Here is a 57,671-nt window from a genome sequence, read left to right as displayed (position 1 = left end):
ATTATCGGGGGCTATGTGCTCAGTAATAAACTGATGGCTGCGGGTATGCATACACGAAGTGAAATAGAAACAACATCAACAGTGTTAAAAACATTGGAGATGCCGGAAGAAGCAACTGTAACTCCTCCACCTCCGCCTGTTACTACACCACCTCCGCCGGCCCGTTCGTCCGTTGCTTTTGTTACGCCTACTATTACGGATCAGGACCTCGCAGAGAATGAAACAGAGGTGCCTAAAATGGATGATATCGGCAACAAGGCTATTGGTGTTGCTAATACCGTAGGAGATGATGTAAACGGTATTGAAAGTCCGTTTGAAAATGGTGTCCTTGGTGGAACTAATGTTGTGGAAGCGCCTAAAGTAGAAGAGAAGAAAACCATTTTCACTTTCGTGGAAATCATGCCTAGTTTCCCTGGTGGTGAAGAGGCATTAGCAAAATTCCTCCAGAAGAACCTCAGATATCCCCGCATGGCGCAGGAAAATGGTATCGAAGGAAAAGTCTTCATTCAGTTTGTTGTAAATACAGATGGAAAGATCAGTGATGTACAGGCGGTAGGTGCAGCAAAAGGTGGCGGACTGGAAGAAGAAGCTGTCAGAGTGGTAAGGATGATGCCAAACTGGAAACCTGGCAAACAAAACCATGAACCGGTAATCGTAAGATTCAACCTGCCTATTGGATTTAAATTGTCAGAGTAAAATCAACTGATTTCTTTTTAGCAGATATTATTACTCATTTAACCTTATTATTCTCTCAACATGCCCCAAATCAACGGGGGACTTGCAACAAGCCGCAGCACTATGCTGCGGCTTACTTGTTTTAATAAGTTTGCATTCTACTTTGTAACTATTTTATATTATTTTTAGCTCCCGGTTGGCAAAGGCTCTTTTAATATTACGAAATTAAGTTATGGAAGCACCGGTTAATAATACCTTACAGTTGTTCAAGAACCTGGTTGGCACCAAGTTCCAGTTATACAATAGTCTTTTTACCGCATTACCTTTTCATAAGGTAGAGAGAACCGGCGTATTTCTGTCATTATTTCTTATCCACTGTGAAGAAGGGTACGCGAAAGAAAAAAGTCCCCAGGAAATTCTCAATTCTTATTTTCAGCAGTACACCTCCTGCAGCAATGAACAGCAGAAGCTGGACCTCATGTTCCGCTTTGTGCAGTATGCTGAGCGTCAGGTAGTATTGTTTGACGCGCTGGAAGATGCAGCATTCCGTCAGATCCACGATGTGCATGGAGCAGGTACCCTCAGTCACCTGTTGTCCGAGATCACCTCAGAGCAGGCGGGAGAGCAGCTTGCGAAGAAGTTACAGGATTATTCTGTACGACTGGTACTTACCGCACACCCCACACAGTTCTACCCCGGTGGCGTACTGACCATTATCAACGACCTGTCAAGGGCGCTGATCAATGACAATACCGCCCAGGTAAATGCATACCTCCAGCAGCTGGGTAAAACACCTTTCTTTAAGAAAGAGAAGCCTACCCCTTACGATGAGGCCATCAGCCTGATCTGGTTCCTGGAAAATACGTTCTACCCTGCCGCCGGACGTATTATTTCCAAACTCAAGTCACAGTTCCCCGCTGCTGTCAATAGTAATAATCCTGTTATCAGGATGGGCTTCTGGCCTGGAGGAGACCGTGATGGTAACCCGTTCGTAACGGCTGATATCACCTTACGTACTGCGGAAGCTTTACGTGGTGGTATTATCAAATGTTACTATCTCGATGTGCGCCGTCTGAAACGTCGTCTGACCTTCAAAGGCATTGAGCAGGAGCTGAATATGCTGGAAGAAAAGCTGTACAACAACCTTTTCATTCCGGGACACAAAACAAATATCAGTCAGAAAGAAATACTGGATACCCTCGCAAGGGTCCGTATTATACTCATAGAAGAAAACAACGGCCTGTTCCTCACGATGCTGGATGACCTGGTAAGCCGCGTGGAGCTGTTCGGTTTGTTCTTCGCCACCCTGGATATCCGTCAGGACAGTTCTGTACATGGTCCGTTACTGGAATGTATTGCAGAGAAAACTGACCTGCTGCCGAAGAATTACAAGGATCTCCCTGATAATGAGAAGATCACCCACCTGCTTAATATCAAAGGTACCGCCAATCCGGAAGTGCTGGAAGATGCCCTCCATAAGGATACCCTTGCGACAATCGCAGCGGTGAAAGATATCCAGCAGAACAACGGTGAATTCGGTTGCCACCGCTACATCATCAGCCATAGCATGAATGCGCTGAACGTCATGGAAGTATATGGTCTGTTCCTGGCTTCCGGATGGCAGAAAGACAGCCTGAGCGTAGATATCGTGCCGCTGTTTGAAACCATCGATGACCTTCGCCAGGCAGGTAATGTGATGCGTGAACTGTACGATAACGCCGCTTACAAAGAACACCTGAAAAAGCGCTATAACAAGCAGACGATCATGCTCGGCTTCTCCGACGGTACAAAAGACGGTGGTTACCTGATGGCCAACTGGAGTATCTACAAGGCTAAACAGGAACTGACCCGTATCTCCAGAGAATACGAGATCGACGTTGTCTTCTTTGATGGCCGTGGCGGTCCTCCTGCAAGAGGTGGTGGTAAAACACACCAGTTCTATGCTTCTATGGGACGTGATATTGCCAACGAAGAAATTCAGCTCACCATACAGGGACAAACCATCAGTTCCAACTTCGGAACAGTGGACTCCGCCCAGTTCAACATCGAACAACTGGTACATGCCGGTATCGCCAATGAACTGTTCTCTTCCCGCGAACAGACATTGTCCGGACAGGGAGAAACACTGTTACAGTCACTTGCTGATGAAGGATATGTTGCATTTAATAAACTGAAACATCACCCTGACTTCCTGGATTACCTGGATTTCGCCAGTCCGCTGCGTTACTATGCAGAAACCAATATCGGTAGCCGTCCATCCAAAAGGAATGCTGCTGCGAAACTGAATCTCAACGATCTCAGGGCAGTACCTTATGTGGGCGCGTGGAGCCAGCTGAAACAGAACGTACCTGGCTTCTATGGTGTGGGATCTGCACTGGAAGCACTGGAAAAAGCAGGCAAATGGGACGAACTCAGACAATTGTACAAAGACTCCCTGTTTTTCCGCACACTTCTGGGTAACTGCCAGATGGCGATGAAGAAGAGTTATTTCCCGCTCACCGCTGCATATGGTAAACACCCACGCTTTGGTGAAGTATGGAACATGATCCATGACGAGTACAAACGTACCCGTTCCCTGATCCTGAAACTGGTGGGAGAAACTGAACTGATGGCCGCTTATCCGATAGACGCCCTGTCTATTCAGATGCGTGAGCGTATCGTATTGCCATTGCTCACTATACAGCAGGCTGCACTGGCACGTATACGCGAACTGAATGAAGCCGGTAATGGCGATGGACTGAAAGAAACCTACGAAAAACTGGTCGTACGTTGTTCCTTTGGTATCATCAACGCCGGTAGGAATTCTGCCTGATCCGCTTATTACACACTTGTCATACATAAACGCTCAATGCATTGCATTGAGCGTTTTACATTCTGCATTTTTTGCGTAAATTAACGCAGGGAAGATCACTGAATATTTTATTAACCCATTCCCTTCAACATGTCAGGAAAGCTAAGGCACTATTTAAACCAACATCACTATGCATTTAACGGCAAGGGAAACTGAAAAACTATTGTTATACCTGGCAGGAGAACTTGCTGAGAAGAGAAAGGCCAGGGGACTCAAACTGAATTATCCGGAAGCAATTGCGCTGATCAGCAGCCGTCTGCAGGAAGCTGCACGGGACGGACAGACAGTCGCACAACTGATGCAGTATGGCGCTACCATACTGACCAGAGAAGATGTGATGGAAGGTATTCCTGAAATGATCGACGAAATTCAGATAGAAGCTACTTTTCCGGATGGTTCAAAACTGGTAACAGTACACCATCCCATCAGATAAAACGCCCTCATCAACCAATATCTAACTCTTTATTGCTTGCGTATGATACCAGGTGAATACTTTATAGCGCCCGGCGTTATAGACGCCAACAGCGGCCGCAATGTGGCCTCCGTCCGTGTAGTCAATACCGGCGACAGGCCTGTGCAGATCGGCTCTCATTGCCATTTCTTCGAAGTGAACAGGATGCTTTCCTTCAACAGGGAAACCGCTTTTGGTATGCGGCTGAACATTGCCGCCGGTACGGCCGTGCGCTTTGAACCGGGAGAGGAAAAGACAGTGGAACTGGTCACCCTCGGCGGTCGTCGCCATGCATATGGGATGAATAACCTGGTCAATGGGACTACCGTGGGTGATGAAGCCCGCGAAAAAGCCATGCAACAGGTAGCACAGCAACAATTTAAACATCAGCCGGAATGAGTCTTAAAATAAACCGCGACCGCTATGCGGCCATGTATGGTCCGACGACAGGCGATAAGGTACGCCTGGGCGATACGGACATCATCATTGAAATAGAGCACGATCATACCGTATACGGTGATGAGGCGAAATTTGGCGGCGGAAAGACCATCCGTGACGGGATGGCCCAGTCGTCTACAGCCACCCGTGAACAGGGGGTACTGGATATGGTGATCACCAGTGTCATGATCATTGACCACTGGGGGATCGTAAAAGCAGATATCGGTATCAAAGACGGTCGTATCGTAAAGATCGGTAAGGCCGGTAATCCTGATACCATGGACGGCGTAGACCCTGATATGATCATCGGCGCCAGTACAGAAGTACACGGTGGCGCTGGTCTGATCGCTACTGCCGGCGGTATCGATACACATATTCACTTTATCAGTCCGCAGCAGATCACCCATGCCCTTCACAGCGGTATCACGACCATGATTGGCGGCGGTACCGGACCGGCGGATGGTACAAATGCCACTACCGTCACACCCGGTAAATGGTTCATCCGGAAGATGTTGCAGTCTGCGGATGCTTTCCCCATGAACCTGGGATTCCTTGGAAAAGGGAATTGCGCAACCGATGCCCCCTTGTGGGAACAGATTGAAGCGGGGGCACTGGGGCTTAAAATACATGAGGACTGGGGATCTTCTCCGGCAGTGATCAATGCCTCCCTTAAAGCAGCTGATAAATACGATGTACAGATCGCGATCCATACAGACACCCTGAATGAATCCGGTTTCCTGGAAGATACCATCAAAGCCATTGACGGCAGAGTGATCCATACTTATCACACAGAAGGCGCCGGTGGCGGACATGCCCCTGATATTATCAAGGCGGCCATGTACCCTAATATCCTGCCTTCCTCTACTAATCCGACCAGACCTTATACCGTCAATACCATCGATGAACACCTGGATATGCTGATGGTCTGTCATCACCTGGATAAAAGCGTACCGGAAGATGTGGCCTTTGCAGATTCCCGTATCCGTCCGGAGACGATCGCTGCAGAGGATATTCTGCATGATATGGGGGTATTCAGTATGATGAGCTCTGACTCTCAGGCGATGGGACGTGTGGGAGAGGTGATCATCCGTACCTGGCAGACGGCAGATAAGATGAAGAAACAAAGAGGGGCACTGAAAGAAGATGAGGGAAAACAGCACGATAACTTCCGTGCAAAACGATACGTAGCGAAATATACTATCAATCCGGCTATTACGCATGGTATTGCCACTCACGTCGGTTCACTGGAACCCGGTAAACTGGCGGATATCGTATTGTGGAAGCCCGCCTTATTCGGCGCCAAGCCGGAAATGATCATCAAGGGAGGCATGATCATCTGCAGTCGTATGGGTGATCCGAATGCTTCTATTCCGACGCCGCAACCTGTCATGTACCGGGAGATGTTTGGCGCCTTCGGCGGGGCTTTGCATAAGACCTGTGTGACTTTTGTTTCACAGGCGGCAGCAGGAAAGAATATCGCGCAGGAATATGGATTACAGAAGATCATATTGCCTGTAAAGAACTGCCGCAATATTGGTAAGAAAGACATGGTGCATAACGACAGTACACCCGAAATAACTGTCAATCCGGAAACCTACGAAGTGACAGTGGATGGTCAGGTACTGACCTGTGAACCGGCAACGGTTTTGCCACTGGCGCAACGTTATTTCCTGTTTTAAATACAGCTATGATCATTATAGAAAAAATAGAAGGCAATATCGTTACCTGTCCGACAGAACCCCGGATCACTGATCCGTTGCAGCTGGAATGGTTTGAAACAGGGAAACGCGTATTGCGCCGCTATACACTTGGAGGACAGGAAGTGGCGCTACGTTTTATGCGGGAATCACCTATGCTGCAACAGGGGGATATTGTGTGGATGGATGATAAAAAAGCCATTGTGGTCAGCATTCTGCCGGCACAGGCCATTGTGCTGCGACCGGCAACGATGACGGATATGGCGACGATCTGTTATGAGATCGGGAATAAACACCTGCCACTTTTCCTGGATGGAAATGAGGTGCTGGTGCCATTTGAAGAACCTTTATTCCGCTGGCTGGAAGCAAAAGGATATTCACCGGCAAAAGAACTCCGGACACTGACCAATATGCTCAGAAGCAACGTCATTCCGCATGAACATGGCAGCTCCGGCTCCCTCTTCAGTAAGATCATGCAGCTGGCAGGAAAATAGCCCATTATGCACACCTGGTTACCATACCTTTTACATTTAAGCGATCCTACTTTGCCGATAGGGGCGTATACGCATTCCGGCGGACTGGAAACCTATGTGCAACAGGGACTTGTCAAAGACGGTCCGGGCGCAGCTGCTTTTATCCGTAATATGCTGGAACATAATCTGCCTTATAACGACGCCTTATTTGCCGTACTGGCTTATCGTGCTGCAATGGAGGGAGATATTGCCGCCATCGTGGCACTGGATCAGGAATGCACTGCCTTAAAAGCGCCACAGGAGTTGCGGATGGCCAGTCAGAAACTGGGCGTCCGGCTGTTAAAGTTGTTATCTCCACTGGTCGTACATGCTACCGGTGAATGCTACCGGGAGCAGATAAAAGCAGGAGAAGCACTTGGGCATTACTGTCTGGTATTTGGTGTGTATGCCGCTTTATCCGGTATTCCACTGGAAGAGGCGCTAACCGCCTTTTATTACAATGCTGCCACCGGTATGGTAACTAACAGTGTAAAGCTGATTCCGCTGGGTCAGCAGCAGGGGCAACAGATCCTTTTTGAACTGTTGCCGGAGTTGCCGGCGCTGGTTGCGCGTACACTGGAGATACCCCGTGATATGGCAGGACGTTGCAGCTTCGGATTTGATATCAGAAGTATGCAGCATGAACGTTTGTATTCGAGATTGTACATGTCTTAAGCACGGCGCGTATGTACGCGCGTACCGTATATTTTCATTTTGTAAACAGTTGCGACAATGGAAGCACGCAGATATATCAAGATAGGCGTAGCCGGCCCTGTGGGTGCAGGAAAAACCGCATTGATAGAAAGACTGTCCAGACAATTGCATCAGCAGTATAGTCTGGCGGTGATCACCAACGATATCTACACAAAAGAAGATGCTGAATTCCTGGTGACCAATAGCCTGTTGCCAGCCGAAAGGATTATTGGTGTGGAAACAGGCGGTTGTCCGCATACCGCTATCCGGGAAGATGCCAGTATGAACCTGGAAGCCGTAGAAGAAATAGCTACCCGTTTTCCGGATGTGGAGATCATATTCATTGAAAGCGGTGGAGATAACCTTTCCGCCACTTTCAGCCCCGATCTGGCAGATGTGACCATCTTTGTCATTGACGTCGCGGAAGGCGATAAAATACCCCGTAAAGGCGGACCAGGTATCACCCGTTCAGACCTGCTGGTGATCAACAAGATAGACCTGGCGCCTTATGTAGGAGCGAGTCTGGAAGTAATGGAGCGGGATGCCCGTAAAATGCGCCAGGGCAGACCTTTTGTATTCACTAACCTGATGACGCTGGACGGACTGGATACCGTCATCGGCTGGATCAGAAAGTATGCGTTACTGGAAGCCGTGGAGGAGCCGGCATTGCTGCAATGACCAGTGAACTGGATATCAGGGCTGCTGCCAGAGGAACGCATACCTATCTGCAACACTGTTATTTTACCCGGCCATTTAAAGTGGCGGATATTAGTGGTAGCAGGAAAGGCGATCTGCATCTGACCATGATGACGGCTTCGCCGGGTATACTGGATGGAGATTTTTACCAGATCTCCATCAGCCTGGAAAAGGATACTTCTGTACACCTGTATACGCAGGCGTATCAACGGATCTTTAACATGCAGCATGGCGCCAGACAGCGTTTACTGGTAAAGATGGCGGAAGGCAGTAGTCTGTATTATCTGCCGCATCCTTCAGTGCCGCATGAGGACTCTGTATTTGATAGTATCAGCCGTATCGAAATGGAAGACAATTGCCGGTTATTATGGGGAGAGATCATTACCTGCGGAAGAAAGCTGAGCGGAGAAGTGTTCCGTTGCCGTTACTACCGGAATACACTGGAACTGTGGCAGGATAAGCGTTTATTATTCAGGGATGTAACGGTGTTGGAACCGGCTGTTATATCACCGGTCAATACAGGCCAATGGGAAACATATTCGCATCAGGCGTCCCTGTTATGGTATGATAAACAACAGGATATGACAGCGATGGGAGACGTGATACACGAATGTCTGTCAGCAGAAAAAGACATTACCGCCGGTGTATCTCGCACAGCCTCAGGTGCTTTGCTGTTGCGGGTGCTGGGGCAGGGCGGAGAACAGTTATACGCGCTATTTAAAAAGATAGCCCTGTTGACAGGCGCAGAAAGAAAACTCTAAAATCAGGGGTGTATGGATACAGAATTGCAGGTCTTGATACTGACAGCGATTACGATCAGCTGTCTGCACACGGTGACGGGACCCGATCACTATATCCCCTTTATTGCCCTGAGCAGGGTAAGAGGCTGGAAGATAGGGAAGACGGTGGCCTGGACCTTACTGTGCGGTATTGCGCATGTGGGGAGCTCTGTATTGCTTGGATTGCTGGGTATTGGACTGGGCTGGTCTCTGTCCAGGATCAGCGGTGTGGAAGACCTGCGGGGAGGACTGGCGGGATGGGCCCTGCTGACCTTCGGATTATTATATACGATCTGGGGACTGAAACGGGCCTGGAGCAATAAAGTGCATAAACATTTTGACGTGTATGACAATGGAGAGATCTACGTGTATGAACATAAACACGGGGAGATTGTTTATCCACAGGAGAGAATGAAAGTCACCCCCTGGGTAATGCTGATCATTTTCGGGTTAGGACCCTGTGAACCATTGATCCCGTTGCTGACCTACCCGGCGGCACAGCATTCCACATACGGTATGACCCTGCTGATAGTGAGTTTTACGTTGTTTACACTGCTGACGATGACAGGGATGGTGTTGTTGGGTTATTATGGGTTTTCTGTATTGAAAACCAGTCGTTTGGAGCGTTATGTACATGCCCTTGGAGGCCTGACCATCCTCATATGCGGCATCGGAATGGTGTACCTGGGATGGTAAGATTTAAGGAAAATTTAAGAGTCGCCCAAACATTGCATTTATCGCGGATTCTAATGTACAAATGGCGGCAATTAACATAGGATGTTCATAGTTTTGTCAGGACCGGTAATAGTATTTGCAATTGGTAATTGATAATTCGTACTTTTACTTCATTCTTTTAGGCACTTACACGATAATTTATGGCACAAAGCGTATTCGATTTTGGCATGATTGGTCTGGGCGTAATGGGGCGTAACCTATTACTGAACATGGCTGATCATGGTTTTTCCGTTATTGGTTTTGATAAAGATAGTACCAAGACCGGGGCTCTGGAATCGGCTGCTACAGCTGGCACTACTGTAAAGGGAGTGGCAGAACTGGCAACCATGGTACAGTTACTGGAGCGTCCGCGCAAGCTGATGATGTTGGTACCGGCCGGCCAGCCGGTGGATGATGTGATCGAATCACTGATCCCACTACTGGAAAAAGGTGATGTTGTGATCGACGGTGGTAACTCACATTATACAGATACATTACGCAGAGTAAAATACCTGCGCGAAAAAGGTATTCATTTCATGGGCATCGGCGTATCAGGCGGTGAGAAAGGCGCCCGTACGGGACCTAGCATCATGCCAGGTGGCGATAAGGAAGCTTATGAAAAAGTAAGACCAATGCTGGAAGCAATTTCTGCAAAGGTAAATGGTGAACCATGCGTTGCCTACCTCGGTAGGGAAGGTGCTGGTCATTACGTTAAAATGGTGCACAATGGCATCGAGTATTCCATCATGCAGCTGATCAGCGAAGCATATGCATTGCTGAAGCAGGCAGGACTGGATAACGATCAACTGCACCAGATATTTAAAACCTGGAATGAAGGTGATCTGCAATCTTTCCTGATTGAGATCACAGCGGATATCTTCCTGCAGAAAGATGACAAAACCAGCGCAAGACTGGTAGATGTGATCTCTGATAAAGCAGGTTCAAAAGGTACCGGTAAATGGACTTCCCAGGATGCAATGGATCTGCCGGTAGCTATTCCGGTGATCGATACAGCAGTTGCACTGCGTACCGTATCCGGTTATAAAGAAGAACGCGTTCAGGCGGCTGCTTTATACAAGACACCGGATGCAAAACTCAATGTACCGGTAGAAACCTGGATCAAACAGGTGCATGATGCATTACATTTCGGTATCATCATCAGCTATGCACAGGGTCTGGCGATGCTGCACCAGGCATCCAAAGAACTGCAAATGGAAATTCCTTTACCAGAAGCAGTAAAAGTATGGAGAGGCGGTTGTATCATCCGTTCTACCCTCCTGGAAGTATACACACAGGCTTACAAAGCTGCTCCGGAATTACCTAATATCTTACTGGACAAGAACATTGCAGCCCTCGTGGAAGGCGCAATCGCCAACACACGTGCCGTAGTAGCACAGGCTGCACAGACAGGCGCCATCGCAGCAGGCACCATGTCAGCACTGGCTTACTTCGACGCTTACCGCACAGAGCGTATGCCGACCAACCTGGTACAGGCACAACGCGATTACTTCGGTGCACATACCTATCAGCGTATAGATATACCTGGTAGTTTCCATACCGTTTGGGGAGAATAAAAAGTATTGAGAGTCCGCCACAGGCGGACTCTCAGCTATAAAATATAGTTGTTATGCAGAATCATAAACGTCCGCCTGCTTCCATCATCTTCATCTTCGGCGGCAGCGGTGACCTGAATTACAGAAAACTTTCGCCGGCTTTATACAACCTGTTCCTCGATAATTACATGCCGGAAAAATTTGCAATTGCCGGTATTGGCCGTAGCCCATATGACAATAGCGCTTACAGGGAACGTTTGCTGGATGGTATCAAGAAGTTCTCCCGTCGTAAAGGAGAGCAGAATGGCCACTGGGACGATTTCAGTCAGCATGTTACCTATTTGCAGATGGACGCGGAAGACAGATCCGCTTACAGCGCTATCACTGATTATGTAAAGGCAAAAGAAGAAGAATGGGGTGAACATCCTAATGTTATCTTCTATCTGTCAGTTGCTCCGCAGCTGATGCCTGCTATCGCACAGAAACTGGGTTCCCTGAACCTTTGCAGCGATAAGCACAGCACCCGTATCGTGGTAGAAAAGCCATTCGGTCATGACCTGCAAAGTGCACATGAACTGAATGAACTGCTGTTAAGCATGTTCTCTGAAGAACAGATCTACCGTATTGACCACTACCTCGGTAAAGAAACCGTACAGAACCTCATCGCGCTGCGTTTTGCGAATGCGCTGTTTGAGCCTTTATGGAATCGAAACTACATAGATCACATACAGATCACCGCTTCCGAAACCGTAGGCCTGGAAGGTCGTGGCGGTTACTACGAGAACTCCGGTGCACTGCGCGATATGGTGCAGAACCACATCCTGCAGGTAATGTGTATGATCGCTATGGAAGCGCCTGTATCATTCGATGCAAACGAGATCCGTAACAAGAAAGTGGACGTACTGAACGCAATCCGTAAGTTCACCAAGGATAAGATCCATGAGAACGCTGTACGTGGTCAGTATTCTGCTGGCTGGAGACAAGGTAAACAGATGCCTGGTTACCGTGAAGAGAAAGGTGTAGATCCTGAATCAGCTACTGAAACTTACGCAGCCGTTAAATTCTATGTTGACAACTGGCGCTGGCAGGGTGTACCGTTCTATGTACGTACCGGTAAGAACATGCACCAGAAAGCGACCAATATCACGCTGCAGTTCCGTCAGGCGCCGCACTACGCGTTCCCTGCCGAATCAGCAGAAACATGGCGTCCAAACCGCCTGACCATCAGCATCCAGCCGGAAATGGATATCCGTATCCGCTTCCAGGCAAAACGCCCGGGTCAGAGCATGGAACTGGACCCAGTGGAAATGGTATTCAACTTCGATCGTCAGTACGGTGATGACCATGCGCCTGAAGCATACGAAACACTGCTGCTGGATGTAATGGAAGGAGATGCTACCCTGTTCATGCGTGCTGACCAGGTAGAAGCTGCCTGGAAAGTGGTAATGCCGATCCTGGAAACATGGGAATCCCGCACTCCGGTTGACTTCCCTAACTACGCTCCTGATTCCTGGGGTCCTGAAGATGCAGACGCCATGATCGCAAGAGATGGACATGCCTGGATCAATCTACCTAAATAAGAGAAATGGAATTACACATAGCAAAGAACACCCAGGAACTGAGTGAAAACCTGGCCGCCTGGATCAGCAATTACATCCAGGAAGTATTACAGGACCAGCCCATCTTTACATGGGCGCTCTCCGGGGGAAGTACGCCAAAGGCATTATACACGCTGCTCACAAAAGAGCCTTATAAACTGATCATCCCATGGGAGAAAATTCACTTCTTCTGGGGCGACGAAAGGGCTGTACCTTTTGAAGATGAGCGTAACAATGCCCGTATGGCTTACGAAACCCTGCTGGACGTAGTAGGTGTACCTTCTGAAAATATCCATGTAATGCGCACGGATATCGAACCGGAAGCCGCAGCAAAAGAATACGAGTCTATCCTGAAGCAATACTTCGAAGACAGCGATACCACTTTTGATCTCGTACTGTTAGGTATGGGCGACGACGGACATACCCTGTCCCTCTTCCCCGGTCTGCCGATCGTACACGAAAAGAAAGCGTGGGTAAAAGCCTTCTTCCTGCAGGCGCAGGATATGTACCGTATCACACTGACGGCTCCAGTTGTAAATGAAGCTGCCTGCGTAGTATTCATGGCTACCGGTAACGGTAAAGCCCTGACGCTGAAAAGTGTAATAGAAGGCGACTTCGACGCTGAAAAATTCCCTTCCCAGCTGATCCGTCCACAGGATGGAGAACTGCACTGGTTTGTGGATGAAGCAGCTGCAGGAGCGCTGGAGATGTAAATAAAATCAACAGGATAGTCACTGACTATCCACTGAAATAACCAACAGAATAGGCTGTTTGCTATATGGCAGACAGCCTATTTCTATTTAATTCACCGGCTGAGCTGATGACGCCTTCACATTCCCTGAATATACTACCGGTTCAGGTGCAGATGCTATTAGGAATTCATGCCCTGTCATTTTATATTTAAATATCGTTTATCAATCACGGTCTCTTACTATCAACTACTGTTATGAAAAAGATCATTCTCTATGCAGCCGCATTCCTCTTAGGCTGTGCGCCACTGGCCGCCCAGAAATATTCTGCCGACTGGGCATCGTTGAACAAGCGAGGTATCCCTGCCTGGTTCAATCAGGCGAAGTTCGGGATCTTCATACACTGGGGTGTGTATGCGGTACCTTCCTTTGCAGTGGTCGGTCCGGGTGGTTATTCAGAATGGTACTGGTATCAGCTGGATGGTGCTAATGATGAAACGCATAAGAAAGTACGCGCTTTTCATGATAAAAACTATGGAAAGGACTTTGGCTATCAGCAGTTTGAATCACAGTTCAAAGCCGAGTTATTTGATCCTGCACAGTGGGCCGACGTCTTCAAACGTTCCGGTGCCAAATATGTCGTGCTGACCTCCAAACACCATGAAGGCTACTGCCTCTGGGATAATAAACAGGCTGATTCTGTATGGGGCAGACCCTGGAATGCCGTGACCGGTACACCTAAAAGAGACCTGCTGGGTGACCTGACCAGCGAGGTAAGAAAAGCCGGACTGAAAATGGGATATTATTACTCCTTATACGAGTGGTTCAACCCACTCTGGAAGAAAGACAAGGCCAGCTACGTGAAAAACGTGATGACGCCTCAGTTCAAAGACCTGGTGACCCGTTATAAACCTTCTGTGATCTTCTCTGACGGAGAATGGGAACAGTCAGATACCGCCTGGCACAGTGCGGAATTGCTGGCCTGGTTATTCAATGAATCACCTGTAAAGGACGAAGTAGCGGTGGATGATCGCTGGGGTAGCAATACCAGGGGACATAACAACGGCGCTACCTATCTGACTTCTGAATATGGGAGTGGTATGCAGCCGGGTGTGGTATGGGAAGAAAGCCAGGGTATTGGCAGTTCCTATGGTTACAACCGGATGGAGACAGTAAATGATTACAAAAAGAGTAATGACCTGGTCGTATTGCTGGTTGACATCGTATCCCGTGGTGGTAACCTCTTACTGGATATCGGCCCCACCGCTGATGGCAGAATTCCGGTGATCATGCAGCAACGCCTGGTGGATATCGGCGCCTGGCTGGAAATCAATGGAGAAGCTATTTACAATACCACACCATGGAAAGAAACTCGTCAATGGAGTGCGGGCAACCGTCCGGTGGTAAAGGAAGCCAGCTTTATGTCAGACTATAACGTTGCCAGGATGATAAAGCCTTCCAAAGAATATGCACACATCGAGCTATTCTTTACGAAAAAGGACGACGCTTTATACTGTATCGCAACTGGTTATACTCCACAGCTGCGTATCAAAGACTTTACACCGGCTAAACAGGCGAAAGCAGTGATTCTGGGCAGTGACAAAGCCTTCACCTGGAAACAGCAGGGAAAAGACTGCGTAGTAGATCTGTCGGGCTTACGTCCGGGTGATCTTGGTAACAATATGTTCGTTGTGAAGATCAGATAGTTTAATCACCCGCTTTAATAAAGCGTTTTACAAATATTTTCTGAGCGCCCTCGTATATCACACACAGGTATACGCCGGGCGCTATTCCTTTTAGGGAATATGTCTGTCGTACACTGGTAAGCGGGCCTATAAAGATGGTACGTCCGGTCATGTCTGCGATCCGTACCTGGAAGTCGCCCAGTCTGTTGCTGATCAGGGTTAATTCCTGTCCTGCCGGTACCGGGAAAAGGTGGAAATCCTGGTTGATCAGCAGCTGTATCGACTGGATATCAGAATAGATGATCCGTCCGTCTGTCAGCTCCAGTTTAACCCTGTAATAGAAGATGCCGGAACGTCCCGGAATATCTTTAAAGATGTAAGTATCTTCCGCACCAATATCCTGTGAAGAAAGCGTCACAAAATCATTCCCCTGCAGTCTTTCCCAATAAACTTTCTTTATCCGCAGTAAAGAACTCAGCACCACGGAAATATCAACACTGTTATCTTCCATTACATCAGCCAGGACCTGCCGGAAGAAGCAGCTAACACCCTGCTGGTCATAGTTGTAGGTGCTGCTCTGCATACCGGTCCATCCATCTTTATGCACAGGACGGATGGTGATAAAGGAAGAATGTAACTGGGTTTTAGGGATAGAGAGGATGGTATCAGGAGTGAGTGTCAGCCGGGAGAGGGTTTGTCCTGTCACCGTCTGTACATCATAGGCGGCTGCATTTTGTATGCTCCGCCAGTAGACCTGCAACGTATCCGGACAGTTAAAGCCGATATTGATCCCTACGGGTGGCGATATATTGAAAGGAGCGCTGATCCAGCTGGTATCTGTAGCTGTGATACGCAGTAAACCCTGACTGAATACTGCCGGGATATTCCAGCGGGTATTGCCGGCATATAAGGGGATATTGGCTGCGATGATCGTCCAGGTAGCGCCACTGTCGATACTGTAAGCCAGTGTGCCATTGCCGGGATGCAGGGTGCGCCAGCGAACGGATATATTGCTGCCGGAAATGAGTTGTTCCCCTGCCGCCGGATATTGCCATTCAAAAGAAGATACCGGCACAAACTGATACGCCAGTGAAAAACGTTGTGTAGTACCAGCACGTAGCTGACCGGCGCGTACGATCAACTCTCCTTTGCCTGCTGTCGGCATATCGATGGTGATCTGTTCAATGTTATTCAGGGTATCACGTCCCTTATAGGCAGGTTTCTTTAGTGAATCTGCATGTGGATAAGTGCTCAATACCCAGGGAAGGTGCTGCTTTCCGGTTTCTTCTGTAAAAGAAAGGTCCAGGTCATTCAGCAGGGCTTTTACGGCCAGCTCTGAAGCCGGAGGATCATTCCATACGAGTGTTGCTTTTAGAAGGGCTGTATTAGCCGGGATCGTCAGTGGAAAACTGGCGGTATTATTCGCAGCAACTACGCCGCTGAATACGTGTTTATCCTTTATTGTTTTTACAGCCGCCAATGCGTTCAGGATACCAAAACCGCTGCTATAATCCGGGCCGGGTGTACCGGTATCATCCGCACTATTGATCAGTATCGCTTTTACCATGGAGGCGGATGGCCTTCCGCTATATGTCTGCATATAAGCCTCCTGTACCAGTGTGGCAATGCCGGTGGTAGTCGCAGCTGCGTCTGATGTACCGGCTTGTCCGAAGGCAACCACCTGCGGCGTAATGCGTCCGTCAAAAGTGGGTCCTTTGGAACTTAGTGCGGGTACAAAGTAATTGGTATCTACGCCGCCGGCTATGAGTACATTTTTGGATTGTTTGAAAGTACCGCTCAGGTTAGCGTACCCCGTCAGGCCTTTATAAAGTCCCTCCTGTGGGGCCGTATTGCCGATATTACCAGAAGAAAAGACATGTAACAGGGTATCCAGTGTAAACACCTGCGCGTCATATGCGGCCGCTTCTGCGGCATATTGGTTTTCGATGGTGGTACCGTAGGAGTGATTCTGCAGACTGATACCTGCGTTTTTGAAGTAATCATTTGGATCGGGCAGGAGGCGCAGGTAGTCGGAAGAACTGAGCCTTGCTTTGATTGCTACGCCTTTTCCTCTTAGCCCTGCATTCCCGGTCCCTGCGATCAGGGTGGCCATCATGGTCGCATGCGGATTCAGGGTATTGGCAGCCAGGGGAGAAGGAACTGATTTGCCCAGCAGGTCAATGTCTGTTGTGTCAAACAGTTCTTCCTTGATGCCCACGATATGATGTGCCCCCTGCAGATCAGGATATTGTTGCTGTAATGCGTTAATAAAGTCAATGGAAGGTAATGCATTGTTGATGATCACCTCTGTTTGCGGTGTACGTAATCTGTCGGCAAAACGTACCTGTTCCTGTGCGGTGAATAATACCCAGTCTCTCTTCTGCACGACTGCCAGCGCCACCGGGTAATCCGTCGCAATACTGAAAGGACGGCAATAGCGTAACTGCCGGATGTCCTGTGTATAAGATACCTGTACCCGTATGCTATCCTGCAACGTAGTTTTACTCAGTTCCTGTACCAGCTGATCGCTGCATTTCCAGTTATAATTCGCTTTATTAATAGTGAGCACCTTTTTGACCTCTGCAGTATCAAATCTGACATCCTGCAGGATGTGATGTTCACTGCTTAATGAGCGGACGAGTCCATGTCTGGACAGCACTTCATTCCCCGGAAAATCCCTGAATCTGACCAGAAAATAGGGCGAAGCCTGGCCGCTGGTATCTGCATACAGGACACTGATACTGTCAATGCGCAGACGTTCCTGTGCAAATAGTTGAGATACAATGCATAGGTGAAGTAAAAGGAATAGACTGAATTTCAGCAAGCGGGCATTCATGGATGGGCAACAATTTTAGTTTTGGTCGACAGAATGAATGTAGTAAAAAAATTAAGAATTAAGGATTAAGAATTAAGAATTGGGGAAATCATTGCCTGTATAAAAAGCAAATGCGCTTCAACATTTGAAGCGCATTTGCTTTTTATTTGTTTTAAAGACTAACTCTGAAAATAAATCATTTTTGAAAATCCTATTGCCTCAGATTCTTAATCCTTAATTTTTAATTCTTAATTGCCACAAGCGCAGCGCTCTACTGCCATTTATCAATACTGATCGTCTCCATTTCCTGACTATTCAGCAATCCTCCTACCTGTGCACCCGGATAGATCTCTTCAAAGGTCTTCACCTGGTTCATAAACACACGACGGGAAATATGACTACGGGTAATACCGTGCGGTGTATCCAGTCCGGCGGCAGCAGCGAGTTCGATCGCGCTTTCGATGGTATCCTGGTGATAGTTGGCCACACGATGTTTTTTATCATCCACCACAAGACCAGCCATCAGCCATTTGTCCTGGGTAGCCACGCCGGTTGGACACTTGTTGGTATTACACACCAGGGCCTGTATACAACCCAGGGCCATCATCATTGCACGTGCACTGTTGCAGGCGTCAGCACCTAATGCCATGGCACGGAGCAGATGGAAACCTGTGAGTACTTTACCGGATGCGATCAGTTTTACTTTATGACGGATGTTGTAGCCGGTCAGGGTATCATGTACAAAAGCCAGCGCATCCATCAGGGGCATACCTACTGAGTTGGAGAATTCAGGAGGCGCTGCACCGGTACCACCTTCACCACCATCAACAGTGATAAAGTCAGGATAAAAGCCGGTTTCCAGCATCGCTTTACAGATGGCATGGAACTCTCTTTTCTGACCAATACAGAGCTTAAAACCAACAGGCTTACCATCGCTCAGCTGACGCATACGGGAGATGAACTGCACCATCTGTCTTGGAGAACCGAATGCAGTATGATAAGGAGGTGAAGCAACAGTGGTGTGCGGTTTCACGTGACGGATCGCTGCAATCTCAGGCGTGTTCTTGGACGCAGGTAATATACCACCGTGTCCTGGTTTTGCACCCTGTGATATTTTCAGTTCGATCATCTTGATATTGGGGAGGGCGCATTTTTCGGAGAACAATTTCTCATCAAAATTACCTTCCGCATTACGACAACCAAAATAACCGGTACCGATCTGCCAGATGATATCACCGCCCTGGTTCAGGTGGTGTTCACTGATACCGCCCTCGCCGGTATTATGTGCAAAACCGCCCAGTTTGGCGCCTCCGTTCAGTGCTTCTACCGCATTGGAACTGAGGGAACCATAACTCATGGCTGACACATTCAGGATACTGGCAGAATAGGGCTGTTTACAGTCACTACCGCCAATCAGTACCCTTGGGTCTTTATTCATACTTTCGAATGCCCTTGGCGCAATGGAATGCGCCATCCACTCGTAACCTTCAGCGTATACATTGAACTGGGTACCAAACGGTTGAGAGTTTAATTCCCTTTTTGCACGCTGATAGATCGTGGAGCGGTCAACACGGTTGATCGGACTACCATCGATGTCGCTTTCTACGAAATACTGATAGATCTTCGGACGGATGTCCTCCATAAAATAGCGCAGACGACCCACAATCGGGTAGTTACGCATAATGGCATGTCTTTTTTGGGTGATATCCACCAATCCGGTGATAATCAATGGCGCAACCGGCACCAATAACCACCATGCCCAGGGAAAAAAGTATCCCAAACCGGTTATAAAAGCCAGGCTGACTAATGTAAAAGCAATAAATCCTTTCATATATAAGCTCCCTTTAATAAGGGGCTAAGATAGGAAAAATCAGATCAGCTTACCGTCCTTTAACACAGTGGTTATCTTTATAATGATTTCATTCTTTGTGTTTTCGAAAGTGCGTATGTCCTGGTTGATGATCCAGCAGGAAACAGTGACTTTGAGATTAGCCCCGTCTATATTCGAGAAATAGACAGCGGGCTCCTGTTTTTCAGAGAGATTATCCACATCCTTCAATGCAGCTGTGATCAGTTGCTTTATCTGCAAGGTACTGTCATGTACCGCCGGAACATTGAACGTGATCTCTGCCCGTCTTTCCGGTGTCAGGGAGTGATTGATGATTGGTTTCTGGAAGATCTCCTTGTTGGGGATAATGACATGCAGTCCATCCATTGTGCGGATCAGCGTAGAGCGCAGCTGTATTTCCTCCACATTACCCGTAAATCCATTGGTCTCTATCTGATGACCTACTTCAAAAGGCCGGCGGAAAGTGATAAAGATACCCGAGATGAAATTGGCCGTAAGGTCCTGGAAAGCAAAACCCAAAGCCAGACCGATGATACCGGCGCCGGCAAGGAGAGAAGACACCGCCTTTTCCAGTTTCAGTACATCCAGGGCGACAAACAGACCGATCAGGGTGACCAGCACAGATATCAGGTTAGCAAATAGGCCACTCAGGGCTGGCGTATGCGATACCTTTAGTACGAACTTATACACCAGCAGTTTGATCAGCCTGGCCAGAAAAAAGAATGCAATGACCACCAATGCGGCAACGGCCATATTAGGCAACATTTTAATCCCCGCAGCCGTCCATCTGTGTAGTTTATCAAATATCAGATCTCCCCAGTTCGAAGTATCGGTATTCATAATGAAGCTATTTTAAATGAGTAGATAAGTATGCTATCGTAATAACTGTGCCATCCGGATAAAAAGCGTAAACTGCGGAAAAACTTACACGATATCCGTTTGTTTTAAAAGGGTATCGCATTATCTTACAGGGATTAACTTCTTTCAGCTTATGCATTTTCGCCAATTATTACTCGCATGCGGACTATTCGCCGGGGCAGCAGCACCGGTGCATGCACAGGCGCCATTTGACGCCTCCAGGATTAAAGTTTCATGGGAAGTCGTGGAAAACAATCACCAGGGGAAAGCGCAGTTCCTGTCTGCATTTACGTTGGTTAACAACAGTAAAGTTCCCTTCCCTGCACAGGGCTGGCAATTGTATTTCAACTTCGTCAGGTCCATTAAACCAGGCCCTTTTGCCGGAGGGGTGACTGCCACGCATGTGAATGGTGATCTGTATAAACTGGCGCCCATAGCTGCGGGTAAAGGAATTGCTCCCGGCGATTCCCTGCGTATAGAAATTGTTGCAGATGCCTGGGCGGTGAACTTCACAGATGCACCGGATGGACTGTACCTGGTGTGGGACAAAGAACCTGCTAAAGGATATCGTATGAATCCGCTGGAAGTGCGTCCTTCCACGCAGCCGAAACAATACCTCCGTTTCCCGGGCGATAAAACCGCTCTGACTACCGCGGCAGATGTATTTGAACAGAATAAGGACATCAAAGATATGCCGGTGGCGCAACTACCTGCTGTATTCCCCACTCCGCAGGAAGTAATACCCGGTACCGGTACCTACACCCTGCAACCTGGTCTGCATATCAGTGCAGCGCCCACTTTTGCAAAGGAAGCAGCTTACCTGGCTGGTGAAATGAATACACTTTTCGGCACCACACCCGCCATCGGAGAAGGTAACGGTATTGCTTTGCAGCAGGACGCCAGTCTTGCGAAGGAAGCATATACGCTGACCATTACAACTGACGGCATTGTGATCAAAGCAGCTGATGCAGCAGGTGTTTTCTATGGTATACAGACCCTGAAAAGCATTCTGCCGGCCAATTCCTGGGCTACTAAACAAAAGGCAATATCCATAGCTGCTATGCAGGTAAAAGATGCACCACGTTATGGTTACCGTGCTTTTATGCTGGATGTATCACGCAACTTCCACAGCAAACAGGATGTACTGCGTTTGCTGGAAGTCATGTCTCTCTATAAACTGAACATCTTCCATTTTCATCTGACAGACGATGAAGGCTGGAGAATCGAAATACCATCCCTGCCGGAATTAACACAGGTGGGTGGCCGCCGCGGTCACACACTGGATGAAAAGGAATCGCTGATACCATCTTATGGTTCCGGACCTGAAGTAAATGATCCTGCAGGTAGCGGTTTCTTTACTAAACAGGACTTTCTGGAAATCCTGAAATATGCGACAGACCGTCACATCACCGTGATCCCGGAAATAGAAACACCTGGTCACGCACGTGCGGCTGTGAAAGCAATGGAAGCACGTTATGCAAAGTTCCAGGCACAGGGAAAAACCGCAGAGGCTACACAGTATCTGTTGTCTGATCTGCAGGATAAATCAGAATATCATTCTGTACAGAACTGGAATGATAACGTGATCAACGTCGCATTACCTTCTGTATATACCTTCCTCGATAAAGTGGTGGAAGAGCTGCAGGCTTACTACAAAGAAGCAGGCGCTCCGCTGGAATATGTACACATGGGTGGTGATGAAGTACCTGCCGGTGTATGGCAAAAATCACCGGTTGTACAGGACCTCATGCAGAAAGATAAATCCATTAAAAACACAGATGACCTGTGGTATTATTACTACAGTAAAGTGTACGATCTGCTGAAAGCACGCGGACTGAAACAATACGGATGGGAAGAAATGGGCATGCGCAAAACATCTATTGGTGGTAAGCCGCATAACATTCCGAATCCTCAGTTCAGTAACAACGAATTCATGGTGGATGTATGGAATAATGTCATGGGTGGTGGTGCAGAAGACCTGCCTTACAGACTGGCGAATGCCAACTACAAAGTGGTATTATCTGGTGTGAGCAACCTGTATTTTGACATGGCCTACATGAAGAGTTTTGAAGAACCAGGTTTCTACTGGGGTGGATTTGTAGACATCGACAAACCTTTCTACTTCATACCGGAAGATTATTACAAAAACTCTAAAGTAGATGCATTGGGCAATCGCCTGAATCCGGCTATTTTCCAGGGAAAAGATAAACTGACCGCTTATGGCGCTGAAAATATCGTTGGTGTACAGGGCCTGCTGTGGAGTGAAACGGTGAAGAATTCCGACAGGATGGAATACATGATCCTGCCGAAATTATTTGGTCTGGCAGAACGTGCCTGGGCAAAAAATCCTGAGTGGGCAACAGAGAAAGACAGCGCACGCAGTGAAGAACTGTATGGCAAAGCATGGAACACATTTGTAAACGTAGTTGGTAAAAAAGAACTGGTAAGACTGGATCATTACAACGGTGGCTACAACTATCGTATTCCGACACCAGGTCTTAAACTGACCAATGGTAGTGTGGCTGCTAATATCCAGCTGCCTGGTTTCACCATTCGTTATACCACTGATGGCAAGGAACCTAATGGCAAGAGTAAAGTATACACCGGTCCTGTTGCAGATAAAGGCACCCTGAAGTTCAAAGCATTTGATACCCGTGGAAGAAGTAGCAGAACAGCTACAACGGTTAATCCGCTGAGAGCACAGACACTGTCTACCGATGGAATAAAAAAATAACGAGGACGAATGACATTCGTTAGCTGCTAATACGTAGCTTTTTAAATAGAAAACGGGGCGCTTCAGCAATGAGGGGCCCCGTTTTTTATTAACCTGGCTTTAATGTCGCTTAAAAAACACTTAAATCATTCGCCTGATTGTCGCTTACTTATAGTAAATTTGCATAATAAATGGGCATGCTCCCGCCTGAACCTACTACAACACCACAACATAGCCACTTTAAAATCAGAAGTATATGTCAAAGATCATGATAGCTGTTGATCTTAGCAGCTATTCTGCAGGCGTTGTAGCTGCAGGTATAGAATTGGCCAGAAGTTCGAAAGCTCCGGTAGTATTATTGACCATCCTGGATAAAGCAGGAGAAGTAGTGCCGCTCATTGAAGCCGCAGGCGCGAGTTCAGATGAACTGAACGCCCATCTGAATCAGGTTGTATCCAGCCTGGAAGTTTACAAAGAAACTTATCCCGATGTAGACATCACCGTCAATGCTGTATTGGGTGCTCCTAATGAAGATATCCTGGAACAGGTTACTGAACAGGGTATCAGCACACTGGTGATGGGTACACATGGCCGTACAGGGCTTGATCACCTGCTGATCGGTAGTACGGCAGAGTTTGTAATCAGGCATTCTCCGGTGCCTGTACTGGTGGTACCATACAAGCGTTCAAAGCATTAAAATCTCATTAAAGTAGCCGTCCTGCGGGCATCGCCGTGCAACTTACACGTAGTTTTGTTGTTAATGTTTCTGTAAGGAACATTTTTACTATTAACTATAACCTGTAATGTATGGCGTTGAAAGATAGATTGAAATTAGGACCACTACTGAGAAAACTGCACTGGAAAGAATTACTGGCCGTATTGTTTATACTGCTGGCGATTTACTTCTTCCGGCAGCAAAGGCATGAATTATATTCGCTTGGACCTGCCATAGAACGGGCTGACCGTCTGTGGGTGATCATAGGCGTCCTGCTGACAGGAGGCTATATTTTGTTGCAGGCATTAATGTACAGATATAGCTTCCGGTCAGTCGGAGGCCAGCTCGACCTGAACCGTGGAACAGAATTGTTCCTGAAAAGAAACCTGCTGAGCATTTTTCTGCCTGCAGGAGGTGTGAGTTCCCTGGCTTATCTGCCGCAGAGCCTGCGGCGTAGTCATATCAACAAACAGCAGGTACACCAGGCTTCCGGTATCTACGGTTTTACGGGTATTTTCTCCGTTTTCCTGGTAGGTATTCCGGTGGTGGGATATGCTATTCTGCACGATGAGTCGATGGCAGAGGCTGTCGGTGGACTGATAGCTATCTGTGCCGTACTGGGAGGCGTCGTGTGGATCGTGCGTTCTATCCAGCAGAGGGGCGCCGCATACAATCTGCTGGCAAAATATCTGCCCAATGCTGTTCGTCATGTAGACGAGATCTTCGCATTTAATCTGGACCGCACTTCTTTTATCAATACCATCCTGGTATCGGCAGGTATCGAGATCGTAGGTATTGCACACCTGTATATCAGTATGAAGGCGACAGGCGCCGTACCATCCCTGGAGGCTGCCTGTGTGGGATATATCGTGGCGACGATCTTCCTGATCGTATCGCCGTTTTTACGTGGTCTGGGAGCGATAGAACTGTCGCTCGCGTATCTGTTGACCAACTACGGCTTTTCTTCGCTGCAAGCGCTTGAAATCACCTTATTATACCGTCTTTTTGAATTCTGGCTGCCGTTGGTGGCAGGGGTGGTGTCTTTTATCCTGAAAGGAAGGCATTTACTGCTGCGTTTATTACCGCCGGTGCTGATCTTTTTACTGGGGATGGTGAACATCTTTTCTGTACTGACCCCACCTTTACGTGGCCGTCTGAGATTACTGCGCGCTTATATTCCTATCGAAAGTATTCACGCATCCAACCTGCTGGTAGTTTTCCTGGGACTGATATTGCTGGTGACGGCAACCTTCCTGTTCAGGGGCCTGCGCAGCGCCTGGATCGTGGCATTGTCCGTATCGCTGTTGTCAGTGGTAGGGCATATCAGTAAAGCGCTGGACTATGAAGAAGCTGCCCTGGCGCTGGGTACAGTGATCACATTGATCATTACCTCCAGCCAGTACCGGGTAAAAAGTAACCGGCAACTGGTCAATATCGGGGTGATCACCGCTATTTCCACTTTACTGGTCGTCCTGTTTTTCGGGACGATCGGGTTCTATTTCCTGAATGCCCGTCATTTTGGGATGGAATTTACCTGGTTACGGTCACTGAGAGCTTCTTTCCATGGATTCCTGTTGCTGGAAGACGACGGACTGAAACCAATGACGCGTTTTGGCCGGGAGTTCCTGAGTGCGATCAGGGTATTGGGTGTGGGCGCCTGGGCGTTCCTGTTCTATACGATCATTCGCCCTTATCTGCCGGCAGGCAAACATAGTAACGCAGCATTGGAAAAAGCGCACTATTATCTGAGTCAGTATGGTAGTTCCGCGATGGATCATTTCAAGGTGGGAGATGATAAGCTGTTGTATGTATCTGAGGCGTATCAGGGTTTTATCGCCTATCGTATTGCCAGCAGTTTTGCCATCGTGCTGGAGGAACCGGTATGTGCAGAAGATGTGAAGTTGCCATTACTGCAGGAATTTGAACAGCAATGCCGCACAATGGGTCTGCGACCTGCTTTTTACCGCGTGGATGAACAGAGTATGTACTACTTTGAACACCTGCGTAAAAAGCGCCTTTTAATAGGGCAGGAGGGCATTGTGGATGTAACCGCATTTACGCTGAGCGGGAAGGATAAGAAATCTTTGCGTAATGGTTTAAATAGTCTGGCGGCAAAAGGATATGTGACGAAGATACATTCCGCACCATTGTCTCCGGCATTGGTACAGGAATTGAAGGAGATATCAGACGAGTGGCTGGCGCAGTATGAAGTAAAGGAAATGACCTTTTCCCAGGGGTTGTTTGATGCGGATGAGATCCGGGAACAGGATGTGATTACGGTGACAGATGCAGATGGAAAGATTGCGGCGTTCCTGAATATGATCCCTGACTACGCACCCGGTGAGTGTACATATGACCTGATCCGCAAACGTACGGAAGCTCCGGGCGGTTGTATGGATGCGCTGATCATTGCACTGATACAGGATGCAAAGGAGAAGGGTTTGCAATATCTGAATCTTGGTCTGGTACCTATGTCTGGTATACAACAGCCACAGAATACCGCCGAACAGGTAGTGAAATTTGCTTATGAAAAAATAAAGGCTTTCCGCCATTACCATGGATTACGTGAGTTCAAGGAAAAGTATGCAACGGAGTGGTCCAATAAATACCTGGTATACGAGCATGACTTTGATCTGATTCAGTTGCCAGGTGCATTGAGTAAGGTGATGAGAGCATAAATCAATCATACAATGAGTGGAAGAAAATACATGCTGTTGCTGCTGACGATGTTTGTCAGCGCAACAGCATTGAAAGCACAGCAGCGGGATCTGAGTAAGCTGCCGGTTACAGTGAAGGTACCAGCAGCAGGAGCAGCGGAACATCCGGTGGTATTTTACATTACCGGTGATGGAGGAATGAAGAAGTTTTCTGTGGATATGGTGAATACGCTGGCGTCGAAGGGCTATCCCGTTATCGGACTGAATGCGCTGAAGTATTTCTGGAGTAAGAAGACGCCGGCACAGGCGGCGGGAGATGTGGCTGCCCTGATGCAGTATTATAGTACACAGTGGAACAATCACACGTTTGTACTCATCGGTTATTCAATGGGAGCGGATGTGCTGCCGTTTATTTATAACAGTCTGCCAGCTACGTTGCAGTCGCAGGTGCAGCATCTGGTATTTATGTCCCCTTCTTCCAGTACGGATATGGTGGTGCATTTATCTGACATGCTGGGCAAGAGCAGTACGCCGGGCAGTATGAATGTGCCGGCGGCGATGAATACTATTTCCGGCAAACCTTTATTACTGATCTTTGGTCAGGATGAAAAAGATTTCGACAGCAGATCGCTGACGATTAACAATTACAAACAGTTGGTATTACCCGGCGGGCATCATTATAATGACGATGCGGTAGGGGTGGTACAACAGATCCTTTCACACTTGCTTCAACGTTAAACTACCCTTCTCGTTTAACAACACGTTAACGCCTGTCCATTTTATTGCTAAAACGTTCTACCGTAGTGTAAATCTAATGCTTTCATACACATGAGCTTATGTGGATGGGACGGGATAATTTTATTCCGTTAACATCTTATTAACTAATTTCTGCGACCTGAATTGTAGTATTACAACGTAGTGATGCAGCAGAGAAATTATGGATATACCACTATTTGTCAGCCATGGATATAGCCCTCAGGTATCTACCTGAGCGTTTTTTACATACGGATGAAGGTTACAGCTATTTTGGATAAATATACTATACTGAAAGATATTGCCCGGTTGTGGAACAGTGTGGTCGAAAGCCGTGGTAGATAAGACTTTTAATGGTTGGTTTTTGATGAATACTCCCCAGGTTTCAACCGGGGGAGTTTATTCTTGCTGTAGAAATAACAGCAGCAAAAACCAGGCAGCCTGCAACAAAATAGCAGTAGTTTTTTTTAGCTTGCAGAGTGGCTATCCTTTGTGGGAGATGAGTTATGATCACATACCCTCAAAATATATATTGTTTATGAAAATTGCACTTATGACTGCCATAAAAGGCAGGCCCTGTTTGTCTGATCCGGGTCGAACGACACCTAAAGAATACGCCTTTACGAGTATAATGTTAACATCATAGCAACCAGTAATTGATACAAAAAGACACATACACTATGGCTACTCACAACATTAGCCCGGAGAAAGCCGATGCGGTGAATAAGGATCAGCGAACTACTTGTTATTATTATTTCTTTTCATTGTAAACCCCACTATGCCAGCATGCCTAAACGTTATTTCGAAAGACTGCAGACCATTGATTATCTGATAAGGATCAAAGGTACCGGAAAGCCCGCCCATCTTGCAAAAAGGCTGCGCATTTCCGAAAGAACGCTATTTGAATTTCTAAAAATGATGAAAGAACTTGGAGCTCCGATAGCTTATGATCGCTACAAGGAAAGTTATTATTACTCGGAAAAAGGAGGCTTTAATATCCGGTTCGTCAAGAACCTGACACTTGCCATGGTCGCAATCCTTGGAATGTTCACGGATATCTCGCTTTTGTTGCCGTAAATCATTTTCCACCTGCGCTGAATTTTATTTTGCAGGGGATTTCCCTTGCCTGGACGGAATTGCTGCGGAGTTTGATACTCCGCAGTTAACTCCGTATTAACTATTGCATTAACAACGGATTAACTCTCGCTGTCCGAATCCTCATTACCTTTCCTGCCTATATCTAAAAAGAACTTTTTCATACTACTTTTCTCATAAGACGGTTTAGATTTCATAAGCTTCTGTACGCAGGTTTCTATTCAGTTACCTGCCGGTTTTAAAACTGTATGCTATTAAAAACAATTAATCCCTGTAAACGCAAATGAGTAAACACCATTCCTCGTTCTATATTTATTCCAAAGGTCAGCGTGTCCGTATCCCCGTTCGTGAATTGCAATTCGTAGAAGTCCGTGCAGACGGCTGCATACTCCACCTGACAAATGCTCACATTATTTCCGAAGAAACACCGGAAAGGATCTGGTCCTGTTTGCCACAGGATATTTTTGTGGCAGTAAGAAGGAAATTTATGATCAATCTTCACTATATCTCTGGTATCTGTGATCAGTATATTCACATGAATACCGGACTGATTCCCCAGCGGGACAGACAAACGGGTAGGATCGGTTCGCACTGGCTGCAGCCAGGTCATGTAGCCTAAGTTCGGTTTACAAGGCAGCGAAGCGCAGCAAATGCCGCTGTAATCAATTGATTCTATTTATGTTATAAGGTTTCTTCGCTTGAAATGACCTTAAGTAGTTAATCATTAATTACTTATGCAACTGTTCTTCGCATTACAACGAAGGTACTCCGCTATTACGCCGCTATTACTACGCTCATGAGCGTAGCGATAGCGGCGTAGTAACGGTATAATGGCTGTATAATCGAAGGAATTGTTGAATAATGGTGGCGAACATATCTTCCAGAGATACCTGCACAAACAGTGACAGATCAGATAACAACATGGAAGATTGTGTATTCTGTATACGTATTAAAAACGAATTGTATTTATTGTTAGGAACAAAAAATAAAGGCCCTTACCAACTTATGGGTAAGGGCCCTGAACATTCACATGTCAACCGTTGCGGATTTCAGAATGGCAAGAATAGATCTATACCGCAACAAAATAAAATGTTTTGATAATCAGCACTAAATGGGGCTACTGAGATCAAAACTAGAGATTAAAATCGGAATCCATGGTTAACCGATTGTTAAGGTCGGGTTTAGTATCTGTTCAGATTTTTCGGGACTTACATATTATCGCAGTCTCTTACATTATTGCTGCTCAGTTTCTCAGGATTTACCTGTAAATTGGTAGTATAAATATTTCCGCGTTACACCTATGTCAAGCTCTGCCTGTAGAGAATATCCGCCTTCATTTTTGGATAATTCTAATATTGTATAATTTGTTTATTAGTATTTATTGAAAAATCATATACTTATCCGATTGACTACTGGCGGTATTTGTATCAAATTTGTTTCGGTATGTGAAACCATGAGATCGAGCCAGTTTTTCCATTTTTGGCCAAACAATCAGAAACATTACGAGGATTTACAATTACCGGAAGAAGGTTTCGCAACATATTCAAACCCAAAAAATACATTATGAAAAATGTGAGGCCTAATAACATTGGGCAGACTGATGAAGAGGGTGCTTTAGAGACAGAAGGGCAAGGCGAAGCCAACCAACTTATTCAGCAGCTGGCAAAAGATATAAGCAATATAATATTCATGGATATGGATATTCCAGGATTAACACCAACCGAAGCCGCCAGCATATTAAAAGCCGCCTACCCGGAAATGAATATCGTTCTGTATAGCATACACGGGAAAGAGTTTTCAGTCGCCAACGTACATCCACGTCAGGTTACTCCTGAACCGCCAGCGTCGCTGACCAGCGTATTTTCTCAGGTATATGAAGCCGCGATGCAAACCAACCTGCTCGCCGTGCAAAAGGTACTCGCATTTTTTAACCGTAAAAATGCAGGTAACCAGGACCACCGTTATGGATTATCCCCCCGTGAGCTGGAAGTGCTCGATTGTCTTGTAAATGGAGATACATATAAAAAAATAGCCGAACATTGCCATATCAGCGTAGGAACCGTACGCTCCCATATCATGAATATATACCGTAAGCTGGATGTAAATTCCCGGTCCGGCGCCATCGTAAAAGCCATGCAGGAGCGACTGGTCGGCAGTTGAGGCCGTTTTTTCCCTCTCTTAACTTTTATTTCCCCATTTTGTTATATAACTGGAACATGCTATTTTAGATCAGACCTATTGTCTGATTAAGCTGCTTTATCACCACTTTACATTTGAGTTGCTGTAGTAACCCGCAGTACCCCTGGCATGCTGTACAGCGGTGGATTGTCCGTTTACCCGTACCATCTTTGTCGTATTTAAATCAACAAACTAAACGCTGGAACAGTCAGCATTGAAAGATTAATCACACCCAAGCAAAAATCATCGTTATGAGAATTAATGGTACAAAAACAGCAGGCGTATTGCTGTTGCTGTTCCTGTCTGCGGTCCTGACCGCTTCAGCACAGCAATCGGCTGCACCAGGGGGAAACGCTGCCCCCGGCAGTATGCCAGAACAGGAAGGCCCCGTGAAAGGAACAGTGAAGGACAACAATGGCGTAGGCCTTATCGGCGTGACGATCCGTGTAAAAGGTACTTCGACAGGTACCACCTCGGGAGCGGATGGCGCCTTTACGATCAATCTTCCCGCAGGAAAAGACACCCTCGTATTTTCTTATCTCGGTTATGTCAGCCAGGAAGTAAAGGCCGGCGCCGGACCGCTCAATATCATACTCAAAACTTCCGAAAGCCAGCTGGAACAGGTCGTTGTGGTAGGTTATGGTACCCAGCGTAAGAAAGACCTGACGGGGTCTATCGCTTCTGTCAAAGGGGAAGACCTGCTCACACAACCGGTACAGACCCCTACACAGGCGGCCCAGGGCCGTATCTCCGGGGTGCAGGTGATCGCCTCCGGGCAACCCAATTCCCAGCCCCAGATCAGGGTACGTGGTACCGGTTCCGTACTGGCAGGGGCCAACCCGCTTTATGTAGTAGACGGGGTACTTACAGATGACATCCGGAATATCGCCACCGCAGACATCCTCACCATGGATATCCTCAAAGATGCCTCCGCTGCTATCTATGGAGTACGTGCTGCCAACGGCGTTATCATTATCACCACCCGCAAGGGAAAGGCTGGTACGCCACAGGTTAGATATGACGCTAATGTCGGTTTCAGGGAAGCCGCCAGCCTCGTAGAAATGGCCAGTCGTGACCAGTACATCTCCTACCTCACAGACGCTGCTCCGGGTAAAGACCCCATCAATAACCCATATGTGTACAATGGTACGACCAACTGGTACAATGATGTGCTCCGGAAGGCATTCCAGATGAACCATAACATCTCCGTATCCGGAGGTTCTGAAAAAGGTACCTACTACCTGAGTGCAGGATATATCCAGGAAGATGGTATCATCCAGACAAACAATTTTAAACGTTTCACCTTCAGGGCCAATAATGACGTCAATATCACGGACCAGCTGAAGTTCACTTCCATGATCTCCTATTCCCGTGCTATCTCACGTGATGTGGAACTCGGTGATACCTATCGGAACATCTACAGGGCAGCGCCTATTGTCAAGGCGTTTGAAGACGGCCGCTACGGTAATACCTCCGGATGGGCTAATGTGGGTAACCCCCTGCTGGCCATCAACAAAAGAAATGATGGTCGTGGAGAAAGCCGCTTGCAGGGAAACGCAGCACTGGAATACTCTCCGGTGTCGTTCCTGAAACTGCGTTCCGGTTTTAACGCAGACCTTAAATTCGGCAATGACCGGATTTACGCTTACCGGTTCCTCAATGATGATGTAAGCTTCCTGGTAGCCGGTGGTAACCAGCAGAACCAGAACAGCCGTCTTACCCGTGAAGAATACCGCTCACAAGGTTGGGTATGGGACAATACCATCACATTTGACAAAACATTTGATAAGCATTCCCTGACATTACTGGCGGGTTCGGTGACCGAAGGGTTCTACAGTACTTCGCTCAAAGGCGTACGTATCAATGTACCGGAATCTGAAGACCTCTGGTACCTGGACCTGGGAGACCCTAACGTACAATCCACCATTGCCAACGTAGGTGACAAATATGCCCGTCAGTCATTTGTAGGCCGCGTGAACTACGGATATGACGGCAGATACCTGTTAAGCGCCTCCATTCGTGCGGACGGTAGTTCTAAATTCAGTGAACGCTGGGGCTACTTCCCGACCGTAGGACTGGGCTGGGTATTATCAGAAGAAAGTTTCCTGAAAGACAAAGGCATCTTTGATTTCCTGAAACTGCGTGGTAGCTGGGGTAAACTGGGGAATGACAACATTCCTACCAATGCCTATATAGCAGTAACCAGTGTAGACGCGCCGTACGTTTTTGATGGTACAGTCAGTCTTGGTGGTGCATTGAAAGAGATCAAAGACCCATTCCTGAAATGGGAAGCTACCACTCAATATGATGTAGGTTTCGAATTTTCACTGCTGAAAAGCAGATTGAGTGGTGAGATCGACTATTACAGTAAGAAAACTACAGATGCACTGGTGGTAGTAAATACCCCCGCTATTCTCGGTGACCAGGACAACTCCTATATCACCAATGCGGCTTCTTTCAAAAACCAGGGCTGGGAAATTTCTCTTAACTGGAAAGATGATATTACCGATGACCTGAGCTATACTATTGGTGGTAACATCACTTTCAATAAAAATGAACTGACAGGTCTTAACGGCGGACAGGCACTACAGGGCGGTAACGTCGGACAACAAAGCTTTGTTACCCGTACCGACAATGGTCATCCGGTAGGTAGTTTTTATGTAAGAGATGCGATCGGCATCTTCCAGAACCAGGCTGAAATAGATAATTATAAAGGTCCTTCCGGTAATGCGATCCAGCCGGGTGCTGCTCCCGGTGATCTCAAGTACCGCGACATAGATGGCGATGGCGATATTGACGATAATGACAAGATCTATGCAGGCTCTTTCCAGCCTAAATGCTTCTTTGGCTTTAACCTGGGACTGAACTATAAAGGTCTTGATCTCAGCGCCAATTTCTACGGCAACGCCGGTAACAAGATTTACAACGGTAAGAAGGCATTCCGTTTTGATCCTGCAGATAATATAGAGGCGGATTATGCAAGCAAACGCTGGACAAGCACCAATCCTTCTACAACCGATCCGCGGCTGATCACAGCTGGTACGCCTGCCTCCACTTATTTCGTGGAATCAGGTACTTATGTGCGTCTCAATAACCTGATGCTCGGATACACCTTCTCGTCCAAAACCATGAAGCTGATCGGTATCAACAGCTTCCGCATTTACGCGACTTCACAGAACCTGTTTACGTTGAAGAAATACAGCGGATTCAGTCCTGAGTTGCCTGGTGGTACGATCGATGACGCTAATGCGACCAACAACAAGAGCGGTATCCTGGATGCGGGTATCGAACTGAGTGCGTATCCTACTACCCGCACGTTTGCTTTAGGTGTCAATGTCTCATTTTAAAACGGAACAGCCATGAATCTTATACTCAATTATAAAAAATTATGGTGTTGCCTGACCATACTGATGTTTACAGGTATCACTTCCTGCGATAGTTATCTGGATGTAAAACCGCAGGGCCAGATTGATCAGGAAGCTTCCGCACTGGACCCTGCTACCGCACAAAAACTGGCGGTCGGTGTCTATAACACGATGTGGGAAGGCAATATGCATGGATTCTCTTATGTGGGGATGACCAATATCGCTTCTGATGATGCAGATAAAGGCAGTAACACTGGTGATGATATGCCGAATTCCGGCGCCCTGGATAACCTGACAATGGATGCTTCAGTCAATACACTGAACAGTATCTGGAGCACCTTTTATCTGGGCGTAGCCCGTGCCAATCAGGCATTGTCTACATTAGAAGGCAGCACGCTGGATGAAACACTAAAAAACCAGCTGATTGGAGAAATGCGTTTCCTGCGTGCCTATTTTTATTTTGACCTGGTACGTTTCTTTGGGGGCGTACCAAAGATAGACAGGGTGATCACGCCACAGGAGTCAAATAGTGCTGCTTTTCAGACAAAAGCCAGCGCAGACGATATCTATGCTTTTATCATCAGCGACCTGGAATTCGCCCTGGCGAACGTAGCCGCAAAAGGACAGGCGAATGCCGGCGTAGGCAGGGCAAATAAAGCAGCAGCAGCGGGTATGCTGGCCAAAGTGATGCTGTATCGGCAGAACTGGCAGCGGGCCTTTAGTCTGAGTGATTCCATTGTTACGCAGAAACTGGGTACATATGGATTACTGGACAACTATTTTGAGATTTGGAGAGAAACAGGTGCTAATAGCATTGAGTCCATCTTCGAAGTGCAGACAGGCGAAAACGCTGCCTGTGAAGCCGCTATTGCTAACTATGCAGAATGTCAGGCCCCACGTGCGGGTGGTAAATTTGGTTGGGCGGATCTGGGTTGGGGATTTGGTACGCCTTCTCAGAGTCTGGTGGATGAATATGAGGATGGCGACCGCAGAGAAGCCGCCAGTATCATTTTCATCCAACCCAATGGTACATTCCTTTGGGACGGTTTTCGTGTACCAGGCCGGGACAGTGTGGAAAATGCCCGTTATAACTACAAATCTTATCACAGTCAGATTGCAGAATCGAATTGTGGTAACAGGGGCCGTTTGCCTAAGAACCTTCGTATACTGCGTTATGCCGAAATATTGCTGATCCATGCAGAAGCAGCGCTGGCATTAGGTAATGGAGGAACAGCCGCTACTGATATTACAGCTTTGCATCCCCGTGCTGGTTTAGGTCCGGTGACAACCGTTACCCGCGAATACATCTGGCATGAAAGGAGAGTAGAGCTGGCGATGGAACATGACCGCTTCTTTGACCTGATACGCCAGGATGCATTAGTCCCCGGCAGAGCCGCAGCAGCGTTTACAGCCCATGGAAAGACCTTTAATCAGCGTAATAAGATATTTCCTATTCCACAGCGTCAGATCGATCTGGGAGGCGGAAATCTGAAGCAGAATGATGGCTACAACTGATGTGGTCCGGATAGCTATTCAGGAGAGCGTATCATACCGGTACGCTCTCTTTTTTTATGTGAATGGCGATGTATTATTCCCAGAAGCCGGCAGGTTTGATCTGTGTTGCACCCAGTTGCTTCAGCAGTTTACGCGTCTGTACAACGAGCCGTACCTGTCCTGCCACATAGAACGTCGTATCCTGTAAAGGCAGTTCGTGTTTTGTCAGCCATTCGATCACACCACTGGTGTAGTTAAGTAGTGTGGTCACCGGCATATGCAGTAATTGTTCCGGCAGGGGCTGATGATGACAGATCAGTGTATGTAGCTGTTGTCCGGCTCCTTTCCTGAGATGAAGCGAGGTAAAATGACCAACCGCGCTTGCATCGCCGATACACACGAGGTGTGTGGAAGCTGTGGGTTGATGGAAACCGCCGCCCGGTCCTACGTAGAGGGTTGTATCTCCGGGTTGTAATTGTCTGGCCCAGTTGCTGCCTGCGCCATCATGCCCGGTAGCGATCAGTAAGGTCGCCTGTTGTCTGGCAGCATCCCATGCAGCGACCGTATAGTCCCGGCAGTTAGATTTATCTACTTCAAATTTCAGGTGCTGACAACTGCGCCATTTAAGAGCGTCCGGCAATTGTAATGTAATTGCGAGCAGGTTATTGGCAATATATTCAGAGGCAATGACGCTGGCGGTTTTCCCCATCCGGGCCATCAGAAAGGCCTGGGCTTTATCTTTCAGGTATGACATAATGTAAAGGTAGTCCGGTGTAAAGTGGTACTGATTACACTATTCCGGGTCAGATAGATACTTTTCCCGGACTTTATCCCTGAAGGCTGCGGGGGTATGACCGGTGTGTTGTTTGAAGAAACGATTGAAGTAGGACACCTCGTTGAATTGCAGGTGCCAGGCTATTTCCTTGATACTTTCTTTTGCATGCAGGAGTAGTCTTTTTGCTTCGAGTACCCGTCTTTCATTGAGATGTGCGGACACGGTTTGTCCTGTATGCAGTTTGACAACTTCATTCAGATGATCTACAGATACGTGCAGGGCGGCTGCGTATTGTGCCGGTTTGGTCCACTCCAGGAAATGTGCTGACAGCAGGCTACGATAACGTTGCAGCAGGGGAGGACCGGATTGCATATAGGCACTGGCATGGCGATACAAGAGGGTGATGAGCAGTGACAGATAATGTTGTAACATTGCCACATATTGTGGTGTCTGCGCTGTGTATTCCCGTTGCAGTTGTGTGATGATGAGACAGGCTTGTGCAAAATCAGCGTCTGAGAGGCGTACAGGGCCCGAAGGAAGTGTGGGCAGACTTACTTCCTGATGCAGGAGGAAATCGGCCGAAAAAGCGATGATAAAGCCCTTTCCTGTATAATCCTGTCTGGGTTCATGTACCTGACCCGGAACGATGAGGATCATTTCACCGGCTTTTACGGTCATCGGTTCGAAATCCAGTATATCTGTGGTTTGTCCTTCCGTACAGAGTGCCAGCATGTAGTAAGAATGCCGGTGTATGCCCATCAGGTGCGCATGTCCTGCAGCAATATGGGCGCTAAGTTCTCCTACGACAAAGGGAAGTCCACCCGGAGCGAAATCTTCCAGCTGATAGGAAACAATAAAAGGTGCGGATGCGGGCATAGTTTGATGCTTTGCTAATAGATAGACGAAGCAGCAGCAGATAAATTGTACCGATGGGGCAATAAAAAAAATATCTCCAACCCCTTGTTTATTAATTGTATTATGAATAAATTTAGATTCCTATGCAAAAACACATAACCTATGAAATGGATTGAAGAACTCAACGTTATTTACCAAAAGCTCGGCGCTGTTGGTTTTGAAGAAGTAAAAAAAGAAATTTTAAGAGCCCAGATGAGCGGGCACGGTGGAGAAACCTACTATCTTGTTCTGCAACAGCTCATTATGATCAAAAAAGATAAAGTACAGATCTACGAACTGATTAAAGGGGAAGTAGAAAGCATTATTCACTTCAGTAAGCATATGATCCACCTGAACTAATAGTTCAGTTCCTCCTTCAGTCTGGCTGCTTTCCAGTGTACCGCTGAGTTTTCCGGTATCTTCAGCACCCATTCCAGGCATTGCTGTTTATCATTTTCACGAATATAACTGAGTGCCATATAGAAGGCGGCATCATATCGATAGCTGGAGTTGCTGTTGTATACTTTTTTAAGATCAGCGCGGGCATCTTCCAGTTTTCCCTCGTCTACAAGGCTGACTCCCCTGTAGTAACGGGCAGTTGTATGTAAGGAGTCCCTGACTATTACCTGATTAAGCAGACCGATCGCTTTATTGAAATGACCATGATTGAAGGCTGCTGCTGCCTGATGCATCAGCAATGCGGTATCCTGTTCCGTAGACATATGATTGGCATGTACCATTTCCGTTCCTGAAAACTGACGGTAGATATCCTTATGCCATGGGCTGAGGAATAATAGTCCTGCCAGACCTGCACCTATTATAGCTGTGATGATCACATAGACACTCACTTTGCTGTTAGGGCCTTCTTTGGTATGAAACCAGCGTTCCCGCTGATCGGCGATCATTTCTTCCAATTCTTCCCTGGTGTTGTCCGCACCCTGTTTGGTATGTGGAGCCGCTAATGCTGCCTCTATGTATCTGATATGCTGTTCATCCAGGCCGGGAGCGGGCACTTCGGGATGAAATGACATTCCTTTGTTAGGGGCTTTCTGCATGAGGTCCTGTTTCCATTTCAGCTGACAGGCGTACATGAAAAAAGGCTCAAAACGATTTGTAAGGGTTAATTTATTGAGATGTGCATAATCGTAAAGAGCGATTAATACATCTTCGAATACATTGGCTGCTTCTTTGATGTTGCCACCCCAACCTGTTACCATATGTTTTACCTTACGGGCAAAACGCTTATAGATCGCGTCAACAATTGCAGGGGAGCTGTCTAGCAAACCGTCGATGTATTCATCGTCGTTATTTATAATCCGGCTGGAAACCATAATTTGCTATGTCTGCTACTGATATTAAAAGTATTAAATCACTGGTCAATAGACAAAAATATTAATACAATGCCTGTGCCGAAATCCGCACTGGGACACACAAAGAGCGGAATTTATATTTGACTTTTTGTCGCATTGTCAAAAATGTAAATGTATAAGCGCTTTTCGAATAGTCAGAAGTAGCGGATTATGCAATTGACCCTGCTCATGTGTAAGTTATGCACATCCCTGGTTCAAGTACTGCTAAAAACGGCCATGCCTGTCCCCGGATTTTCCAGAATCAGGAACAGGCATGTATAAAATGGAAAAAATTATCAGCATTCGGGGTGTAAACTGAATACCAGTTTACGCAGGATCTGTTTGAGTGCGTCAGCATCCTGCTCTCCGACGATCGCGGTATATTCCGTTTGTATCTCCTGAAAGCTTTCCGCCGCGCAGATGATCAGCTTTTTGCCTTCATCTGTCAGAGAGATTACCGCTGCACGGGCATCGCTGACGTGTTTACTGGTGTGAATAAAGCCGCCTGCTTCCAGGTTCTTCACTACTTTACTCATGGCCTGTTTGGTAATACGGGCCTTTCTTGCCAGTTCGTTATTGATGATCCCCTGCGGATCTATATTCACTATCAGCACAAGGTCACCCAGTTTGAAATTGTTATAACCTTTCTGCTGTAGCTTTTGCATGATCCTACAATCCATGTCCTTTTTCAACAGACCTAACATTCTGATAAGACTCTGTTGACGTTGCGCCAGATGCTGCTCTAACTGCTCATCCAGTGAACTGTTCATATGATTGTTTTTTGGAGCTACTTAATAAATTGATCAGCCTTCTTTTATCCAGCTGCTTACTTTTTCGTTTCTGATCCCAACCTTATAAAGCTGCCAGTAGGCTGCAGGTGTGGACTTTCATTTCCCCGAAACCGACCGCGCGATACCCAGTTCTAAGCCCCGGAGTTCCGCCAGTCCGCGTAAGCGGCCAATGGCACTGTAGCCGGGATTTGTTTTTTTATGAAGATCATCCAGCATCTGGTGACCATGATCCGGGCGCATCGGGATAGAGATATTCCGCTTGTGCATCACATTCAGAATGGCTCTCACCACTGCATACATATCCACATCGCCTTCCAGGTGATTGGCCTCATGGAAGTTGCCAATACTGTCGCGCTGTGTACTTCTCAGGTGTATAAAATGAATATGCTCACCCAGACGTTCTACCATACCAGGAAGGTCATTATCAGCGCGTACGCCATAAGAACCCGTGCAGAAACAAAGTCCGTTAGAGGCATAAGGCGCTGCTGCCAGCAATTCTCTTGCATCCTGCTCTGTACTTACGATCCTTGGCAGTCCCAGGATTGGGAATGGAGGATCATCCGGATGGATCGCCAGTTTGATACCTACTTCCTCTGCTACAGGTGCAATCTGTTGCAGGAAATAGAAAAGGTGCAGTTTCAGCTGTGTGGCATCGATGCCTTTATACTTATCAAGGGCTGCCTGGAAAAGTTCCAGTGAGAAGCTCTCTTCAGAACCCGGCAGACCGGCAATAATGTTCTTTTGCAGCAATGATTTCTCCGCATCGGTCATACTGTCGAAACGTTCCTTCGCCATAGAGATATCCGCAGGATCGTAGTCGTTCTCTGCACCCGGGCGTTGTAACATGAACAGGTCGAAAGCAAGGAAAGCGGCTTTTTCAAAACGCAGGGCTTTTGATCCGTCAGCAACTGTATACGCGAGGTCTGTCCTTGTCCAGTCCAGCACCGGCATAAAGTTGTACGTCACTATATAGATACCGCATTGCGCAAGGTTGCGCAGGGATTGCTGATAATGCTGTATATATTCTTTGAACCTTCCACTCTGGGTTTTGATGTCTTCGTGAACGGGTACACTTTCAACCACTGACCAGGTAAGGCCTGCGGCTTCGATCATCTCCTTTCGCTTTTGTATCTCCTCAACTGTCCAGATCTCTCCGTTCGGAACATGGTGAAGGGCCGTTACAATACCAGTCGCTCCAGCTTGTTTGATATCAGCCAGGCTAACCGGATCATTCGGTCCGAACCAACGCCATGTCTGTTCCATTCTTAGCATACGCATATAAAGGTTTAAGCCCCAAAAATAGGACTTCCGGAAATTAATTAATGATTTAGTAATAAATGATTTCTCTCATGCTACAAGGGCAGTATATTGCTGTTGATCCTTTTTTAAGCTAAAATAAGCGTGTATTCCAATGGTTTATAAGCGCGCTGTCCTTGTAGAATTTTTGCAAACCTAAGAAAATCTAATGGGAACAACCAACGCTTCAGGAAATGATTGCCAGCATGATGTCCATTACATTCGTTTGCGTAGGTCCGGTTTTGATCAATCCTCCTGTTTTTTCAAAGAAATGCCAGGCATCATTCTGTTCCAGATAAGCGGCTGCATCCAGCCCGTTTTCCATCGCTTTCTGCATCAGCTCTTTATCTGAAAAAGCCCCTGCTGCATCTGTCGGTCCATCGGTACCATCTGTGCCGGCGCTGAGTATAAGAACGCCCGGAACATCTTTTAATAAAATGCCCGCAGCCAGCGCCAGTTGCTGATTCCGGCCACCAACTCCATCCCCCTTTACTGTTACCGTACTCTCGCCGCCCATGAGTATACACCCCGGTTTTTTACCCTGCCAGCTACCAGCTGCACCAACCAGTTTTTCTGCCAGCTCAGTTGCCTGTCCGGTAGCCGTGGAACTTAATAGCTGGGTATCATATCCAAGGGATACTGCCTGCTGTTTTGCTGCTTCCAGCGCAATGTGATTACTACCTGTTAAAAAGTTATGCACATGTGCCAGATCCGCATGTCCGGGTTTGGGTGTTTCGGCAATTTTTCCGGCACATCCCTGTTGTAAATGTGCATGAATAGCGGATGGTAATTGTGATGTCAGCGCATATTTATCAAGGACCGCCATGGCATCTCCAAACGTGGAAGGATCTGCTACGGTCGGACCGGAACCTATAATAGAAAGATCATCCCCTACCACATCACTCAATATCAGACTGCACCAGGCTTTGGTATGGGCAAGTAAGGGGAGTTGTCCGCCTTTTACAGCTGACAGGTGCTTCCGTACAATGTTCATTTCATAAATGTCTGCTCCGCTTTTAAGTAACAATGAAAAGACCTGTTGTACCTGTGCAAGGTCTGCTCCCGCAGGATAATCTGCCAGCAGGGCAGAGGCACCACCGGAAAGCAGGAACAGGATAATATCAGCAGGACCGCTACTGCGTAATAAGGAGACCATTTCAGCAGTCGCTTTCACACCGTTTTCGTCAGGTACAGGATGTGCTGCTTCCCTTAGTGTAATATGATTTAGCGGTAATGCATGCGCATATTTCGTGATCACCAGTCCTTTGATCTGCACGCCGCCAAGTACCTGTTCCAGTGCCTGTGCCATGGACGCTGCCGCCTTACCTGCACCGAACACCCATACCGTACTCCCGGGTGTGATGTTAAAAGATTGCTCACAAACGCTTAATACACCATCGCTGTATTGTACATGCCGGCGCATGAGGTGTGCCGGTTGTACGGCAGCTACTGCTGCCTGGAATATCGAGATAGCATCTTCTCTTCGCATCCGCTCCTAAGATAAAAAAATAAGGATGCCAGTCAGCATCCTTATTCCATTCGTTTATAAAAGACCCTTCTTACCGGGCATTACGTTTCTGTTGTTTTTTGTCCATTCTGGCTTCCATCTGTTCCTTCTTCTTCATTTCCCAGTCATTCCATTTTTTATACTGGTCTGCCGAGAGCACTGATTTGAAACGCTGATTCCGTTCCTCATTCAACGCTTTCATCTGCGCCATCTTGTCTTTTTTGGAAAGCGTCGTATTACGTTTGATCGCTTCCATGCGTTGCGTGATATCGGTATTGATGGTGTGAATGTCTTTGTCCTGCTGTTTAGAAAGGTTCAGCCGCCGGTCAAGTTTATCACTCATTTTATCCGCACGCTGCTCCGGCGTAAATCGTACCTTCTTCACGGTGGAAGTATCCCTGTTTTGTGCCATGCTGCTGCCGCTCATTGCCAGAAAGAAGCATAACAACAGCCCACTGATGCGGATCATATAACTTTTCATAAAAAACGGGTTATTCTCTTGGTTAAATATAGGTAATTAACGCAATATTACTACCAGTCATCAAAAATCTGTTGAAATATGCAGAAGCCACATCAATCATTTGTTACTTTTAGGCCACAGCAGGTATTGCCCTCCCGGTAAGACCTTTCTGATTGTCAGGATACTATGAACCCAAAATCTAAATTGACAAACACAAGCCAATGAGTAATTTTTTTTCGCCGCGTAAGCGGTTGTCCCACCTGTGTCTGTTGCTGAGCGGTCTGTTGGCTGGCTCGTATGCGTCAGCGCAGGAGACTTTTCCTGTGAACGGTATCGCCGATCCCAGAGAAGGGTGTTACGCTTTTGTAAAAGCGACTATTGTAAAAAGTGCCGGTAATGTATTGAACAATGCCAGCCTCGTAATCCGTAACGGACGTATCGTCAGCGTTGGCAATGGTCCTGTACCGAAAGATGCGGTAGTGATCGATTGCGGGGGTAAATATATCTATCCTTCTTTCGTAGATGCTTACAGCGATTATGGCACGCAGCCTGCAAAGAAAGCCAGCGGCGGATACAGAGGTGATCCGCAGTTCCTTTCTGCCACCAAAGGTGCATTCGGCTGGAACCAGTCTATCAAAAGTGAGATAAACGCTGCCTCCATATTCCAGGTAGACGGCACTGCTGCAGAGTCACTCAGAAACGCAGGTTTTGGTACCGTATTATCCCACCAGCAGGATGGTATCGCCCGTGGTACGGGCGTACTGGTAACGCTGGCGGATGACCGTGAAAATAAGGTCCTGATCAGGGAAAAAGCCAGTGCACAATTCTCATTTGATAAAGGTAGTTCCACACAGAACTATCCCAGCTCTTTAATGGGTAGCATTGCACTGCTGCGTCAGACATTCCTGGACGCTCAGTGGTATCAGTCTCATCCTGCTAAAGAAGGTACAAACCTGACCTTACAGGCCTGGAACGATAGCCGTGCCTTACCTCAGGTATTTGATGCACAGGATAAATGGGATGCATTACGTGCAGATAAAGTAGGCGACGAATTCGGTGTGCAATATATCATCAAAGCCAGTGGTAATGAATACCAGCGTATACCGGAAATGGTGGCTACCAAAGCCTCATTTATCCTGCCGCTGACCTTCCCGCAGCCAATCGATGTAGAGGACCCGAACGATGCCCGCTTCGTAGCTCTCAGCGATATGAAACACTGGGAACTGGCGCCAACAGAAGCCGCTGCTTTTGAAAAAGCCAACATCCCTTTCTGTCTCACTGCCAGTGGTCTGAAAGACCTGAAACAGTTCCTGGGTGCTGTCAGAAAATCGATCGAGTATGGTCTCAGCGAACAAAAAGCACTGGATGCACTGACACTCTCTGCGGCTCGCATCATCAAAGCTGATGATCTCGTAGGCTCCCTGGAGCCGGGTAAACTGGCCAACTTCCTGGTTACTTCCGGCGCGATCTTTAATGAAAACACCGTACTGTTCCAGAACTGGGTACAGGGTAAGAAATATATCATAAAAGATGAAGGCTGGAAAGATGTGCGTGGCACTTATACACTGACCCTGACGCCAGGTAATACCAGATATACGCTGCTGCTGAAAGGTACCGCTGCTACGCCAACCCTTTCCCTCCTGCAACAGGATACTCTGGCTGGCTCCATCACCATCAATGATAAGCTGATCAAAATCGCTTTCCCACTGAAAAAAGGGGGTGCACAACTGCGCCTCAGCGGTGTAGCTGGTACAAATGAATGGAGTGGTACCGGTCTGGATACTGCCGGTAAATGGGTGAAATGGAATGCCGCATTCAGCGCAGCCTATACCAGACAGGATACCGCAAAACCAAAATCGGCGCCGCAGCTGGGTAATATGTACTATCCTTTCAACGGATATGGCTGGGAAGCCCTGCCTAAACAACAGGATATCCTGATCAAAAATGCGACTGTCTGGACCAACGAAAAAGAAGGTAAACTCGAAAATACAGACGTACTCGTTCGCAATGGTAAGATCGCTCAGATCGGTAAAAACCTGCCTGCCGGTAATGCACGTGTAATAGACGGTACAGGTAAACACCTGACGCCGGGTATCATCGACGAACACTCTCATATCGCGATTTCCAAAGGCGTGAATGAAGGTACGCAGTCCGTTACCTCAGAAGTGCGTATCGCAGATGTGGTGAATCCGGATGATGTGAATATCTACAGACAACTGAGTGGTGGTGTGACCGCTTCACATCTGTTACATGGTTCTGCCAATACGATCGGCGGACAAAGCCAGCTGATAAAACTGCGCTGGGGTGCGGATGCAGAAGAACTCAAATTCGCAGGATCAGATCCGTTTATCAAATTCGCATTGGGCGAAAACGTAAAACAATCCAACTGGGGTGAACGCCAGCGCGAACGTTTCCCGCAGACGCGTATGGGGGTTGAACAGGTACTGACAGATGCATTCACACGTGCGCGTGATTATGAAAAAGAAGGCGCCGGCAAACGTCGCGACCTGGAAATGGATGCACTGGTGGAGATCCTGAACAGCAAACGTTTCATCACTTGTCACTCTTATGTACAGAGCGAGATCAACATGCTTCTGCATGTGGCAGATACCTTCCATTTCAAGGTGAACACCTTCACACACATCCTGGAAGGATATAAAGTAGCCGATAAAATGAAACAACACGGTGCAGGCGCAGGTACCTTCGCTGACTGGTGGGCTTATAAAATGGAAGTACAGGACGCGATCCCTTACAACGCCACTATCATGCAACGCGTAGGGCTGAATGTAGCCATCAACTCTGATGATGCGGAAATGGCACGCAGACTGAACCAGGAGGCCGCTAAGAGCATCAAATACGGCGATATGACGGAAGAGGAAGCCCTGAAACTGGTGACCATCAACCCGGCCAAACTGTTGCACGTAGCAGAGCGTACCGGTAGTATCAAAACCGGCAAGGATGCCGACCTGGTACTGTGGAACGACAATCCGCTGAGCATTTACGCCAAAGCTGAAAAGACAATGGTAGACGGTATCGTATACTTCGACCGCGAGAAAGACCTGGAACTGCGTCAGCGTATCAGCGCTGAACGTAACCGCCTGGTGCTGAAAATGCTGAGCGAGAAGAAGAAAGGTACGCCTACCCAGAGAGCAGCTGCTTCCAGGGAGGAAATGTATCACTGTGAAGATCTGCAGGCTGGTCACCAGCAACGTCTGACAGATGGAAATAACGAATTGTAACCGCTGCACGCATCAATCTAACAACATGAAACGTAGTTTATTAACATATATCACCGCACTTTCCTGCTCCGCCGTAATGGCCCAGGAAACAATATATCCGGCGCCGCCGCAGGCAAAGCCGGTTTACCTGACCAATGCGACGATTCACATCGGTAACGGACAGGTGATCGAGAAAGGCTCCCTGTCTTTCGCTAATGGTAAGATCGTGGCTGTGGGCAATAATCTGCCGGCTCCGTCTGCAGACGTGAAGGTAATCGACCTGCAGGGCAAACATGTCTACCCTGGTGTGATCGCTCCGCTGACAACCGTAGGTCTGACGGAAGTAGAAGCGGTACGCTCTACCAATGATTTTAGTGAAGTAGGAGAGATCAACCCTTCCGTACGTTCACTGGTCGCTTATAATACCGATTCGAAGGTGATCAATACCCTGCGCTCCAATGGTATTCTGCTGGCACAGGTAACACCTGAAGGCGGTATGATACCCGGTTCTTCTTCCGTTGTCCAGCTGGACGCCTGGAACTGGGAAGATGCTGCTTATAAGGCTGATGGCGCTATCCATTTCTATATGCCAAGCCTGTTGCCACCGCCCGCTACACCGGGCCGTTTCTCTATCACCAAAGACAGAGCAGAGGAATTTGCAGAGAAAACAGAAAAGGTACGTTCGTTCCTGAGCGAGGCAAAAGCCTATTTACAGGAAGATAAACATACCGCTGTCAACCTGAAGTTTGAGGCAGTAAGCAAACTGTTCACCAAACAACAGAAGCTGTTCATTCACTGTAACCTGGTAAAGGAAATGCTGGTAGCGGTGGATTTTGCAAAGGAATTTGGCATCGAGGTAGTCATTGCTGGTGGCGCTGATTCCTGGATGATCGCGGATGTACTCAAACAAAACAACATCGCTGTGGTGCTTGCCCAGCCGCATAGTTTACCGGTGATGCAGGATGATGATGTGGATCAACCCTATAAAACAGCGGCACAGTTACAACAGGCAGGCGTACTGTTTTGCCTCAGTAATGAAGGCTTCTGGCAGCAGCGTAACCTGCCGTTTGAAGCGGGTACCGCCAGCACTTATGGTCTTTCCAAAGAAGAAGCGTTAGCTGCAGTTACACTGAATGCCGCTAAGATCCTTGGTATTGATAAGATCACGGGATCGCTGGAAACCGGTAAGGACGCCAATATTACGATCAGTACAGGCGATCTGCTGGACATGCGTAGCAGTGTGGTAACGCAGGCGTTTATTCAGGGAAGAGAAGTTAGCCTTGATAATAAACACAAACAGTTATATGAGCGTTATAAATATAAGTACGGACTGAAATAGCTGAAACTTATAACAGGCAAGGGGCCCGGTGTTGTACTAACAATGCCGGGCCTTTTTCTTTTTTATATGGCATGAATTTTTATTGTTTCATACAAACACATTAATTCGATGGCAGCAATCCTCAAAAGAGAAGAGGCGATCAGAAAGGTCTCTGATCTGATTAACGATGTGCGGGTATGTATGTTTACTACCGTTGATGAGCACGGCCACGTTATTTCAAGACCCATGGCAACTGTAGATGTTGATAAGGAAGGCAATGTCTGGTTCTTTTCCAATGAATATGCCGGTCAGGTCATGCAGATTTCAGAAAATAATGAACTGAACCTCATTTATTCCCACCCGGGACACAACACGTATCTGAATATCTTTGGTATCGGATCGATCGTGCTGGACCGTGAAAAAATGAAACAGTTGTGGACACCGGCTGTTGAAGCGTGGTTCCCTGACGGGATTGACGATCCCCGGCTTTGTCTGTTGAAGGTGGACACCAAACAGGCCTGGTTCTGGGATAATTCCTCCAGTAAGATGGTGATCTTCTTCAATATGCTGACCTCGATCATCCGGGGCAGACGCTTTGAGGAAGGAGAGAAGGGGGAACTGGATATCGAGTAAAACAATGATGGCAAATAAAAAGGGCTGACGTATCATAGATACGCCAGCCCTTGTGTTTATAAGGCAAACTTATTTTACAATTACCAGGTAGTAGTTGTTTTTTCCTCTCTGTACAAGGATGTACTTGTCATTCAGCAGCAGGCTTTTATCCACCATCTTATCGATAGCGCCCACTTTCACCTTGTTGATGCTGATACCGTTGTTCTGGATCATTTTACGGGCTTCCCCTTTACTTGGCAGGATGTTGGTCTCAGCCAGGAAAGACAGGATATCCTTACCAGCTTCCAGGTCAGCAGCGGCTACTTCCACCTGTGGTACGCCATCCATGATCTCCAGTAACTGGGTTTCGGTCAGGGATTGCAGTACTTCAGCGGTATCGTTGCGGAACAGCAGATCGGATGCTTTCAGGGCAAATTCCAGCTCTGTCTGACCATGTACGAAGATGGTCAGTTCTTCTGCCAGTTTCTTCTGCAACTGACGTTTACCCGGGTCCTGGTCATGTGCAGCGATCAGTTCATTGATCTCGTCCTGACCCAGGAAGGTGAATATCTTAATATAATTTTTAGCGTCTTCGTCAGCCGTTTTTACCCAGAACTGGTAGAACAGGTAAGGGGAAGTTTTCTGCGGATCCAGCCAGATGTTACCTCTTTCAGACTTACCGAACTTGCTGCCGTCTGCTTTTTTCAGCAGGGGACAGGTAAAGGCAAAGGCCTCACCATTGGCCTTACGGCGTATCAGTTCTGTACCGGTTACGATGTTACCCCACTGGTCAGAACCACCCATCTGCAGTTTACAGTTCTTCGCTGTATACAGATGATAGAAGTCATACCCCTGGATCAGCTGGTAGGTGAATTCCGTAAAGGACATACCACTGTCGCCTTCCAGTCTTCTTTTTACAGAATCCTTGGACATCATATAGTTAACGGTAATATGTTTACCGGTATCACGGATGAAGTCCAGGAAGGAGATGTCTTTAAACCAATCGAAGTTGTTCACCATTTCAGCGGCATTCGGCCTGGCAGGATCGAAGTCCAGGAACTTTTCCAGCTGCGCCTTGATACCGTTCTGGTTGAGGGCCAGGGTATCCAGGTCCAGCATTTTACGCTCTTCCGCTTTGAAGGAAGGGTCGCCCACCATACCGGTGGCGCCGCCAACCAGTGCAAATGGCTTATGACCGGCCCGCTGTAAATGTACCAGCAGCAGGATCGGTACCAGACTGCCTATATGAAGAGAGTCTGCCGTAGGGTCAAATCCTACATAAGCAGAAGTCATTTCTTTCAGTAATTGCTCCTCTGTGCCCGGCATTATATCCTGCACCATACCTCTCCAGCGTAATTCCTCTATCAGGTTCATGATTAATTGGGATAATTTTTGCAAACGTAAGAAAAGAATTTTAAACGATATGGACGAAGCAGGGCATTGTGCCGGAAATTCGTACATTCAATGTTGGACAAAACCGCCATCTTTCTGTAAAGAGTACCATATGAAAAAAAGCTTGTTTTTAATAGCTGCCGCAATGCTGGCAGCGGTGAATGTATTATTCGCACAGGACTGCAAAAACTACTATTATCTCCTGAATAACGCGGAAGTAGAGATGAGCATGTTCGACGCCAAAGGAACGGCCGTAGCAAAGAATGTTTATAAAGTATTGTCCGTCAATAAAGAAGGGGGCTCGACAGTATCTGATTTCACCGTGACGACAAAAGACGCCAAAGGCGCCTCCCTGTCATCTGGTAAGGGGAAGTTCAAATGTACGGGTGGAGAGATCATGATCGATATGAAAATGTCCCTGCCTAATATGCCGCAGCTGAAAGACATGAAGATGGAATCGGACGGGAGCGCATTCCTGAACTATCCTGCTACCTTAAAAGAAGGACAGACCCTGCCGAACGGTTCATTTGAAATGAGCGGTAATGCGAATGGCATGGATGTCAGTCTGCAATATCAGGTAACCGACCGTAAAGTAACCGGCAAAGAAAAGATCACGACTGCCGGTGGCAGCTGGGATTGTTATAAGATCTCTTATAAGATGAATCTCGGCCTGAAAATGATGGCGATGAATATGCCGATTGAAATGAATGCAACGGAGTGGTTTGCACCTGGTTTTGGGGTAGTGAAGACAGCTACTTTCAAAGATGGTAATCCGGTTGGGCATATGGAGATCACCAGCTTTAAGAAGTAAGAAATTAAGAATTAAAAATTAACAATTAAGAATTGGGTGAGAATGGCCATTCCTTAAGAGATCATTCCTATAAAAGACAAAGGCGCTTCAATATCGAAGCGCCTTTGTCTTTTATAGGAAGACGTTAATAATCAACTGTTAATTGTTAATTTTTAATTCCTCTCACAGCTGTTTGATACACTCCTTCAGGCTCTCTCTCCAGTGAGGGATCTGAATACCAAATGTTTCCTTGATCTTCTCCTTGTTCAGCACACTGTACGCAGGTCTTTTGGCAGGAGTAGGATATTTGTCTGAAGTGATCGGCGCTACTGTGCAGGAGGCGTTGGTCAGTTCGCGGATAGCGACTGCAAAGTCATACCAGCTGGTTACGCCTTCATTGCTATAGTGGTATACACCGCCATATTCGCCGGGTACATCCCATACTTTGGTCAGCACGGTCAGCACTACTTTAGCCAGGTCTACCGCATAGGTAGGTGTGCCTGTCTGGTCAAATACAACGTTCAGGCTTTCTCTTTCCTGCATCAGCTCACGCATGCGTTTTACGAAGTTGGCGCCGAATTCGGAATACAACCAGGAAGTACGCAGTACGATTGTAGCAGGGTTGAAGCCTATAGCAGCACCTTCACCACGCAGTTTGGAACTACCGTAAATGCTGTTCGGACTGGCATCATCTGTCTCAATATATGGCACATTCTGCTGGCCGTTGAATACGTAGTCAGTAGAGATATGTACTAACTGCGTATTGTATTCAGCACAGATGGTAGCCAGGTTCAGCACCGCTTCAAAGTTCAGTTTGAAGGCAAATTCCTCATCACTTTCAGCTTTATCCACCGCAGTATACGCTGCACAGTTAACACAGGCGTGTATTTCCTGCTGAGCAAAAAAATTGCGGACAGCTTCCTCGCTGGTGATATCCAGTTCGTTGAAGTCTGTGTATACGAAGTTAAACCCCGGATAGTCCGCAGTTACCTTTTTAATTGCCTGTCCCAGCTGGCCATTGGCGCCGGTTATCAGAATATTTTTCATTATTTATCTGAATTGTAAACAAAGTTATGCGTGCAGTTCTCAAGCGTTGGCAGTATCACATCTTTTTCTGATACCAGCGCATCTGTCAGACTGATCCCCCAGTCGATGTTCAGTGCCGGATCGTTGTAGATGATGCCGCCTTCGCTGGCTTTATTGTAGAAATTATCCACTTTGTACATGACTTCTGCGGTCTCACTCAGTACGGAGTAGCCATGGGCAAACCCTTTGGGTACCAGCAGCTGTTTTTTGTTTTCCGCGCTCAGTTCGATGGTAAATACCTTCCCGTAGGTAGGAGAACCCTTACGGATATCTACTGCTACGTCGATAATACGACCTTCCAGTACTCTTAGGAGTTTGGTCTGTGCATGTGGTTCCTGCTGGAAGTGTAAACCTCTCAGTACGCCATAGGTAGACCTGGCCTGGTTATCCTGTACAAATTGCAGGTTCAGGCCATATTCCTGAAAGGCCCGTTCGCTGTAACTCTCAAAAAAATAGCCACGGTTATCGTTGAATACCCGTGGTTCATATACTAACAGATCAGGGATCCCTGTTTCAGTAAAAGGCATATAGTTGATTATCTCTTTTGATACTGGTCACTGTAATATTCCTGGTAAGCGCCGCTGGTGACGTGATCCAGCCATTCTTCGTTGGTCAGGTACCATTCAACGGTTTTCTCCAGACCTTCTTCAAACTGAAGGGAAGGCGCCCAGCCCAGTTCTTTATTGAGTTTGGTAGCGTCAATGGCGTAACGCAGATCATGTCCTGCACGGTCTTTCACAAAAGTGATCAGTTGCGCGGATGTACCAGGAGCACGGCCCAGTTTTTTATCCATCACAATGCACAGCAGGTTGATAAGATCGATGTTTTTCCACTCATTGAAACCACCGATGTTATAGGTTTCGCCCAGGCGGCCATTATGGAAAATGGTGTCGATAGCTCTTGCGTGGTCTTCCACAAACAGCCAGTCACGCACATTCTCACCTTTACCATATACAGGTACCGGCTTGTTATTTTTGATATTGTGGATCGCCAGCGGAATCAGCTTTTCCGGGAAATGGTGTGATCCGTAGTTGTTGGAGCAGTTGGAAATGATTGCAGGCAGGTGATACGTGTGATAGTATGCCATCACGAAGTGATCAGAGCTAGCTTTGGATGCAGAATACGGAGAACGGGGATCATAAGCTGTTTCCTCGGTGAAGAAACCTTCATCGCCCAGACTGCCATACACTTCATCCGTAGATACATGGTAGAACAGTTTCCCTTCGTAATTGTCTTTCCAGTATTTGCGAGCTGCATTCAGGAGGGTTGCAGTACCCAGTACGTTGGTTTTGATAAATGCCAGCGGGTCCATGATAGACCTGTCCACATGGCTTTCTGCTGCCAGATGGATGACGCCATCAAAAGAGTAGGTTGCAAACAGTTCGTCTATGAAAGCTTCATCCATAATATCACCTTTTACAAAGGTGTAATTGGACTTGTCCTTAATATCTTTTAGGTTTTCAAGGTTGCCTGCATAAGTCAGCGCATCCAGATTGACAATCTGATAATGAGGATACTTATTCACAAATAATCTCACGACATGGGAGCCTATGAAACCAGCGCCACCGGTGATGAGTATGGTGTTGTGCATAATGATTATTTAATTACAGACAGTGTATAAATTGCAATGAACCACTGCTTTTAACGACAGTGGTTCATGCGGCAACGAATTATTTATTTAAAGCTTCTTTGAAGTATTCGTAAGTCACCTTCAGTCCTTCTTTTCTATCTACTTTCGGCGCCCATCCTAACAGCTCCTGTGCCTTGGTGATATCTGGTTTTCGCTGCTTCGGATCATCTTTTGGCAGCGGTTGGAATACGATCTTCTGCTTGCTGTTGGTCAGCGCGAGGATCTCTTCTGCAAATTCCAGCAGGGTGATCTCCGAAGGGTTACCAATGTTCACCGGCAGGTGATAATCGCTCAGTAACAGGCGGTAAATACCATCTACCAGGTCAGATACATAACAGAATGAACGGGTTTGTGAACCATCGCCAAAAACGGTCAGGTCCTGACCGGTCAGCGCCTGGCTCATAAATGCAGGTAATGCACGGCCGTCATTGAGTCGCATACGCGGACCGTATGTATTGAAAATTCTAATGATCCTGGTATCAACATTGTGAAAGTTATGGTAGGCCATGGTAATAGACTCCATGAAGCGTTTTGCTTCGTCATATACACCACGGGGACCAACCGGGTTTACGTTACCCCAGTATTCTTCCGGTTGCGGATGTACGTTAGGATCGCCATACACTTCAGAAGTGGATGCCACCAGGATACGTGCCTTTTTTTCTTTGGCAAGACCCAGCAGATTGTGTGTGCCGAGTGAACCTACCTTTAATGTCTGGATAGGCATTTTCAGATAGTCGATCGGACTTGCCGGTGAAGCAAAGTGTAAAATGTAGTCCAGGTCACCCGGTACATGTACAAATTTGCTTACATCATGGTGATAGTATTCAAATTCCGGTAAAGGAAAGAGATGTTCTATGTTTTTGATATTTCCGGTCAGGAGATTATCCATTCCCACTACCCGATATCCTTCGGCGATGAAACGATCACAGAGGTGTGAACCCAGGAAGCCGGCTGCGCCGGTAATCAGAACTCTTTTCATATTAACAGGCATTGATAGGGGTGATGATAATTAATTGTTAGTAGCCGCGCGTCCTACGCTCTCATAATGGTAGCCAAGTTCTTCCATCCTGAATACGTCAAACAGGTTTCTTCCGTCGAATATAACCTTGTTTTTAAGCGTACTGCCGATTTTATCGAAATCAGGTGTTCTGAACACACTCCATTCTGTAGCAATGATCAGTGCATCAGCATCTGCCAGACAGTCGTACTGGTTAGCTGCGTAAGTCACTTTATTGCCGATCAGGCGTTCCACATTGCTGCTTGCTTCCGGATCAAATACGGAAACGGTTGCTCCGGCAGCCACGAGTGCGTCGATCATATATAACGCCGGTGCTTCACGGATATCGTCTGTATTTGGTTTGAATGCCAGCCCCCACAACGCGAAGTGCTTGCCTTTCAGGTCATTATTGAACCAGGCACTGATCTTAGGCATGAGGAACAGTTTCTGGCGCTCATTCACATCCATCACTGCATTCAGTATTTTGAAATCGTAGTCTGCATCTTCTGATGATTTCACCAGCGCCTGTACATCTTTAGGGAAGCAGCTGCCACCATAACCGATACCAGGGAACAGAAAACGTTTACCGATCCTGTCATCGCTACCTACGCCTCTGCGCACCATGTCAACGTCAGCACCCAGTTTCTCGCACAGGATCGCTATTTCATTCATGAAAGAGATCTTGGTAGCGAGGAAGGAGTTAGCTGCGTATTTGGTCAGTTCAGCAGATTTTTCATCCATGAACAGGATCGGGTTACCCTGACGTACAAATGGTGCAAACAGGTCGCCCATTACTTTACGTGCTCTTTCTGAGCGGGTACCGATCACCACACGGTCAGGTTTCATGAAGTCGTCTACTGCCACACCTTCACGCAGGAATTCCGGATTGGAAACCACGTCAAAAGGATGTGAACAGTTCTTTGCGATCGCTGCATGTACCAGTTCGGCAGTACCTACCGGTACTGTACTTTTATCGATAATCACCTTATAATCAGTGATGATTTTACCCATATCATCTGCCACACGCAGAATGTAGGACAGATCCGCAGATCCGTCTTCTCCCGGAGGAGTAGGCAAGGCGAGGAATATAACATCTCCGTGGGCAACACCCTCTGCGAGACTTGTTGTGAAGTGTAAACGTCCTTCCTTGAGGTTACGCTCGAACAGTTTTTCGAGTCCTGGCTCGTAAATGGTGATCTGTCCGTTGGAAAGCTTATTGACCTTGTTGACATCAATGTCAACGCAGGTAACGTCATTGCCCGTTTCTGCAAAACAAGTGCCGGTCACTAGTCCCACGTAACCTGTGCCTACTACTGTAATTTTCATTTGGAGTTTTGATTTAAGAATGATTTAACTGAATCGATGATGTATTGGAGCTGATCTGCATCCATTTCAGTATGTATTGGTAAGGAAATGACCTTAGAAGTCAGGTCATCTGTAACAGGAAGAGTGAAAGCAGCGCCGCCGAAGTCCTCGAACATTTTCTGGCGGTGTGCGGGTACAGGGTAGTAAATCATCGCAGGAACCCCTTTTTCCTGGAGGTATTGTTGTAACGCGTAACGATCTGCACCATTCAGTTGCAGGGTATATTGATGATACACATGATAACTGTTGCTTGCTCTGAAAGGCGTGGTGATCTCAGGGATACCGGCAAATCCGGCATCATATGCATCAGCCACCGCACGGCGGGCTTTGATATATTCATCCAGCAGTGGTAATTTGATATTGAGGACCACTGCCTGTAAGGTATCGAGACGGGAGTTCACACCTACTACATCATGATAGTAACGTGCGGATTGTCCGTGGTTGGCAACCATTCTGATCTTAGCAGCCAGCGCATCGTCATTGGTGAAGAGCGCGCCGCCATCTCCATAACATCCCAGGTTCTTGGAAGGGAAGAAGGAAGTACAGCCTATCTGGCCGATCGCTCCCAACATCTTTTTACTGCCGTCAGCAAAGGTGTAGTGACCACCGATCGCCTGTGCATTGTCTTCAATAACAGGAATATTATATTTTCTGGAGATTTCCATGATCGGTTCCATATCCGTCGCATGGCCATACAGGTGCACCGGAACGATCGCCTTCGTTTTAGGCGTGATCGCTTTCTCTACCTGCTCAGGATCAAGACAGAACGTCTTTGGATCTACATCTACAAACACAGGTTTCAGACGTAACAATGCAATCACCTCCGCTGTCGCGATAAACGTAAAGGAAGGAGTGATCACTTCATCACCGGGAGCCAGATCTAATGCCATCATCGCAATTTGCAGTGCATCGGTACCATTTGCACACGGAATCACATGTTTAACACCGAGGTAACTCTGCAGTGCATTGGTGAATTGTTGTACAGGTGTGCCATTGATAAAAGCAGCATTTTCCAGCACTTCGGTCATCGCAGCGTCAACCTGCGGCTTTATTTTCAAGTATTGGCGTTTTAAATCCACCATTTGAATAGGAACCATGAGTGGGATAGATATTTTGTTTAAAGTGAGCAAATTTACAAATTTTGACATAGGAAGGGCAGTATCTTTGCGCCTGATCCAAAAAACAGTAAAAGTACGTTCAGGCATGCCGGCAAGCACTATTATATATGATCTGGGAATAAGAGGTTACAGGGCTGCTGTAGGGCTGGCCGCTACTACAGGTAATGCCAAGGCCCGCCGCTGGGTGGAAGGCCGCCGCGACTGGCGGAAATCCCTGGAACAGCACCTGCCTGCAGGCGGTCCCATCGTTTGGGTACATGCCGCCTCCCTGGGAGAATTTGAACAGGGACGCCCCGTACTGGAAGCGATCCGTCAGGAATACCCCGGTTGTAAGATACTGCTGACCTTCTTTTCCCCCTCCGGATATGAGGTCCGTAAAGACTATCCGGGCGCTGATCACGTATGCTATTTACCGTTGGATACCCGGCAGAATGCCCGGGATTTCATCAGACTGGTCAGACCCTCACTCGCTATTTTTATTAAATATGAGTTCTGGTACCATATGCTGACCGCCCTGCACCGGGAAAAGGTACCGGTACTGCTGGTATCTGGTATATTCAGACCAGGACAGCTGTTCTTTAAGCCCTACGGAGGAATGTTCCGCCGTCTGCTGCAACAGCTGACCTATATTTTTGTGCAGAATAAGGAATCGGTGGAATTACTCGGACAGGCAGGTATTTCCAATGTCGCCCTGGCCGGGGATACCCGCTTTGACAGGGTGTGGGCTTTACAGGAAGAAAACAGAGAGGTACAGGGTATATCAGCGTTTATAGGTGACCAGCAAACAGTGATTGCCGGCAGCACCTGGGAAGAAGATGAGATCTTCCTGGCTGACTGGTGGAAAAAACAAGCACAGGAAGGACGTTGCCTGATCATTGCGCCACACGAGATAGAGCCTGCTCATATCAATAAATTATTAACGCTGTTTCCTGCGGCCGTACGTTATACTGACTGGGTGAAACAACCCGGAAAAGCCGGAAAAGTATTGCTGATAGATAATGTCGGCATGCTGTCGGCGCTGTATCGCTATGCTACTGTTACCTATGTAGGTGGTGGCTTTGGGAAAGACGGTATTCATAATATCCTGGAACCCGCTACTTATGGCAAACCGGTGGTATTCGGTCCCATATTCCATAAATTTCCTGAAGCGGCAGCATTGATTGCGGCCGGTGGTGGCATCAGTATTCATGATCTGGAAACCCTTGAAGTACAGCTGGAGCAACTCCTGCAGGATAAAGAAGCCTGCTTGCATACAGGGGCACAGGCAAAAAAATATGTTGCTGATAATAAAGGCGCTACCGGTAAGGTACTACGCTATATTCAGGAAAAACGCTTCTTGACAAGGTTGTAGAACTGCCTTACAGTACGGTTTTCGTCATCCCATCCCTGACGGATCTTCAGTTCTCTTTCTATCCAGTATTCAGCTTCCTGTAAAGAATGTAATTCATTGATCGTCCTTACGGAACGCTCATAGGTATCTACATCCCCACGGAATAATTCCTGGATAAACTGAAACTTGTCATTGATACCGATTGCCTGACGCAGGTCTT

46 protein-coding genes and 1 pseudogene (2 of these 47 running past the window's edge) are annotated in these 57,671 nt (G+C 47.3%); 29 read left to right on the top strand and 18 right to left on the bottom strand.

Translation table 11 applies throughout. The annotated features are described in order from the left end of the window. The 14 genes and pseudogenes from BMZ72_RS15205 to BMZ72_RS15140 form a co-directional block, all read left to right on the top strand. Positions 1-696, top strand: the 3' portion of a protein-coding gene (locus tag BMZ72_RS15205; protein ID WP_177222798.1) for an energy transducer TonB. It extends 147 nt beyond the left edge of the window; the window shows 696 of its 843 coding nt (coding positions 148-843); its start codon lies beyond the left edge, outside the window; the stop codon is at positions 694-696. Positions 697-907: 211 nt separating this feature from the next. Next, the gene (locus BMZ72_RS15200; protein ID WP_089809657.1) at positions 908-3,487 is read left to right on the top strand and encodes a phosphoenolpyruvate carboxylase; all 2,580 of its coding nucleotides are present in this window, start codon (positions 908-910) and stop codon (positions 3,485-3,487) included. A gap of 169 nt (positions 3,488-3,656) precedes the next feature. Further along, positions 3,657-3,959, top strand: a complete 303-nt coding sequence (ureA, locus tag BMZ72_RS36975) for an urease subunit gamma (RefSeq protein WP_089809655.1) — start codon at positions 3,657-3,659, stop codon at positions 3,957-3,959. Between the two features lie 42 nt (positions 3,960-4,001). Then, positions 4,002-4,298 (top strand): annotated as a pseudogene (gene ureB / locus BMZ72_RS36970) (urease subunit beta); the annotation flags it as partial. A 74-nt stretch (positions 4,299-4,372) separates the two neighbouring features. Continuing rightward, entirely contained in the window at positions 4,373-6,094 is a 1,722-nt protein-coding gene (ureC, locus tag BMZ72_RS15185; protein WP_089809651.1) for an urease subunit alpha, read from the top strand. Between the two features lie 8 nt (positions 6,095-6,102). Continuing rightward, positions 6,103-6,606: an urease accessory protein UreE gene (gene ureE, locus BMZ72_RS15180; protein WP_089809648.1), complete on the top strand. Its 504-nt coding sequence runs from the start codon at positions 6,103-6,105 to the stop codon at positions 6,604-6,606. A gap of 6 nt (positions 6,607-6,612) precedes the next feature. Beyond that, on the top strand, positions 6,613-7,299 hold the full coding sequence (locus tag BMZ72_RS15175) for an urease accessory protein UreF (protein ID WP_089809646.1): 687 nt from the start codon (positions 6,613-6,615) through the stop codon (positions 7,297-7,299). 57 nt (positions 7,300-7,356) lie between these two features. Next, positions 7,357-7,995: an urease accessory protein UreG gene (ureG, locus tag BMZ72_RS15170; protein WP_089809644.1), complete on the top strand. Its 639-nt coding sequence runs from the start codon at positions 7,357-7,359 to the stop codon at positions 7,993-7,995. Then, positions 7,992-8,774 carry an urease accessory protein UreD gene (locus tag BMZ72_RS15165; protein ID WP_089809642.1) on the top strand — a complete coding sequence of 261 codons (783 nt, stop codon included), beginning with the start codon at positions 7,992-7,994 and terminating at the stop codon, positions 8,772-8,774. Before ureG ends, BMZ72_RS15165 begins: the two co-directional genes overlap by 4 nt. Positions 8,775-8,786: 12 nt before the next feature. Beyond that, entirely contained in the window at positions 8,787-9,488 is a 702-nt protein-coding gene (locus tag BMZ72_RS15160) for an urease accessory protein UreH domain-containing protein (protein WP_089809640.1), read from the top strand. Positions 9,489-9,667: 179 nt separating this feature from the next. Continuing rightward, the gene (gene gndA / locus BMZ72_RS15155) at positions 9,668-11,080 is read left to right on the top strand and encodes an NADP-dependent phosphogluconate dehydrogenase (RefSeq protein ID WP_089809638.1); all 1,413 of its coding nucleotides are present in this window, start codon (positions 9,668-9,670) and stop codon (positions 11,078-11,080) included. A 53-nt stretch (positions 11,081-11,133) separates the two neighbouring features. Next, positions 11,134-12,639: a glucose-6-phosphate dehydrogenase gene (zwf, locus tag BMZ72_RS15150; RefSeq protein WP_089809636.1), complete on the top strand. Its 1,506-nt coding sequence runs from the start codon at positions 11,134-11,136 to the stop codon at positions 12,637-12,639. Between the two features lie 5 nt (positions 12,640-12,644). Then, complete coding sequence (pgl, locus tag BMZ72_RS15145; protein WP_089809634.1) at positions 12,645-13,370, top strand: 6-phosphogluconolactonase; 726 nt, start codon at positions 12,645-12,647, stop codon at positions 13,368-13,370. A gap of 233 nt (positions 13,371-13,603) precedes the next feature. Beyond that, positions 13,604-15,052 carry an alpha-L-fucosidase gene (locus BMZ72_RS15140; protein WP_089809632.1) on the top strand — a complete coding sequence of 483 codons (1,449 nt, stop codon included), beginning with the start codon at positions 13,604-13,606 and terminating at the stop codon, positions 15,050-15,052. 1 nt (position 15,053) lies between these two features. On the opposite strand, the gene BMZ72_RS15135 is transcribed toward BMZ72_RS15140, so the two are convergent. The 3 genes from BMZ72_RS15135 to BMZ72_RS15125 form a co-directional block, all read right to left on the bottom strand. After that, positions 15,054-17,867 carry a S8 family peptidase gene (locus BMZ72_RS15135; protein ID WP_089809630.1) on the bottom strand — a complete coding sequence of 938 codons (2,814 nt, stop codon included), beginning with the start codon at positions 17,865-17,867 and terminating at the stop codon, positions 15,054-15,056. 250 nt (positions 17,868-18,117) lie between these two features. Continuing rightward, positions 18,118-19,677 carry an FMN-binding glutamate synthase family protein gene (locus BMZ72_RS15130; RefSeq protein ID WP_089809628.1) on the bottom strand — a complete coding sequence of 520 codons (1,560 nt, stop codon included), beginning with the start codon at positions 19,675-19,677 and terminating at the stop codon, positions 18,118-18,120. A 39-nt stretch (positions 19,678-19,716) separates the two neighbouring features. Continuing rightward, positions 19,717-20,535 (bottom strand): mechanosensitive ion channel family protein, encoded by an 819-nt coding sequence (locus tag BMZ72_RS15125; protein ID WP_089809626.1) that lies wholly within the window; start codon positions 20,533-20,535, stop codon positions 19,717-19,719. A 151-nt stretch (positions 20,536-20,686) separates the two neighbouring features. Between BMZ72_RS15125 and BMZ72_RS15120 the strand changes: the two genes are divergently transcribed. The 9 genes from BMZ72_RS15120 (at position 20,687) to BMZ72_RS15080 (ending at position 35,544) form a co-directional block, all read left to right on the top strand. After that, positions 20,687-23,287, top strand: coding sequence for a family 20 glycosylhydrolase (locus tag BMZ72_RS15120; RefSeq protein ID WP_089809624.1), 2,601 nt, complete (start codon positions 20,687-20,689; stop codon positions 23,285-23,287). A gap of 235 nt (positions 23,288-23,522) precedes the next feature. Further along, a complete protein-coding gene (locus BMZ72_RS15115) occupies positions 23,523-23,963 on the top strand; it encodes a universal stress protein (protein ID WP_089809622.1) in 441 nt (146 codons plus the stop codon). Between the two features lie 110 nt (positions 23,964-24,073). Then, positions 24,074-26,659 carry a phosphatidylglycerol lysyltransferase domain-containing protein gene (locus tag BMZ72_RS15110; RefSeq protein WP_089809620.1) on the top strand — a complete coding sequence of 862 codons (2,586 nt, stop codon included), beginning with the start codon at positions 24,074-24,076 and terminating at the stop codon, positions 26,657-26,659. A 12-nt stretch (positions 26,660-26,671) separates the two neighbouring features. Then, the gene (locus tag BMZ72_RS15105; protein ID WP_089809618.1) at positions 26,672-27,376 is read left to right on the top strand and encodes an alpha/beta fold hydrolase; all 705 of its coding nucleotides are present in this window, start codon (positions 26,672-26,674) and stop codon (positions 27,374-27,376) included. An 801-nt stretch (positions 27,377-28,177) separates the two neighbouring features. After that, positions 28,178-28,468 carry a hypothetical protein gene (locus BMZ72_RS15100; protein WP_089809616.1) on the top strand — a complete coding sequence of 97 codons (291 nt, stop codon included), beginning with the start codon at positions 28,178-28,180 and terminating at the stop codon, positions 28,466-28,468. Between the two features lie 301 nt (positions 28,469-28,769). After that, positions 28,770-29,105 (top strand): LytTR family transcriptional regulator DNA-binding domain-containing protein, encoded by a 336-nt coding sequence (locus tag BMZ72_RS15095; protein ID WP_089809614.1) that lies wholly within the window; start codon positions 28,770-28,772, stop codon positions 29,103-29,105. A 944-nt stretch (positions 29,106-30,049) separates the two neighbouring features. After that, a complete protein-coding gene (locus BMZ72_RS15090; protein ID WP_089809612.1) occupies positions 30,050-30,646 on the top strand; it encodes a response regulator transcription factor in 597 nt (198 codons plus the stop codon). 269 nt (positions 30,647-30,915) lie between these two features. Further along, complete coding sequence (locus BMZ72_RS15085) at positions 30,916-34,011, top strand: SusC/RagA family TonB-linked outer membrane protein (RefSeq protein ID WP_089809610.1); 3,096 nt, start codon at positions 30,916-30,918, stop codon at positions 34,009-34,011. A 12-nt stretch (positions 34,012-34,023) separates the two neighbouring features. Next, positions 34,024-35,544 carry a RagB/SusD family nutrient uptake outer membrane protein gene (locus BMZ72_RS15080; protein ID WP_089809608.1) on the top strand — a complete coding sequence of 507 codons (1,521 nt, stop codon included), beginning with the start codon at positions 34,024-34,026 and terminating at the stop codon, positions 35,542-35,544. Positions 35,545-35,617: 73 nt separating this feature from the next. On the opposite strand, the gene BMZ72_RS15075 is transcribed toward BMZ72_RS15080, so the two are convergent. Both BMZ72_RS15075 and BMZ72_RS15070 read right to left on the bottom strand, forming a co-directional pair. Beyond that, a complete protein-coding gene (locus BMZ72_RS15075; protein ID WP_089809606.1) occupies positions 35,618-36,277 on the bottom strand; it encodes a siderophore-interacting protein in 660 nt (219 codons plus the stop codon). Between the two features lie 39 nt (positions 36,278-36,316). Next, complete coding sequence (locus BMZ72_RS15070) at positions 36,317-37,174, bottom strand: helix-turn-helix domain-containing protein (protein ID WP_089809604.1); 858 nt, start codon at positions 37,172-37,174, stop codon at positions 36,317-36,319. 141 nt (positions 37,175-37,315) lie between these two features. Here BMZ72_RS15070 and BMZ72_RS15065 point away from each other — a divergent pair, with 141 nt between their 5' ends. After that, complete coding sequence (locus BMZ72_RS15065) at positions 37,316-37,552, top strand: hypothetical protein (protein ID WP_089809602.1); 237 nt, start codon at positions 37,316-37,318, stop codon at positions 37,550-37,552. Here the strand turns inward: BMZ72_RS15065 and BMZ72_RS15060 are convergent. The 5 genes from BMZ72_RS15060 to BMZ72_RS15040 form a co-directional block, all read right to left on the bottom strand. Then, entirely contained in the window at positions 37,549-38,475 is a 927-nt protein-coding gene (locus tag BMZ72_RS15060; RefSeq protein WP_143087699.1) for a tetratricopeptide repeat protein, read from the bottom strand. The two genes, BMZ72_RS15065 and BMZ72_RS15060, sit on opposite strands and share 4 nt — an antisense overlap. Positions 38,476-38,837: 362 nt before the next feature. After that, positions 38,838-39,311, bottom strand: coding sequence for a MarR family winged helix-turn-helix transcriptional regulator (locus BMZ72_RS15055; protein WP_089809598.1), 474 nt, complete (start codon positions 39,309-39,311; stop codon positions 38,838-38,840). Positions 39,312-39,428: 117 nt separating this feature from the next. Next, positions 39,429-40,610: a mannonate dehydratase gene (gene uxuA, locus BMZ72_RS15050; RefSeq protein ID WP_218155247.1), complete on the bottom strand. Its 1,182-nt coding sequence runs from the start codon at positions 40,608-40,610 to the stop codon at positions 39,429-39,431. A 205-nt stretch (positions 40,611-40,815) separates the two neighbouring features. Beyond that, positions 40,816-42,117, bottom strand: a complete 1,302-nt coding sequence (locus BMZ72_RS15045) for a glycerate kinase type-2 family protein (protein ID WP_089809596.1) — start codon at positions 42,115-42,117, stop codon at positions 40,816-40,818. A 70-nt stretch (positions 42,118-42,187) separates the two neighbouring features. After that, on the bottom strand, positions 42,188-42,616 hold the full coding sequence (locus BMZ72_RS15040; protein WP_089809594.1) for a hypothetical protein: 429 nt from the start codon (positions 42,614-42,616) through the stop codon (positions 42,188-42,190). 200 nt (positions 42,617-42,816) lie between these two features. Between BMZ72_RS15040 and BMZ72_RS15035 the strand changes: the two genes are divergently transcribed. The 3 genes from BMZ72_RS15035 (at position 42,817) to BMZ72_RS15025 (ending at position 47,764) form a co-directional block, all read left to right on the top strand. Then, positions 42,817-45,834 (top strand): amidohydrolase family protein, encoded by a 3,018-nt coding sequence (locus BMZ72_RS15035; protein WP_089809592.1) that lies wholly within the window; start codon positions 42,817-42,819, stop codon positions 45,832-45,834. A 25-nt stretch (positions 45,835-45,859) separates the two neighbouring features. Beyond that, positions 45,860-47,152, top strand: coding sequence for an amidohydrolase family protein (locus tag BMZ72_RS15030; RefSeq protein WP_089809590.1), 1,293 nt, complete (start codon positions 45,860-45,862; stop codon positions 47,150-47,152). Between the two features lie 108 nt (positions 47,153-47,260). Further along, the gene (locus tag BMZ72_RS15025) at positions 47,261-47,764 is read left to right on the top strand and encodes a pyridoxamine 5'-phosphate oxidase family protein (RefSeq protein ID WP_012789179.1); all 504 of its coding nucleotides are present in this window, start codon (positions 47,261-47,263) and stop codon (positions 47,762-47,764) included. Positions 47,765-47,833: 69 nt separating this feature from the next. On the opposite strand, the gene tyrS is transcribed toward BMZ72_RS15025, so the two are convergent. Further along, the gene (gene tyrS / locus BMZ72_RS15020; protein WP_089809588.1) at positions 47,834-49,117 is read right to left on the bottom strand and encodes a tyrosine--tRNA ligase; all 1,284 of its coding nucleotides are present in this window, start codon (positions 49,115-49,117) and stop codon (positions 47,834-47,836) included. Positions 49,118-49,247: 130 nt separating this feature from the next. On the opposite strand from tyrS, the gene BMZ72_RS15015 reads away from it, so the two are divergent. Then, positions 49,248-49,946 (top strand): TapB family protein, encoded by a 699-nt coding sequence (locus tag BMZ72_RS15015; RefSeq protein WP_143087698.1) that lies wholly within the window; start codon positions 49,248-49,250, stop codon positions 49,944-49,946. Between the two features lie 162 nt (positions 49,947-50,108). Here the strand turns inward: BMZ72_RS15015 and rfbD are convergent, their stop codons facing one another. The 6 genes from rfbD to BMZ72_RS14985 all read right to left on the bottom strand — a co-directional run bounded on the left by rfbD (position 50,109) and on the right by BMZ72_RS14985 (position 56,100). Then, positions 50,109-50,972: a dTDP-4-dehydrorhamnose reductase gene (rfbD, locus tag BMZ72_RS15010; protein ID WP_089809584.1), complete on the bottom strand. Its 864-nt coding sequence runs from the start codon at positions 50,970-50,972 to the stop codon at positions 50,109-50,111. Continuing rightward, the gene (gene rfbC / locus BMZ72_RS15005; protein ID WP_089809582.1) at positions 50,972-51,538 is read right to left on the bottom strand and encodes a dTDP-4-dehydrorhamnose 3,5-epimerase; all 567 of its coding nucleotides are present in this window, start codon (positions 51,536-51,538) and stop codon (positions 50,972-50,974) included. Before rfbC ends, rfbD begins: the two co-directional genes overlap by 1 nt. Before the next feature lie 8 nt (positions 51,539-51,546). Continuing rightward, complete coding sequence (gene rfbB, locus BMZ72_RS15000) at positions 51,547-52,602, bottom strand: dTDP-glucose 4,6-dehydratase (RefSeq protein WP_089809580.1); 1,056 nt, start codon at positions 52,600-52,602, stop codon at positions 51,547-51,549. 79 nt (positions 52,603-52,681) lie between these two features. Continuing rightward, entirely contained in the window at positions 52,682-53,620 is a 939-nt protein-coding gene (locus tag BMZ72_RS14995; RefSeq protein ID WP_044221072.1) for a UDP-glucuronic acid decarboxylase family protein, read from the bottom strand. A gap of 30 nt (positions 53,621-53,650) precedes the next feature. After that, positions 53,651-54,964 carry a UDP-glucose dehydrogenase family protein gene (locus BMZ72_RS14990; RefSeq protein ID WP_089809578.1) on the bottom strand — a complete coding sequence of 438 codons (1,314 nt, stop codon included), beginning with the start codon at positions 54,962-54,964 and terminating at the stop codon, positions 53,651-53,653. Next, the gene (locus BMZ72_RS14985) at positions 54,961-56,100 is read right to left on the bottom strand and encodes a DegT/DnrJ/EryC1/StrS family aminotransferase (protein ID WP_089809576.1); all 1,140 of its coding nucleotides are present in this window, start codon (positions 56,098-56,100) and stop codon (positions 54,961-54,963) included. The genes BMZ72_RS14990 and BMZ72_RS14985 overlap by 4 nt, the downstream gene beginning before the upstream one ends. A gap of 106 nt (positions 56,101-56,206) precedes the next feature. On the opposite strand from BMZ72_RS14985, the gene BMZ72_RS14980 reads away from it, so the two are divergent. Further along, complete coding sequence (locus tag BMZ72_RS14980) at positions 56,207-57,472, top strand: 3-deoxy-D-manno-octulosonic acid transferase (RefSeq protein ID WP_089809848.1); 1,266 nt, start codon at positions 56,207-56,209, stop codon at positions 57,470-57,472. Here the strand turns inward: BMZ72_RS14980 and BMZ72_RS14975 are convergent. Next, a protein-coding gene (locus BMZ72_RS14975) for a hypothetical protein (RefSeq protein ID WP_089809574.1) crosses the window boundary here: on the bottom strand, positions 57,442-57,671 show its 3' end. Its footprint extends 673 nt past the window's final position; only the last 230 of its 903 coding nucleotides appear in the window; its start codon lies beyond the right edge, outside the window; it ends in the stop codon at positions 57,442-57,444. The genes BMZ72_RS14980 and BMZ72_RS14975 overlap by 31 nt on opposite strands.

It is taken from the genome of Chitinophaga sp. YR627 (assembly GCF_900114995.1).
Classification (GTDB): Bacteria; Bacteroidota; Bacteroidia; order Chitinophagales; family Chitinophagaceae; genus Chitinophaga.
Note: the sequence above shows the minus strand (reverse complement) of the source record. Positions and strands in the feature narration are given on the sequence as shown.

Coding starts and splice junctions, on each gene's coding strand:
- BMZ72_RS15200 (WP_089809657.1), top strand. CDS start 908: ATGGAAGCACCGGTTAATAATACCTTACAGTTGTTCAAGAACCTGGTT.
- ureA (WP_089809655.1), top strand. CDS start 3,657: ATGCATTTAACGGCAAGGGAAACTGAAAAACTATTGTTATACCTGGCA.
- ureC (WP_089809651.1), top strand. CDS start 4,373: ATGAGTCTTAAAATAAACCGCGACCGCTATGCGGCCATGTATGGTCCG.
- ureE (WP_089809648.1), top strand. CDS start 6,103: ATGATCATTATAGAAAAAATAGAAGGCAATATCGTTACCTGTCCGACA.
- BMZ72_RS15175 (WP_089809646.1), top strand. CDS start 6,613: ATGCACACCTGGTTACCATACCTTTTACATTTAAGCGATCCTACTTTG.
- ureG (WP_089809644.1), top strand. CDS start 7,357: ATGGAAGCACGCAGATATATCAAGATAGGCGTAGCCGGCCCTGTGGGT.
- BMZ72_RS15165 (WP_089809642.1), top strand. CDS start 7,992: ATGACCAGTGAACTGGATATCAGGGCTGCTGCCAGAGGAACGCATACC.
- BMZ72_RS15160 (WP_089809640.1), top strand. CDS start 8,787: ATGGATACAGAATTGCAGGTCTTGATACTGACAGCGATTACGATCAGC.
- gndA (WP_089809638.1), top strand. CDS start 9,668: ATGGCACAAAGCGTATTCGATTTTGGCATGATTGGTCTGGGCGTAATG.
- zwf (WP_089809636.1), top strand. CDS start 11,134: ATGCAGAATCATAAACGTCCGCCTGCTTCCATCATCTTCATCTTCGGC.
- pgl (WP_089809634.1), top strand. CDS start 12,645: ATGGAATTACACATAGCAAAGAACACCCAGGAACTGAGTGAAAACCTG.
- BMZ72_RS15140 (WP_089809632.1), top strand. CDS start 13,604: ATGAAAAAGATCATTCTCTATGCAGCCGCATTCCTCTTAGGCTGTGCG.
- BMZ72_RS15135 (WP_089809630.1), bottom strand. CDS start 17,867: ATGAATGCCCGCTTGCTGAAATTCAGTCTATTCCTTTTACTTCACCTA.
- BMZ72_RS15130 (WP_089809628.1), bottom strand. CDS start 19,677: ATGAAAGGATTTATTGCTTTTACATTAGTCAGCCTGGCTTTTATAACC.
- BMZ72_RS15125 (WP_089809626.1), bottom strand. CDS start 20,535: ATGAATACCGATACTTCGAACTGGGGAGATCTGATATTTGATAAACTA.
- BMZ72_RS15120 (WP_089809624.1), top strand. CDS start 20,687: ATGCATTTTCGCCAATTATTACTCGCATGCGGACTATTCGCCGGGGCA.
- BMZ72_RS15115 (WP_089809622.1), top strand. CDS start 23,523: ATGTCAAAGATCATGATAGCTGTTGATCTTAGCAGCTATTCTGCAGGC.
- BMZ72_RS15110 (WP_089809620.1), top strand. CDS start 24,074: ATGGCGTTGAAAGATAGATTGAAATTAGGACCACTACTGAGAAAACTG.
- BMZ72_RS15105 (WP_089809618.1), top strand. CDS start 26,672: ATGAGTGGAAGAAAATACATGCTGTTGCTGCTGACGATGTTTGTCAGC.
- BMZ72_RS15100 (WP_089809616.1), top strand. CDS start 28,178: ATGCCTAAACGTTATTTCGAAAGACTGCAGACCATTGATTATCTGATA.
- BMZ72_RS15095 (WP_089809614.1), top strand. CDS start 28,770: ATGAGTAAACACCATTCCTCGTTCTATATTTATTCCAAAGGTCAGCGT.
- BMZ72_RS15090 (WP_089809612.1), top strand. CDS start 30,050: ATGAAAAATGTGAGGCCTAATAACATTGGGCAGACTGATGAAGAGGGT.
- BMZ72_RS15085 (WP_089809610.1), top strand. CDS start 30,916: ATGAGAATTAATGGTACAAAAACAGCAGGCGTATTGCTGTTGCTGTTC.
- BMZ72_RS15080 (WP_089809608.1), top strand. CDS start 34,024: ATGAATCTTATACTCAATTATAAAAAATTATGGTGTTGCCTGACCATA.
- BMZ72_RS15075 (WP_089809606.1), bottom strand. CDS start 36,277: ATGTCATACCTGAAAGATAAAGCCCAGGCCTTTCTGATGGCCCGGATG.
- BMZ72_RS15070 (WP_089809604.1), bottom strand. CDS start 37,174: ATGCCCGCATCCGCACCTTTTATTGTTTCCTATCAGCTGGAAGATTTC.
- BMZ72_RS15065 (WP_089809602.1), top strand. CDS start 37,316: ATGAAATGGATTGAAGAACTCAACGTTATTTACCAAAAGCTCGGCGCT.
- BMZ72_RS15055 (WP_089809598.1), bottom strand. CDS start 39,311: ATGAACAGTTCACTGGATGAGCAGTTAGAGCAGCATCTGGCGCAACGT.
- uxuA (WP_218155247.1), bottom strand. CDS start 40,610: ATGCGTATGCTAAGAATGGAACAGACATGGCGTTGGTTCGGACCGAAT.
- BMZ72_RS15045 (WP_089809596.1), bottom strand. CDS start 42,117: ATGCGAAGAGAAGATGCTATCTCGATATTCCAGGCAGCAGTAGCTGCC.
- BMZ72_RS15040 (WP_089809594.1), bottom strand. CDS start 42,616: ATGAAAAGTTATATGATCCGCATCAGTGGGCTGTTGTTATGCTTCTTT.
- BMZ72_RS15035 (WP_089809592.1), top strand. CDS start 42,817: ATGAGTAATTTTTTTTCGCCGCGTAAGCGGTTGTCCCACCTGTGTCTG.
- BMZ72_RS15030 (WP_089809590.1), top strand. CDS start 45,860: ATGAAACGTAGTTTATTAACATATATCACCGCACTTTCCTGCTCCGCC.
- BMZ72_RS15025 (WP_012789179.1), top strand. CDS start 47,261: ATGGCAGCAATCCTCAAAAGAGAAGAGGCGATCAGAAAGGTCTCTGAT.
- tyrS (WP_089809588.1), bottom strand. CDS start 49,117: ATGAACCTGATAGAGGAATTACGCTGGAGAGGTATGGTGCAGGATATA.
- BMZ72_RS15015 (WP_143087698.1), top strand. CDS start 49,248: ATGAAAAAAAGCTTGTTTTTAATAGCTGCCGCAATGCTGGCAGCGGTG.
- rfbD (WP_089809584.1), bottom strand. CDS start 50,972: ATGAAAAATATTCTGATAACCGGCGCCAATGGCCAGCTGGGACAGGCA.
- rfbC (WP_089809582.1), bottom strand. CDS start 51,538: ATGCCTTTTACTGAAACAGGGATCCCTGATCTGTTAGTATATGAACCA.
- rfbB (WP_089809580.1), bottom strand. CDS start 52,602: ATGCACAACACCATACTCATCACCGGTGGCGCTGGTTTCATAGGCTCC.
- BMZ72_RS14995 (WP_044221072.1), bottom strand. CDS start 53,620: ATGAAAAGAGTTCTGATTACCGGCGCAGCCGGCTTCCTGGGTTCACAC.
- BMZ72_RS14990 (WP_089809578.1), bottom strand. CDS start 54,964: ATGAAAATTACAGTAGTAGGCACAGGTTACGTGGGACTAGTGACCGGC.
- BMZ72_RS14985 (WP_089809576.1), bottom strand. CDS start 56,100: ATGGTTCCTATTCAAATGGTGGATTTAAAACGCCAATACTTGAAAATA.
- BMZ72_RS14980 (WP_089809848.1), top strand. CDS start 56,207: ATGCCGGCAAGCACTATTATATATGATCTGGGAATAAGAGGTTACAGG.